Here is a 57,237-nt window from a genome sequence, read left to right on the forward strand (position 1 = left end):
CCAGCGGTGCCCACTCTTCCGGGCTCGGCAGGCCATCCGGCACACGCCATGGGATTCAACAGGCTCCGCACGACTCCCCGGCCCGCCGGTACGCCATTGGGCGCCCGATGCCAAGCCGGACAGTAACGACGAGAACGGCGTCCTCGGATTCAGCCGATCCCAGGCCGCGCGGAGTTCCTTGACATCAATATCGTCATTCGGAGGGTCTTTCGGGAGGGGCCCGGTGCCCGGAGCTGGCCGAGCCCCCGATTCGCGTAGGCCTGGCCGACCACCACCAGGCACATCACTCCATGATACTCGTGTCGGGGGAGGCCGTCCCGGTGGTGGCAGCCCTGAGAATCGGAGAAGCAGCCAGCGCCTTGGGCCCAGATCCATAGCCATGAGAACGGTTTCCATTCTCGTACTTACGTCTCTGCTGGTATGCCTTGCGAATGAAGCGGCGCTCCAGCGTCCCCGATGGCACCTTGCGTTGCCAGCGTCAGCCGGACCGAGCGCACGCTGCGCTCCCGCGTCCCCGGGGGCACCCGTCACCTGACCCAGACCGCGGTGCCGCTTCTCGAATCGAAAACGACGTGGCCTGTGCGCGGCAATCCAAGCGGTCAAAGCTCCTGGCGACGGAAGGCCCAGACGGCCGCAATCGCAAACGCCACGGTGGCGACGACGCCAGTGACAACCGGCCAGGTCGCGGCGTACGGCGCCGAGCGCACCACCGCGCCGACACCCCCAGGCAACCCGATGAAGCTGTAACGGGCAGCCGCCGGCCAGATCGCCAGAATCAGGGTTCCAAAGAAGAAGGCCAGCCCCGCACCAGCGGCCCCACCGCGCGACGGAAATACCACCGAGAAGAAGGTCATGGCGCTCACCAGGAGCGCCGCATGGACCAACCACAGGGCCACGGCCCCGAACAATGGCATCGCGGGAATCGGCGGAAAGAGCGCCCGCGTCACCACCAGCGTGATGAGGGCAGCCACCGCGGTCGAGACCACCAGGAGCCCGAGGTGCGACGCCAGTTTGGCCAGCACGAACGCAGCCCGCGACACCGGCTTGGTGAGCACCAGAATGGCTGTTCCACTCGAGCGCTCGGCCGAGACGGTGCCTGCCCCCGCGATCACGACTGCCAGGATCACCAGCTGCGAGAGATTCTTGAGGAACTGCCCATAGGCGTCGAGCGCGGTGGGATCCGGAATCTGAATCACCATCCCGGGCTCGCTGCCGGCCAGCGAGCCCAGAAGCGCGGGCGTCACCAGCGCAATGATCGGGCTGGTCACCGCGAAAAACACCAGCATCCCGGGAATCACCCAGATCCGCCAGGTCCGCACAATCTCCAGCCGCTCTTTCGCGAGGAACGCTCCGAACCCGCTCATGGCGCCCCCCGCCCCACCAGACTGACGAACACCTCTTCCAGACTCACCTCCACCGCTTCGAGCCGGTGGAGCCCGAGGCCGAGCGACGCCACCACCCGGGGAATCTCGCGCGCCGCCATGTCCCGATCGCGAACGGTGAGCCGCACCGTGGCACCCGCAACATCGGCCTCCGCCAACCAGGGCGCACCCTCCAACTGCCGAGCTAGCGCATCCGCATCGCGGTCGACCGTGACCGCGACCCGATCGACCCCGGCCCGTTGTTTGAGCTCGGTCACCGACGCGCTGGCAACGACCCGCCCGCGATCGAGAATCGCAACCGTATCGCAGACCCGCTCGACATCCGCGAGGATGTGCGTCGAGAAAAACACCGTGGTCCGGCCCCGGAGCGACGCGATCATCTCGAGCACCTCACGACGACCGATCGGGTCGAGGGCGCTGGTCGGCTCATCGAGAAAGAGCAGATCCGGCGCGTTGATGAGCGCCTGCGCCACGCCCAGCCGCTGCTTCATGCCTCGCGAGTAGCCACCGATCCTGGTGGTGACCGACGCCAGCCCCGCCATTTCCAGCAACGCCTCGACCCGCTCCGACAACTCCGCACCAGCGAGGCCGAACAACCGGCCGGCAAACCGCAGAAACTCGCGGCCGGTCATCCACTCATAGAAGCCAGGCACATCGGGCAGAAACCCGATCCGGCTCCGCACCCCGTCATCAATGGACCCGACGTCCCGACCCAGGACCCGCGCGCTGCCGTGGGTTGCCTGGGCCAACCCGGTCAGGATTCGAATGGTGGTGGTTTTGCCAGCCCCATTAGGGCCGAGAAAGCCGAAGACAGAGCCGGCCGGTACGTCGAGCGTGACGGCGTCGAGCGCCACCGTTTCGCGAAACCGCTTACCAAGGTCGCGGATCTCGACAGCCGCTGGGGTGGTCACCGGTCGGAGCCGCGACCATAGAGCCGTTCGAGCGCTCGAGCTCGAGCCGCGGCGCCGGCGTCGCCCGCGTCGTCCGGCATAGCCTCAACCCGCCGTCCCCGAACAAGGTAGGCGATCGCACCGATGAGACCGGCGAGCACGATGATCAGCGCCCAAAGCCACTTGCGACCGCCGAACCCCGCCGGGCGGCGCAACAGGTCCACCAGCGCAAAGATCTGGAGCGGGACCTGGACCAGCGCGAGCGCCAGCAGCGCCACGACGCCGGCAATCGGAATCCCACCCAACCGTTCAGCGATCGACTGAAGCACTCACCACCTCGCGCACTCGAGTTCGCGCAAAGATAGGCTCAAATCCGCCAGCGAGCGAACCACCGCGACACCGACCCACCCGAGGGTCAGGCACGACCGTACACCGGAACGATCGCGCCTGAGGTGAGCGCGTTCTCGGTCGACGCGAGCCAGAGAATCGCCTGAGCAAGTTCGGCCGGCTTGGGCCAGCGGTCGTGGTTCGCGGCCGGCATCGCAGCGCGGTTGGCGGGGGTATCGATGATCGACGGGGCCACGGCATTCACGAGAATCCCCTCCTGTCGCACCTCTTCGGCCAGAGCCCGGGTCAGCGCGGCAACCGCCCCCTTGGCCGCCGTGTACGCAGCCGAGCCGGCCATCGGTACCTCGGACACCCGAGCCCCGACATTGACGATCCGGCCGCCCCCTGACCGCCGCAGCGCCTTGATCGCCTCGCGACACGACAGGAAGGTCGTCACCAGGTTGATGCTCAGCTGACGATCGAGCACTTCGCGGGTCGTTTCCGCTATTGGTTTGGCCTCGTAGCCGCCGACCAGGTGAATCGAGGCCACGAGCGGAGGCAGGTCCGCAAAGAGCCGCTCGACGCTCGCTTCATCCGCAAGATCGACGGACCCGATCGGCACCACGCCGGCCCGACCCGCAAGGGTCGACGGCACCGCGCCGCGAACGGGTACATGGCAGGTCGCACCCGCGCTGACGAGCGCGTCGAGCACCGCCTCGCCCAGACCACCTGCGGCACCCGTGATGATCACATGCCCTTCGATCCGTGTCCCCATCATCGCCCCCTGCGGTCGTATACCTTGCCTTGAACCCGTAGTACTTTGGTGATCATGCGCACGCCAATCCTCTGCCTCACCCTGCTGGGCTGCCTCGCGCCCGCGCCAACCCGGGCTCAGCAAGCTCCCGATCGCGACGCCATCCTCGAGGCCGTTGACCGCTTCTTCAACGGCATGCGCGCCCGCGACAGCGCGATGATGGAGTCCGCCAACCACCCCGGCTCGACCATGGTCGCCGTGCGCTACACTGGCGATGCGGCCGTCGTGTCCGGGGGGCTTACCTCGTCCACCATCCGCCGGATCGCCGAGGGCCCCCTGCCAGGCCCGCGCGAGTGGCTGCTCGCCGCGGAGGTCTGGCAGGACGGCGACATCGCCTCGATATGGGCACCCTACGAGTTCCACACCGGCGAGCGGCTGTCGCACTGTGGCTACGACGCCTTCAATCTCGTTCGCGACGGCGGCCGCTGGCAGATTGCCGGGGCAATCTATACCGTGCGCCCTGACGGCTGCCCGACCATCCGCGCGACCGCGGCGAAACCGCTTCCGCTGCCCGAGCCCAGCCCGGATGAACGACGGGCGGTGATGGCCGTCGTCGATGGATTCACGGCTGCATTACGCACTCGCGACACGGCGGGCCTGGTCAGGCTCTTCTCGCCCCGCGCCCAATGGGTCACCGCCGGCTACAGCGACCAAGATGTTGCGATCCGACGCCGCCCGGCAACCACGGATGTTCAGATTCTGAACCGTGCCACCGAGGTGCTCGACGAGCAACTCCACGATGTCGTGGTCCGCGTCGATGGCAATATCGCCCTGGTCTGGGCGCCGTACCGGTTTCTGATCGGCGGACGACTGAGCCATTGCGGCTACGATGCCTTTCACCTGGTGCGCCATCAAGGCACTTGGTTCCTCGAAGGCGGGGTCTACACGACGCGCCCCAACGGGTGCCCGCGGTAGCCGAAATGCGCTCGGCGGGACAGATCCGCTGCGATCTGCCCCGCCGAGTTCACCTGCGGTCGCTGTCGACGCTAGAGCTTGGTTACCCGAAGCGCCGACACACTGAGTTCCAGGTTGTGGCTCACCCGGATGCCATATCCGCCGTCGAGTGACTTGAGCTTGTCGGCCGCGATTACCTCGCTGCGGTCGAACGTCTTGACCTCGGTACCGTTGATGACACACGACGCCTTGCCGTCCTTGACCCGCCACCCGATCTCGTTGGTGGCCTCGCCGTTGGCATCGGCCTTCTGCAGTGCGTCCGACGCCGCCCGATCGACCAGCGTGATGACGTTGGCGCCGTGGAACGTCTTGATGGAGTAGGTGCCATTTCCGTAGGCAATGCAATACATCAGCGTTTCCGCGTCCGATTCGAGATCGGCACCGCCGATGAAGATGCCGTACGAGTGCGGATGCGCAGCAGCCATCTTATGCTCTTTGAAGGTTGCTTTGACCTCGTAGTTGCCCCGGGCCACATCCGCATCACGCCAGAAGTTCCCCGCCGGACCGACCGACAGCCGCACACCGGCACCTTCCGCAACCAGGCGGGAGTCGGCCAGCGTTCTGCCCTGTGAGGCCGGCCGCCGATCGACTCGGCCTTTCCAGCCGCTGACCTTGATCCCGCCGTCCTTGACGCTCCGGTCGGCATCCTGAGCCGCGACCGAGGTCGCGGCCAGGGCCAACGTCATCACTACCACGGTCCACCGCATGGCTCGCTCCGCCGAAGGGGTATCCGGGTAAGATACCGGCGGACTACGCCTGCGTCACGAGACATGCCGCCGGATCGTAGTTCGGATTGTTTTGCTCCACTTGCGGCACCCGGAGCGTGGCCTGCGTGCCTCGGGTAAGTCCCTGCTTGTGGTACGCGCCAGTCGGATAGACGCTTTCGATAGCCCGCCCGTACTGCCGCACCAAGCGCCGCAAGTCGCCGAGGCGGTGGGCCGTCAGGTAGAACCAGAAAGCCCGCTCTCGAAAGTGGAGGTCGACTCGACCTGTCGCGGTGCCGGGGTCGGTCAACGGCGCGAGACCGGTGACCGTTGCCCGTACCAGATTGTGCTTGGCAAGCCAGGTCGTCGGGTCGCCTGCCTGCAGAGCGGCTTCCGCCTCGATCATCCGCGCCTCGATCCCGGTTACCATCGGCACCGGCGAGTTGATCGCTGGGTACTTGAGCGCGACGTACATGGGCGTGATACCGTCGTTTCTCGATGGGCCGGTCGACCGCACCGGCACCCGAGGGTCGGCTGCCGTCGCAAAGTTGAGCCCGTTGACGCCTTCGCGGTCCGAGACCGAGTAAATATCCGTATCGGTCGTGAGATGAACCTGATTTCCCTGCCGCGATGGCGGGCTCCCGTGCAGGAAGTCATAGCTGAAGTCCGTCGCCACGGCCGCAACGGCGGTTGCGGCGGCTGCGTACTGGCCGAGATTGAGCAGGGCGCGGCCGCGCAGTACCGCAGTCAGCTGCTGGATCCGGCTGTCGCCGCCGCTGTTGGCTCCGGCACTGGTGAGGTGCGCCAGGCTGCGATCGAACAGTTCCGTCGTACTGAGCGGAGAGCCCAGAACGACGCTCGGTTCGCGCTCCGAGATGGGAGTCCCCGAGCACCAGAGCTCACCAAGCAGGATGTAGCTCAACCCCGCCAGGGCGTACAGCTCACCGGTTCGCGCGTCTCCAGGAGGCAGCTTGGACGCAGCGATTTCGAGCGCGGCACGAGCGCGCTGGATTCCGAGGAACGGGCCGCCCGCAGGGGTGGCAACGGTGTTCCCGGCCGCGAGCACGGCGTTGGTCGCCACCACATTGCGGAGGTCCCATTCGCGCACCGCCGGTGGAGTACTTGCGTGCATCAGCTCATCGGTAAACAAGCCGGCGTAGATGACCACCCCGTTGACGCCGGTCGATGCCGCGACGAGGTCGGAGATTGCACCGGCGTGAACGGCGGCAAGGCCCTCGGGGGTTGCCAGCTGTTCCGGTGTAATGACGTCCGGCGTGTCGGGCGTCAGGATGTCGCTCTTGGAGCAGCCTGCGAGGCCCGCAAGCAGCAGGACACCCATCGTGTGCCGCACACTGGGCAGATTCAGGTACAGGAAAGATCGTTGCATGAGTACCGGCCTCATCAGAAGGTCAGGTTGACGCGCAGCATGCCGACGACCGGCTGACGCTGGGCCGAGAAGTTGTAGTTCGCCGCATCGGCAGAGCCAGTCACGTTTTCGGGATCCCAGCTCGTGAACCCAAAGGTCTTGAGCCAGAGATTTCGACCGGTCAGCGTCAGATTCGCCGTCTTGGCGCCCAAGGAACGCGCCAGCGTGTTGGAGAGGGTGTAGGTGATCGACGCCTCCCGCAGCCGGACATGCTCTGCGTTCTGCGCGTACGCACCAAAGGCCATCGGACCGGCAATGGCAGCCGCCTGTTCTTCCAGCGACGCAGTCGGGTCGTGCAAGGCCCGGCAGTTGACCTGGAACGCGCACATGAACATGTCGTTGACGTTGTGGGTGACGTAGCCGCCCCGATAGTCGACCTGCGCACCGACCCTGACGCGGTTGTTGAAGAGCGCAAGGCTGGTGTTGGCCGCCAGGTTCCGGGTCGGCACCGTTGAGCCGTGGAAAACGGCCTCCGAGGTCACTTCGACTTCGTCAGGACTGATGGCGCCGTCACCGTTGGCGTCCGCAAACCCGACCAGGCCGGGCCACCAGAGCCCGAACATCGGATAGTCGGGAATGTTCTGGAATCCGAAACCCGCGATTGGAGGCACGCCATCGGCCAGACGCACCAACCGGTTCCGGTTGCCTGCTGCTTCGAGCTGAAGGTCCCAGGCCAGGTCGCGCCCGTCGATCAGCCGGGTATTGACCGAGATCTCGATGCCCCGATTGCTGACGACACCCACATTCTCGAGTCGGGTGGCCACACCGCCAAGGGAGTACGGCTGCTGGCGGAGGACGAGTGCATCGGACGTTCGCTTGTCGTAGAACGTGACTTCGAGACCAAGGCGGCTGCCCAGCAGAGCGAGATCGAAACCGGCTTCGATTTCCCGCGACCGCTCCGGTTTTAGATTGGGATCGCCGAGACCGCCCAGGGTAACGGCCGGCACGGATGCCTGGCCAAAGATCGTCGCCGTTACCGGACTCTGATACGTCAGCGCATCGAGCGGCCGCGGCGACTGCCCGGTGGCGCCGAAGGCACCCCGGAAACGCAGGCTGTTGATCGGACCATCGGCCCCGTCGATCGCGACGATCGAGGCAGAGACCTTGGGATAGTACGCAGAACGCGCGGCCGATCCGAAGGCGCTGTTGTCGTCGACCCGTAACGCACCGGTGAGATAGAGCCGATTGTCGAAACTCAGCTGCTGCTCGACGTAGGTCCCCAGCGTGATCACGTCCGTCGTAGCCTCGGTCAGGGTCTGCTGTGCGCCTGCCGAAAGCGAGATCACGCCGGGCGGCAGAATGTCGGCCTGCGCAAGAACCGCAAACAGCTTGTCCCGGTTGAACTGAGCACCGACGGCCGTCTTGGAGCCAATCCGCGACGTCAGTTGCGTCTGGGCCGTGGCATTCAGATCGACGGTGTACTTGGTGTCGATGTAGCGGTTGAACATCCGCTTGCCCTGGTTCTCCGTGGTGCAGGTCAGGCACCCCTGTCCACGAAGGATGTTTTGCTCATCGACATAGTTCAGGTAGTCGATGCCGAACGTTCCGCGCGTCGAAAGCCACGAGAACGGCCGCCAGTTGACGGTTGCGGCGTTGATGAAATGGTCGTTCTTGCGCCAGCTGACTTCTCCGATCGAGTGTGCCGGCCGGGAGAAGCCATAGCCCCCCGTGATCGCGACGATGTTTGGATTCGCAGACCCGAAGATCGGGGACGAAATCAGCGAAGAGAAGTTGTCGCCCGTCTGCGGCAAACGAATGTTGTTGATGACGTATCCCGTCGACAGCGAAACGTCCAGGTTGCTGCGCGGCGCGGCGTTCAGGTTGACGCGAAAGTTGTACTTATTGAAATGGTTCGGACGGACCTGTTCGCGCGGAAGCTCGGCGCGGCTGGCGAGACCGCGAAGGGTCGCGGCGTAGTCTCCTTCCGCATCGCCCAGCTTGAGCACGCCCGTCTCAGATTCCCCTTCAGCCGAGACGAAGTACCGGATCAGATCCGAGCCGCCCGAGAGACTTGCGCCGACCTGCTGCCGGAACCCGGTCGCAAACGGCGTCGTCCGTGGATCGTTGAGCAGGTCGAGTTCGTACCGGTTGGCAATGGTGCAAGTACCTGCCGCCGCCATATAGGTCAGGCAGTCGCTGTTTGGGTTCTCGGCTGACGCGTTGAAGTACACCTTGGGATAGGTGTAGCCATCCTTCAGCATCCCACCTTCCAGCCAGGCGTTCCACTGCGAGCCGCCGGCCCGTCCGCGTTTCGTGGTGACACGAATGACACCGTTCGCCGCCTGGGTACCGTACAGCGTCGCTGCTGACGGACCCTTGACGATTTCTATACTCTCGATCTCCTCGGGATTCAGATTGTTGAGTTTCGAAACGCTTGCGCCGCCGACGAAGGCGCCGGCAGGTGCGTCGGATGCTACCCGGACTCCGTCGATATAGAGCAAAGGGTCGTTGGAAAGCGACACCGAGCTCAAACCCCGCACGCGAATCCGTGCTCCGGTGCCGCTCGTCCCGGCGCTCTGAAGCACGCTGACTCCGGCCACGCGGCCGCTCAAGACCTGCGCCATGTTGGTGGTCGGGGCGGTCTCGACCAGCTGTCCGGCCTGAATTTTCGACACCGAGTTACCGAGCTCTCGCGATTGCTGATCACCCGTGGCCGTAGTCACGATCTCTTCAAGTTGAAAAGGCACCGATCGCAAGGCCCAGTCGATTGTTTCCGCGCCAGGCCCGGCCGTCACGCTCCGCGTCTCCGACGCGTAGCCCAGCATGAACGTCCGCAACGTGTGGGCTCCGGCGGTCAGACCTCGAAGCGTGTACTGGCCCTGCTGATTCGTGATCGCAAACACCTGCTGAGTAGTAGCCTGAATTCTGGCCCCGGGAATCGGCCGGCCGGTCGCTTGATCGGTGACCGTGCCGGATATCGTCCCGGCTTGAGCCAGCAATGGACCAGCCAGCGCGGCGCTCGCAGCCACTGCAAGCGTCCACGCAGAGAGGCGGGCCCGTGAAATGACAGGAACACGCATGTCGTCCTCGACAGTCGAAGGATACGGTGAAACTGAATACCGACGTTCGTTCGTATTGCTTCTTATCGGGACGTCGATTGAGTCGACAAGGTTTCATTGGGCTACCAACCAAGCGATTGGTAGCGCCTAACGCCCGAGCACTCGCTACGACTCGCCCTGACGCGCCGCGGAGGCTTGAGTCGATCTGACGGGCGGCGCCACACCACGATCGTTCAGCGCAGGACGGCAATGCAAACGAACCGGGTACGTGAAAAGGTGGACTTGCTCGCGTTGGCGGAAGCAGTCGGCAACGTCACGCTGGCATGTCGGATGGCGGGATTCAGTCGCGATTCGTTCTATCGATTCAAAGCACTCTACGCAGCAGGCGGAGAGTCAGCTCTACAGAATCAGAGTCGACGCAAGCCCCTGCTCAAGAACCGTGTGGCCCCGGAAATCGAGGCCGCCGTGGTCGAGCTGTCCCTCGCCTTTCCCGCTCATGGGCAGGCCAGAATTGCTTCGGTCCTGACCGCCCGCGGGATGCGCCTTTCACCTGCCGGGGTTCGCTGCGTCTGGCGCCGTCACGACCTGACGACCATGGCCTCACGACTGGCCGCCGTCGAGGCGCGGCTTGCCCTGAACGGCGCCGGCTACACCGATGCGCAGCGTGCGGCATTCGCGAAACGGGAGCGCGCGCGCGTCGCGGCAGCGCGGCGCCAGGAAACGACGAGGGCGTCCGCCACGATCGTGACGGACGCCCTCGAGTACGCTGAATCGGTGGGCGCTACTGGCCCAGCAGTTCCCGCTTGAGGCGGGTGAGCTTCCGACGCACCGAGCCGTCGTAGACCCGGTCACCGACCTTGACGACGGCTCCGCCCAGAACCTCGGGATCGAGGCCGACGCTGACCACGACCGACTTGCCCAGCACTTTGCCGAGCGTCTCGGTAATGGACTGAACCAGCGCTGCATCCGGAGTCCGCGCCATCGTGACCGAGGCGCGCACCCGGTTGAACTGCTGATCCACCAGCTCGCCATACTGCCTGGCGATCCCAGCCAGCTCGGCCTGACGGCCGCGCGTCACGACGGCTTGGAGATATCGGACGAACTCCACCGGCGCCCCCGCGGCAGCAATCGCCCGGCCAACCAGGTCGCGCTTGAGCGACTTGGCCACCCGCGGGCTCACCAGCACCGTCTGCAACTCGGGCGCCGACGCAAACGCCCGTGCCACGGCGTCGATCAGCGCCCCATACCGTTCGAGCTGGCCGCTTCGGCTGGCCAGTTCGAACAACGCCTCGGCGTAGTTCTGGGCGACGATCGAGCCGGCCATCAGTGCGCCTGCTCCACCTTCGCCAGATAGTCGAGCACAATCTTCCGATCGGACTCGGCGTCGAGACGCTGCCCGACGACTTTGGCCGCGGCGCTGAGCGCCAGTTCGACGGCCTCACGGCGCAGATCCGCCAGGGCTCGATCACGCTCGACGGCAATTTCCCGTCGCGCCCGCTCGAGCATCGCCTCCTGCTCCTCCTTGGCCTTCTCGAACCCCTGCGCCCGCTCCTTCTCGGCCGCCGAACGCGCTTCGGCAAGCAGGGTCTGGGCTGCGTTCCGAGCGTCCGCCGAGGCCTTCTGCTGCTCAGCAAGCAGCGCCTTGGCTTCCGCGTTGAGACGCTCGGCTTCGGACAGCTGCGCCGCAATCGTCTTTTCCCGCTCTTCGGCCCGGCTGACGATCGTCACCCAGAACGTCTTCCGGAAAAAGTAGAGGAAGATCAGAAAGATCACCCAGGTCCAAAGAATCAGACCGGGGTTGACCGCAAACGGTCCGCCGCTGCCGCCGTCGGCGGCCAGCATGGCGAGCATCCCGAGGGTCATTGCACTCACCGACTAGAGCAGCTTGAACAGGAGGGCGAAGACCAGCGCGATGATCGTGGCACCCTCCAGAAGGATCGCGATGATGAACGGACCGCTGGCGATCTCCTTGGCCGCTTCCGGCTGGCGGGCAATGCCGTCAGCAATGGCGCCACCGATCTTGCCCAGGCCGAGTCCGGCGCCCAGGATGGCGAGACCGATGCCGATACCGGCGCCGAGCAGGCCGAGGTTGTTCTTCGCGGCCTCGGGAGAGAGGGCGACATCCTGCAGCAGAGCGAGCATGTTCAACATGTTCATTTTCCTGTTCGATTCGTGGGAGTCTCACATTGTTGTTCGCGCCTGCCAGCCGATGGATCCGCGCTCCCGTGCGTTCCATCCTCTGGCGCTCGCCGATGCCCCACCGGGGCAGCGAGCCTCGCCGGCCAGACGGCCGGCTACCACCGGGAACCGCATCAGCGCCGAGCGGCTCCCGGGTCCTGCACCATCGTCAGTGCGCGTGCTGCATCAAGCCAATGAAGGTCGACGCCAGCAGCGCAAACACATAGGCCTGCAGCATGGCCACCAGCAACTCCAGCAGATAGATCAGCGCCACGACAACCGCGGTGGGCAAACCGATCAGCCAACTGCCGAAGAACAGCACAATCCCGATCAGCGACAGCACCACAAAGTGTCCGGCGGTCATGTTGCCGAAGAGACGGACCGCCATCGCGAACGGCTTGACGAACTTGGAAAGAATCTCGATCGGCGCCATTGCGATCGTCAGAACCGCGCCGCCCACCCCACTGACTCCCTCGAAATGCGGGAAGATGGTGCCCAGGTACCCTTTCGGGCCAAGCTTGATGAAGCCGCCGACCTCGATCACGACGAAAACCATCAGCGCCAGCGCCGCCGTCACCGCCAGGTTGCCGGTCGCCGTGGCGCCCCACGGCACCAGGCCAAGCACGTTCATGAAGAGTACGAAGAAGAACAGGGCGACGATGAACGGAGCATACTTATAGCCCGACTCCTTGCCGATGGCGGCCACCGCAATGTCGTCGCGAACCCAGAGCACGATCTGCTCGACGAAGCCCGGGAAACCCGTCGGTGCCTTGCGATCGGCTCGCTGCGCGATCAGCCCGCGCTTGGTAACCCACATCACCAGCAGCACCAGCACGGCGGCCAGGATCATAAAGACCACGTGCTTGGTCGGGGTCAGGTTGATAGCGAAGCCGCCGAGATGCAGGTCCGGCCACTTCTCCCACGAAATCGTGCCGAGCGGCTCGAAGTCGAGATAGTAGGAGTCGGACGTGTGGTGGAGCACGATCTCGCCGATATTGATCGGGCCGCCTTGCGTGTCACTCATCGAAACCGCCGGATCTCCAGAAACAGAAGCGGTACCAAGACCGCGATGAATCCCAATGCCGCCGGTAACGGCGGAAACACTGCCCTGTCATACAACACCGCAACCGGAATCGCGATCACGCCCAGCAACCGCACCCCGGCCCCAACCGCCCAGCGCATCAGCAAGCCATGGTAGTCACCGGTACCCAGCTTGGGTGCCGCAATGGCCGTGGCCACCGTCTGAAGCACCGCCGCGATCCCGCCGAACACGCCACCGGCCACCATGCCCTGTGGCCCGAAGCCGTAGCGAAACCCCACGGCAACCAGCAACGCCAACAGGATGCCTACGGCCGCTGTTTGTCGGACCACGACTTGAGCTTGGTCTGGTGATCGGGATCCCGCTTGAACTCCCGATACACACTCAGCATACCGAGCACCGCGCCGATCAAGGCACCCGCAATCGTGAAGAGCGGAGTCGTGCGCAGCCAGCGATCGAGCGCCAGACCACCGAACAGGAACATCACCACCGCACCAGCAAACCGGAGAGCCGCCGCGAGGTATTGCGTCCCATCACCGAATGCTCGGGTGCGATTCGGGTCTGGCATAAGGCCTCAAAGATACCGGCTTGTGAAAAATTTCGCAAGCAAACCGACTCGCATGGTAAGCCATTCAAAATCAATGCCTTACGCATAGGATTGGCCCGACTATCATCGCCGAATCAGGCCCGTTTCGCGGCAACGACGGCGCTGAGACCGAAGGCGAGAAGCCGCCTCCGCCGGCCCAAAGCACGCCGGACGCCGAGAATGGACCTGCGTTGCGACAATTCGGTACTATGGGAACGCCTCGGGTTGACTACTGTCAGCGCAAGGCCCTTTCGGCCCCGAACCCCTTGCCCGCCGCAGCGGCGCAACGTTTCCTTACCGGGACCCGTAGGATGAGGGATACATTCCCACTCTGATTGGCGCATTCATGACCGTTTCCGAACAACGCAGCGCGGCCGACGACGTAGAACAACTCCGCCGCCTGGCCCAAGCCATGGTTTCCCTTCGGGAGCAGGTCGCTCAACGCATCGTCGGTCAGCATGAAGTCGTCGATGGCATCGTGACCGCCATCCTGGGCGGCGGCCACGCCCTCCTGGTCGGTGTCCCGGGACTCGCCAAGACGTTGATGGTGCAGACCGTCGCCGAGGCCCTCGAACTCTCGTTCAATCGGGTCCAGTTCACGCCTGACCTGATGCCGGGCGACATCACCGGTACGGAAATCATCGAAGAAGACCCCGCCACCGGACGTCGGGCGTTTCGCTTCGTTCCCGGCCCGATCTTCGCCCACGTGGTACTCGCCGACGAGATCAACCGGACCCCGCCCAAGACGCAAGCTGCGCTGCTGCAGGCCATGCAGGAGCATCAGGTCACGGCTGCCGGCAAGACCTATGGGCTCCCGGACCCGTTTTTTGTCCTTGCAACCCAGAATCCGATCGAGCAGGAAGGCACCTATCCGCTGCCCGAAGCCCAGCTCGACCGGTTCATGCTGGAGCTGCGCGTCGGCTACCCGACCCGGGCCGAGGAGGAAGCGGTCGTCGAACAGACGACCGGCGGCCGCAAAGCGGTCGTGAAGCCGGTCCTCGATGCGGCCGAGTTGCACGCCATGCAGGACCTCGTCCGCCGGATCCCGGTGTCGAAGGGTCTGATCTCGGCCGCGGTAGCCCTGGCGCGAATGACCAGGCCCAAAGACGCCGAGGCCCCTGGATTCGTGCGCGAATTCGTCGAGTGGGGCGCCGGTCCGCGCGCCTCGCAATACTTGGTGCTCGGCGCGAAGGCACGCGCCGCGATGGAGGGGCGCCCGATGGCCGACCTCGACGACGTCAAGGCCGTCGCACCTTATGTCTTGCGGCATCGCGTAGTCACCAACTTTGCTGCCGAAGCCGCCGAGCGATCGAGCGACGACCTGATCCGCGAGTTGCTCGCCACACCCGCGTGGCACACCTCGCGCGGCTGACCTCCCTCGAGGACGCCCTCGGCCGACTCGGCCACACCTCTTTCCGTCCCGGGCAGCGCGAGGCGATCGAGCTCATACTCGATCGCCGTCGGCTGCTGCTGATCGCACCAACCGGTGGGGGCAAGAGTCTGACCTATCAGGTCCCGGCCCTGCTCCTCAACGGCACCACGCTGGTCGTCTCCCCGCTCGTGTCCCTGATGCAAGACCAGGTTGCCGGGCTCATGGAGCGCGGCGTGGCAGCCACCTTCCTCGCGGCGACACTGCCGGTCGACGAGATGCGCACCCGAATGCGCAGCATCGCGCGCGGCGAACAGACGGTTGTCTACCTGGCCCCCGAGCGGCTCGCCTTTCCAGGCTTCCGCAGTCTGCTCCGTGATCTCGACTGCCCGCTCATTGCGGTCGACGAAGCACACTGCATTTCTGAGTGGGGCCATGATTTCCGGCCAGACTACTTGCAGCTGGGCGACCTGGTCGCCGAGCGAGGCGATGCCAGAATCCTCGCCTGCACCGCCACGGCCACGCCGGTCGTCCGCGACGAGATTCTGGCCCGACTCGGGCTGGACGACGACACACCGCAGCTGATTCGCGGCTTTGCGCGGCCCAACCTGGCGCTCCGGGTGCTCGAGGTCCGCTCTGCCAACGACGCGCAACACGCCGTCGACGCCGTGTTGCAGGAATCGATCGGATCCCCCGGCGCCGGACGAGGCACCGCGATTGTCTATGCCCCGACTCGCCGCAGAACGGAGGGGGAGCGGGACAGACTGCAGAGCAAGGGATGGTCGGTTGCTGCGTACCATGCGGGGCTCGACGGGCCATCACGTTCGGGCGCTCAAGCCGCGTTTCGGGATGGCGCCCTCGATGTCGTCGTCGCAACCAACGCCTTCGGAATGGGCATCGACCGCCACGACGTGCGCGCCGTGATCCACCTTGCCCCGCCCGGAAGCATCGAGGCCTACTACCAGGAAGTGGGACGGGCCGGTCGTGACGGTGCCGATGCCGTCGGCGCCCTCTGCATCAGCCCGGCCGACCTGCCGCTGCGCCGCCGGCTGCTCGAGATGCCCACCGACGGGGTCGCGCCCGATCCGGCACGAGTGCAACACCGCTGGTCGCTGTTCCTGGAGTTGATGCGCTGGGCCGATGGCGGGAGCTGTCGGCACGATGCCATCCTGCGCTACTTCGGCGACGAAGCCGAGACGCTCTCCGGCTGCGGCCGCTGCGATACGTGCGCGGCGCTCGATCAGCCCGCCGTGATCGATCCTGTCGAGACCGCGACCATCGTGCGCAAAGCCCTGTCGGCTGCCGCGCGATGCCACAACCGATTCGGGCTGCAAGCGGCGGTCAAGCTGCTGGGCGGGCAGAGCGATCCGCGGCTCCAACGCTCCGGCCTGGCCGAGACGAAGACGATGGGTGCGCTGGCCGGCCGAAGTGAGGCATGGATCCTCTCCCTGCTGCGCCGCTGCGCCTCGGCCGGCTGGATCGACTTCACGACCGGAGAGCGCCCCTTGATCCTGCTGACCCGGAGTGGCAAGACGGTCCTGTTTGGGGAGGGCCCGGTCCGGCTGCTGCTGCCGTCCGAGGCACGACAACCGCGGGCACAGCGCACCGAGCGCGGGCGACGGAGTGTCCCGACCGACCAGGAGCTCGACGGCAACGACGCCGAACTGTTCGAGGCATTGCGCGCCTGGCGCAGGGACGAGGCGCGCCAGGCCGCGGTCCCGCCCTATGTCGTCGCCAGCGACCGGACCCTGCGGGACATCGCGGTGGAACGCCCGGTATCGCGAGCGGCGCTGGAAGGGATCTATGGCATCGGGCCGTCCAAGGCGGCCAGGTTCGGTACCGCCATCGTCGAGATCGTTCGGCGATCGGCGACCTGACCGCGCGGACACTCTTCTCGGGGGAGAACCCTTCCGCCCGCCCGCACCACCCGGTAAACTCAGCCCTGATGGCCGGCCCTCCGCGGAACGCACCTGCGCGCTTTCCGATGACGCGACGCTCGATTCTCGTGCGACTCCGCGACGGGAACGACGCCGATCGTTCCGAAGCCTTCCGGGTGCTGACCGCCGGATACTGGCAGCCCATCTCCACCTACATTCGCCTCGCCCATCGACGGGATCCCGATGCCGCCGACGACCTGACCCAGAGCTTTTTCGGGGCGGCCTGGATCAAGTCCTTCTTCTCGAGTTACGACCCCGAGCGAGCCCGGTTTCGCACCTTTCTCCGACTCTGTGTCGATCGCTTCGTGTTGCGCCAGGCCGCGGCCGAGCGCACTCTGAAACGGGGCGGCGAAACTATCCTCACCTCGCTCGAGGCGGGCAACGAGCATCCCGATCCGGCCGACCCGATCGATCAGGACGTACGGTTTCACCAGGAGTTCGTGCGCAACCTGTTCACCCGGTCGGTCGACCGCTTGCAGCGGGAACTCGAGGGCCGCGGCAAGCACGTCACCTTCGCCCTCTTCGATCGCTACGATCTCGACTCGGCGGCCGATGCCAGCTACGCATCACTCGCGGCGGAGTTCGGGTTGTCGGAATCGACGGTTACCAACCAGCTCCATGCCGCGCGACGCCGCTTTCGCGAGATCGTACTCGATGACCTGCGGGAACTGGCCGTCACCGAGGAGGAGTTCCGGGTCGACGCAGCGCAGATCCTCGGAATCGAGGCGCCATGAACCCGCTGTCGGACGCCGCGGTTGCGCGCCTCGGTGCGGTGCTTGCCGGGCAGGATGGGGTCGGACGCTACACGCTGCATGAGGTGCTGGGCCAGGGCGGTATGGGCGTGGTCTACCGCGGCACGGACCAACTGCTCGAACGGGAGGTCGCCATCAAGGTTGCCCGAGGCCCGACCGGACCGGGCAGCGCGGCATTGATCGAGCGGCTGCGTACCGAGGGGCGGGTACTCGCGCGTCTCGAGCACCCGGGAATCGTCCCGATTCATGATGCCGGCGTGCTTCCGGATGGTCGGCCGTTCTACGTGATGAAGCGGGTCGAGGGCGTGACCCTCGATCGCGCCGGCACCGAGGCGATGGAACTCGACCGCAAGCTTGGCATTCTCGAACGGGTGGCTCAGGCGGTCGGCTTTGCGCACCAGCGAGGTATCGTGCATCGCGACCTCAAGCCCGAGAACATCATGGTCGGGAGCTTTGGGGAGGTGCTGGTGCTCGATTGGGGCGTGGCCAGGCTGCTCGCCACGACCGATCCTGCCCCCGACGCCGAGCGAGCCACGGACCCGAGTACCGTGCTCGGCACCCCGGGGTTCATGGCGCCGGAGCAGGCCGCCGGGAGCGCGGCGACCGCGGATCGAACCGCCGATGTCTACGCGCTGGGTCGCCTGCTCGTGTACCTGATGGCAGACCATCCCGACGACCGCGACGCATCCGAATCCCGCGGGCGATCGGGGTGGCCCCGGCGACTGGCCGCCATCGCCCGACGCTGCCTGGCCTCCGACCCGCTCGACCGGTACCCGGACGCTGGCGCCGTGTCGGACGAGATCGCACGTTTCAGGGCAGGCGGAGCCGTAGCCGCGTACCGGGAAGGCCTCCTGGACCGGGTGGGGCGCTGGGTGGTTCGCTACCGAACCCCGATTCTACTCGTCCTGGCGTACCTCCTGATGCGGATCCTGATCGCCCTCTGGCCCCGCTAAAGGATTCACCGGGAAACCGTAATAGAACAGCAGAGGTCCCTACTCTTTCACGGAGCGGTCGCGATGAAGAAGCCGGTGGTGGGCTTGCTGTTGGGCGGAATCCTGGGCGTGTTCGATGGGCTGTCTGCACTGGTCTCGGCACCCGAGACCGCACCCGACATCGTTGGGATCGTGATCGGGTCGACCTTCAAGGGCTTACTCGCCGGCGTCCTGATCGGCTGGTTTGCCAAGAAGGTCGATTCTCTACCGGCAGGGATCCTTTTCGGATTGACGATCGGGGCCGCGCTGGCCTGGCTGGTCGCCTACCTCGGCGGTGGTCTCTACTACCTCGAGATCATCCTGCCGGGCAGCATTCTTGGCATCATCGTCGGTTACGCGACCCAGAAGTACGGACATCGGACCGAGGCGGCCTGACCATGCGCCGAACCCGTTGTCGAGGTGCCCTGCTCACCTGGAGCTTCCTGCTCGGCGTCGCCGGCCCGGCAGCGATCGATGCGCAGGAACCTTCACTGCCCCCTGGCTGGCGGGCGATAACCGACTCACCCGGCCGGTTCGTACCTCCGGGAGTCGAGCCGAACCTCGGGGAGGCCTGGAACTTCACGCGGATGCCGCCAGGCTGGCACATCACCAGCGGCCCCGGAATGATTCTGTTCGATCCGGCAATCGCGGCCACCGGTCGCTTTCAGATCGAAACGGACCTGTTCCTGTTTCCGGACCCCTCCGATCAGCCCGTCGGTCTCTTCATTGCCGGCAACGACCTCGATGATCCTGCTCGCGCGGCTTGGCTGGCCCTGGTCGTCAAACGAGATGGAACGGCTGGCGTGATCCAGCGGCTCGGTCCGAAGGAAGAGCTGCTGGTTCCCTATCGCCGGATCGACAGCCTGGCGCCTCACCCGGGCAAGGACTCACAGCGGATCCTGCTGACGGTCGACGCCGAGGGGGACAGTCTTCGATTTTCCGTCAACCGGGCACGGGTGGGCGCGGTGGGTCGATCGCAGCTTTCGCCCGAGGGACAATTCGGGTTCAGAATCGGTCGCGGCCTCAACCTGCATGTGATTCGCCTCGACCACACTCGCCGCATCGCGCCCGCCCGGGTTCGTTAGGCGTTGAGTTCAAATCACCCCTGACGGGCCCGATCTCGAATCTCGGCCACGGCAAGGCCAGCGAGCGTCGATATCAGGACTACGCCAGCCAGCTTGGCGCCGCGAGACCAGCGTGATCCGAGCGCGAGTCGTTGGACGTTGCGGTTCAGATCCACGACGATCGCGACACCGGCCGCCGCGAGGCCAGCCTTGGCGCCGGCAATCAGGGCAGAGGCGGCGAGACCACCAGCGTCGTCCCGGACACGCCGAGCGGTTTGCTTGATCGAACGAGAGAGTTTGGCCATCGAGTCCTCGATCCGTTGCGTGCAGCTGCTACTCGAGAGACGCTCGCCAGGCCTGGCTGGTGCACCTGCCAGGTCAGCCCCTCTTCGAGGACGAGCGTCCGGTGCGCGCTCGACCTGGCACCGTGCGGCGCCGGCACCTGGCATCCCGGAGGCCGCTGCGGCACTTTCCAGCGTCAGCCCGACACCACCTCCCAACGGTCCGGTCCCCATGAAGCGACGTCACTTCATTCGATCCGCTTCGGCACTGGCAGCCGCGCCCCTCCTCCGGTTCCGGCCCAGGCAGGAGCCACGGCACGTCAACGGCGCCCGGCTCAACGGCTGGCTCGAGCGATTCGACAGCGTCGGCCGGACTGCCGGCGGCATCAATCGCGTTGCCTACTCCGAAGCGGATCTCGCTGGCCGCCAGTTTGCCCTGAGTCTGCTTCGCGAGGCAGAGCTTGCGCCTCGCATCGACGCCGCCGGAAACATCCTGGCCCGGGTCCCTGGCGCCGATCCGTCGCTGCCCCCCATCGTGATCGGCTCGCACATCGATTCGGTCACCGACGGCGGCAACTTCGATGGTCCGGTCGGCTCGTTTGCCGGTATCGAGATCGCCCGCTCGCTGCGGGAACAGGCCATCCGGCTCCGGCACCCGCTCGAGGTCGCGATCTGGGCCAACGAGGAGGGCGGCGTGATCGGCAGTAAGCTGGCCATTGGCGATCGGGCGAATGTCGACCTCGACAGCGTGGCGCGCTCCGGCCGAAGCATTCGTGAGGGCATCGGTCTGATCGGCGGCAACCTGGCGCGGCTCGACGACGAGGTCCGCCCCAAAGGCAGCGCCCGCTGCTACCTGGAACTGCACATCGAACAGGGCGGTCTGCTCGAGCAGGCAGGGCTGTCGATCGGCGTCGTTCAGGGCATCGTCGGCTTGCGATGGTTCGAGGTGACGATCGAGGGATTTGCCAACCACGCGGGCACCACCCCGATGGATCGGCGCCAGGATGCCATGCTGGCCGCGGCTCAGTTCACGGTGGCGGTCAACCAGGCTGTGCGCAGCGAGCCAGGGCGTCAGGTCGCGACCGTCGGCCGCCTGGTGCCGAACCCGAACATGACGAACGTGGTTCCCGGCCGGGTCACCCTGACCGTCGATCTGCGCGATCTCGACCCCGACAAGCTGACTCGATTCACCCGGACCTTCGAACGCCTGGGCCGAGAGATCGGGCAGGCGACCGGGACCACGTTTTCGTTCCAGGAGACCGTCAACAGCAATCCCGCCCTCGCCGACCCTGATGTGATGAACACGATCGAGGCCAGCGCCGCGCGACTGGGCCTGAGCCGTCAGCGGATGCCGAGCGGTGCCGGGCACGATGCGCAGGAACTGGCCCGCATCGCTCCGATGGGAATGATTTTCGTGCCGAGCGTGGGCGGGATCAGCCATTCGCCCCGGGAGTTCACCCGCGCGGAGGATGTGACGCGCGGGGCCAACGTCCTGTTCAACGCGGTGCTGGCGCTGGACCGCTGACCGGCACCGCTTCCATCAGCATCGTCATGGCGCGACCCAGAGCCTGGCTTCCCTCGCGGGCTCCTTTGTACTTACCCAGGCGCACGATCACCAGATCGTGCGAAGGCACGATGTAGGCGTACTGCCCTCCCGCGCCCTGCATCGAATAGGCGTCTCTGGGCAGCGGCTGCGCACCGTCGCCGTTGACCCAAAAGAAACCGCCGCCGTACACCGGTCGGCCATCGGCCTCCCAGGCCGGGGCAACAGTGCGCACGTGCGCAGCGTAGCCCTCGGGAAGAATCCGCTCGCCGTTCCAGACGCCATCCTGGAGATACAAGTTCGCCAGCCGGGCCCAGTCGCGCGCTGCGACGAGCTCGTAGCCCTGCGTCAGGAAGTTCCCCTTCGGGTCGGTTTCCATCACGGCGTTGCGAATACCGATCTTGTCGAAGAGCTGTCGCTGCGGAAAGGCGTGATAGTTCTCGCCGCGCCCCTCGACCGCCAGACGGACCAGATAGCCAGCCAGCGCGGGATCCGTATTGCGGTACCGTCCGACCGTGTTCGGCTTCCACTGCTGCGGTCGGCTCGAAGCCCAGGCAAAGGCGTCAGGTCCGGTATAGAGATAGAGATGGTCGGGGTACCCGAGCGACGGATCGTACCCGGGATCCTGCGGCGCACGAAGGCGGATGCCACTCGACATCCGCATGATGTCGACGATCCGAATTTCCTTGCGCGCATCACCCTCACCCTGCCACTCCGGAATCGGGGCGGGCTGATCGAGTCGATACACGCCCTGCTGAATCAGCACCGCAATCAGGCTGCCGGTCAGGCTCTTGCCCATCGACCAGCTCTCGAGCGGCGTCGTCGGGCCAATCCCGGCCGCGTAACGCTCGGCAATGATGCGGCCCTTGTGCGTCACCAGAAACGCCAGGGTCATGGCATCGGGGGGGCCGAACCCCGCCTCGAGCGCGGCTGCTACCTTGGCAGAATCGAGCTCGGCCGGCCAGGGGGCGGAGACGATGCGATCACCCATCGGCCACGGCGTCGTGGCTGCATCGGGCAGGTTAGGCCGCACCACCGATGGCGTGAACTCGATCGAGTCCGCACCAAGCGAATGGGTGATACAGCCCTGACTCCCGTATCGCTTGGCCACCCGGGTCACGCCGGAGGCCAGCCGGAGCCGCACCGTCTGGCTGGCGCGATCGACCACCGTATCGACAACGTGAACCCGCTCGGCCTTGGGGCCCGTGAAGTAGCCGACCGTTTCAGCGGCGTCGGCCGGATCCAAGCCCGTGATGAACACGGCCGAGCAAAGCGTCTTGGCAAAGCCGGAGGTGTGATGCACCAGCGGATCGCCCGGAGGCGCCTCCCAGGTACCGGGCAACGCCAACGAGTCGCCGCGGGCAATGACTCGGGCCAGCGGATCCGCCGTGAGCTGGTCCGGGGCAGGCTTGGCGGAGGAACAGCCGAGAACCGCAACCGAAAACAGTACCGCTGCGCAACGACGTCGCATGCGCCATTCCTCAGTGTGACGTGACGGAGAGTGTGCCCGGAGAATATCCCAACGGACTCGACCGCGCCACATCACCGTGAATTCTCGTCACGACCCGGCGGATACCGTCCTGTGACCGTCCCGTCAATCGGCCGTCGCGCGTCAAGGCAAGCTTCCTCCCGCATCCGACCTGGGTCGTTGCCCGCGGCGGAAGCCCATCGAACTCTCACCAACCGGAGCTTGCCTGTGAACGCTCACCACCGTGTTCGCTTCGCGCGTCACGCCGTCCTGGCCCTGGCGACCATCAGCGTCGCCGCCTGCCAGGACCTGATCCCAACCGATCCGCCACCGCCGCCCCCGTCCCTCGCGACCATCGGCGTCACGCTGCCCGTGTCCTCCCTCGCCCTCGGCGAGACGGCCAGCGCCAGCGCAAGCGGCGTCGACCAGAAAGGGAATCCCTATCCGCTCGACGGCGTGACCTGGTCCTCGTCGGCGCCCACAATCGCCAGCGTGAGTGCGACCGGCATGGTGACGGGTGTAGCGCCCGGTACGGCCAACATCGTGGCAAGCTCAGCCGGCAAATCGGGCCAGCGAACCGTTACGGTCTCGACACCCCCGGCCATCGTGATCAACGAAGTCGAATCGAACGGCGGCACTCCGGGCGACTGGATCGAACTCTTCAACCCGACCGGCGCCGCGATCGACCTCTCGGGCTGGATCGTTCGCGACAACGACGATACCCGCCGAGCCGTGATTCCCGCCAACACGATCGTTGCAGCCGGCGGATACTACATCGTCGAAGAGGCACTGCTCGGCTTCGGTCTGGGGGCCTCCGATGCGGTCCGACTGTACAACCCATTCGAGGTACTGATCACGTCCTATGTGTGGACCGCACATGCGGCCACCACCTACGGCCGCTGCCCCAACGGCACCGGCGAGTTCACCACCACGACGAGTTCCACCAAGGGCGCAGCCAACGACTGCAGCATCGCCGTGCGTATCAACGAGATCGAATCCAGCGGCGGCACTCCGGGCGACTGGGTCGAGCTGATCAACGCAGGTCCAAGGGTTGCAGACCTGTCGGGCTACATCGTCCGCGACAACGACGACAGCCACACCTACACGATCCCGGCGGGAACCACCCTTGCGCCAGGCGCGTTTCTCATAATCGAGGAAGCCGCCCTCAACTACGGCCTGGGCGGTGCCGACGCGGTGCGCCTCTTCTCACCAAGCGGAGCACTGGTCGATTCGTACAGCTGGACCACCCACGCGCCGGTCACCTACGGTCGCTGCCCGGACGGCACCGGCGCATTCGCGGCAACCACCGCGTCGACGAAAGGCTCAGCCAACGTCTGCGGCGCCAGCTCCGGCCCAACCGCCAATCCGTGGCCCGGATCAAACACCGTGACGGTCGCTGACAGCCCCAACACGTTCAACGGAAATCTGAGCGGGCTGGTCTACGAGTCGACCACCAGCGGTCCCGTTCTCTGGGCGGCACGCAATGGTCCGGGCGCCATCTTCCGGCTGGTCTGGAACGGCACGATCTGGAGGCCCGACTCCACCAACGGCTGGGGTGCAGGCAAAGCAGTCCGCTACCCCGACGGCACCGGCGATCCCGACGCCGAGGGCATCACCATCGGCGCAGCCGGCTCGGCAGACGGGCTCTACATTGCAACCGAGCGGAACAACCAGACCAGTTCGGTGAGCCGGAACACGATCCTCCGTTTCGATGCCCAACAGGCCGGCGCCACCCTGACAGCTACGCACGCCTGGGACCTGACTGCCGATCTGCCGGCTGTGGGACCCAATCTGGGGCTCGAAGCCATTACCTGGGTTCCGGACTCGTTCCTGGTCAACCGCGGTTTCTTCGACGAAGCCGCCGGCCGCACTTACAACCCGGCCGACTACCCCAATCACGGCACCGGACTCTTCTTTGTCGGGATCGAGGCCAACGGCGGGATCTACGCCTACGCGCTCGATCACGCCACCGGCGGGTTTACCCGCGTCGCGACCATCGTCAGCGGCTTCGTCGGGGTGATGGACCTGAGCTTCGACCGCGAACTGGGCTACCTCTGGGCCGTCTGCGACGACGGCTGCCAGGGTCGCACCGCGACACTCGAGATCGACGGCCAGGCGGGATCGGCCTCGCTCGGTCGCTTCGTGGTGACGCACCGCTTCGAGCGGCCGAGCACCATGCCGAACCTGAACAACGAAGGGTTCGGCATCGCGGCGCAGGCCGCCTGCGTGGCCGGGCAGAAGCCGGTCTTCTGGGCCGACGACTCGGAGACCGGCGGCCATGCGATTCGTGCGGCATCCCTGCCGTGCGCCCGCTTCCCCTGACCACTTGAGTCACCTGCCGGGCGACCGATGATCATCGGTCGCTCGGTAGCCGTTTCTGCCCGCACCGTGTCGCGACTGTCTGCTGGTCCTGGCGGTCGGTGACTCACCGGGCCCGGATCACGCCCCGGGCAACCCCGCTAGATTTCGACCGATGTCGAACGAAATTCGCGTCAGCCAGCGCGGCGCGCTTCGCTGGGCCCGCCAGCATCCCTGGATCTTTGCCAGCGATGTGATCCGGGAAGAAGGCCCTCCCGGCATCGTCGTCGTCTCCGATCAGCGCGGCAAGCGGCTCGGCATTGCGCTCTACTCTCCCCGATCGGAGATTCGCCTGCGCCTGCTCGACCGCCGCGCCGATGCGACGATCGACGCTGACTGGTGGACCGCCCGCATCCGCGATGCGCACCAGCGGCGAAGCGGTATCGATGCTACGGCTTACCGCGTCGTCCACGGCGAGGGTGACGGCCTCCCGTCCTTGATCATCGACCGCTACGACCGTTGGATCGCCGCCCAGCTGCTGAGCGCCGGCCTCGAAACCTGCCGCGCGGACATCCTGACCGCGATCGACCGAGTCCTCAACCCAGCTGGCATTCTGCTCCGTAACGACGCCCCCGTCCGGCGACACGAGGGACTGGCCGAAGAGATCGAGGTTGCCGCGGGCGAGGTGCCCGAAGAGGTTGAGGTCCGCGAAGGGCCGATTGGTTACCTGGTCCCGCTTCGAACCGGTCAGAAAACCGGGGCATTCCTCGATCAGCGGAGCAATCGGATGCGGGCCGCGGCCGCGATGCCCGATGGCGGCACCGGCCTCGATTGCTTCAGCTATCACGGATCCTTCGCGCTGCACCTTGCCCGCCGAGCGAGCCGGGTGGTTGCCCTCGACGTGAGTGGCGAAGCGCTGGCGCGGGGGCGACGCAACGCTGAGTTGAACGGCTTTGGCAATCTCGAGTGGCGCGAAGCGGATGTCTTCGACGCGCTGCGTGAAATGGACCGAGCCCGAGAGCGCTTCGACGTTGTCGTGGTCGACCCCCCCGCCTTCGCCAAATCGAAGGCGTCGATTCCCAAGGCCCTGCGCGGCTACAAAGACATCAACCTGCATGCGATGCGGCTGGTCCGACCGGGGGGCACGCTGATATCCGCATCCTGCTCCTTTCATGTCCGCTGGCCGGACTTCCTGACCATGGTCGGTGACGCGGCGGCCGACAGCGGGCGCCGGGTTACCATGCTGGACCACCTGCCCCAGCCGGTCGATCACCCCGAGATCGTCACTGTTCCCGAGACGGGGTATCTCAAGGGCGTGGTGCTGCGGATCGACTGAGCCCCCGCCGGCTTCGGACTCTGTTCGGGACCACCGAGACCCTCCGGCGAGGGAACAGCGCGCTACCCAAGCTCCCCTCTCGCATGCGTTGGCGCCGCGTTGCTATATTGCGAGGCCGGACTCCTCACTACCGTGCTGACTGCTACGCAACTTGAAGCCCAGACGCAGTCCCCTCCGAAGCGGATCCGTTCTCTGCCGTCTTTGGAGCAGCAGTATCGCGCCTATCTCATGCAACGGATCGAGGATTACAAGGACTCGCTGACCCGCGAGGACCTGTTGCGTCTGGGCGATGTGGCCGCGCGGGAACTCCAGGGTGGCGCCGACGACCAGTTCGTGCTGACCGAGATGCTGATGCAGGAAACGGTCGACCAGCAGATCATCAAGCGGCTCAACCTCCCGACCTTCCGGAAGTGGCGCTCCAAGATTCTGCCGCTCCGAGAAGCCCAGCGGAGCCCGACTCGCTGGGGCATCCGCACCACCGATCCGGTCTCGCAGGTGCTGCCTCGCCTCGAACCGGGCGACCGGATCCTGGTTGTTGGCGGTGGCGCCGAGCACGCTGCCTACCTGCTGGCGGCTCACGACACCGAGATCAAGTGCCTCGTCGGCGACACCAGCGCCGCGGATCGCATCGAGGGGAAACTGGCCTCGGAATCCCTGAGCGGGCAGTGCTGCGTCTATGTCCTGAAGCTGGGCGGCGGCTGGCTCCCGGCCGATGTGACCGGCCCGTTCCACTTGGTCGTGATGGACGCGGCCGCCGTGGCGCCCTTGCCCCGAGAGCAGCAGCGCACGCTGATCCTGCAGGCGCAACAGCGGACGGCGCCCGATGGCCTGCACGCCCTGGTCAGTTCCGACGCCGACATCGCCCCGGAAGGGTATCTGAGCCACTACCCCGACTGGCAGCGCATCGTTCCCGCCGGCGATCCCGTGACCAAAACCTCCGGTCAGGGGCTCCGCGGCCTCCTGTTGAGCGGCCCCCCGGTACCCCCGGCAACCAGCCTGACCTCGATCCGCTGACCCCTGTTGTCGACCCGGTGTGTCACACCAGCGGTCGAACACGTCTCCTTGGTTAGAACGGCTCCGCGAGCCCAGCCAGGAGGCAGCTATGTTCACCTCGCAGTCCTACTCGATCCATCCGGTCGCCATCGCCTGGCATCCCTCGGCGTCGCGCACGGAAGGGCGGTTGGACGGTGCCTCCCGGGTCGACGTCATCATGCTTCGTCGTCGGGTCTACGATGAATCATGGCGATCGAGGCCAATCGGCCCCGACGGCGACGACGACTGAAGCTGAAGCTCCCTGCGGGGCGGACCGGAAAACCGGCTCCGCCCCGCGGCGCGTCTTACCCCGGTCTCGCATCGCGACTATCTTGACCGCGGTTTTCTCCTACGAGCTCCATGCGCGCCATCGTCAAAACAACTCGAGGGGTCGGTATGACCCTCGAAGACGTACCGATTCCCTCCTACGGCCCTTCCGACGTTCTCATCAAAGTCCACGCCGCCGGTGTCTGCGGCACCGACCTCCATATCTGGGAATGGGATCGCTGGGCCAGTAGCCGGATGCACCCGCCCGTCACCATCGGCCACGAGTTCGCGGGCGAGATTGCCGCTATCGGCGACGAGGCCGCCAAAGCCGGGATCTTCTCGGTAGGACAGCTCGTGACCGCCGAGGGTCATATCGTCTGCGGCGTTTGCCTCCAGTGCCGCACCGGTGCAGGCCATCTCTGCAAGGCAACCAAGATCATCGGGGTCGATCGGGATGGCGCCTTTGCAGACTACATCAGCATGCCGGCGAGCAACATCGTCCCCCTCGATGGCATCCCGGTCGAGACCGGCGCCAGCATGGATGCGGTCGGCAACGGCGTCCACACCGTCTTCGAGGGAGTCGAGGTGCCCGGAGCAACCGTGCTGGTCATTGGATGCGGACCAATCGGATGCTTTGCCGCGGGAGTGGCCCGCGCCGCCGGCGCGTCGCTCGTGATCGCGAGCGACTTCAATGACGTCCGGCTCGACCTGGCCAAGCGAATGGGCGCCCACCTGACGCTCAATCCCGGCCGCGACGATGTCGATGCCAGAATCCTCGAAGCAACCGGCGGCATCGGCGTCGATCTCGTCTGCGAGATGAGCGGCCACCCGGCCGGTCATGCCCAAGCCTTCCGCTCGGCCCGCCTCGGCGGCCGGGTCAACATCCTTGGCACGCCAAGCAAGAGCACCGAAGTCGACTTTGCGCACGAGATCATCTTCCGGGGGCTGACGGTCTACGGTGTGACGGGTCGCAAGATGTACGGTACCTGGAATACCATGGCGCGCCTGATCCGCAGCGGCCAGTTCGACCCGCGACCCGTGATTACCCATCGCTTCCCGCTCGAACAGATTGCCGACGCCATTGCCGTCATCAAAGAGGGTCAGGCCGGCAAAGTGATCTTGGAGATTGCCTCATGACCAACCTGCTGGATCAACGACTCGGTGCCCAGCTCGAGCAGTTCCGCCGAGACGGCATCTACAAGCGGCTCAACTACCTGGACAGCCCTCAGGCCGCCCGGGTCGTCATGGAAGGCCGAGGCGAGGTCATCATTCTCTCGTCGAACAACTATCTCGGACTCTGCAACGAGCCCGCAGTGGTTGAAGCAGGCAAGGCCGCGTTCGACAAGTTCGGCGCCGGCTCCGCCTCGGTCCGTTTCATTTGCGGCACGCTGACCATCCACCGCGAGCTCGAGACTGCGCTCGCTCGCCTGGTAGGCACGCCGTCGTCGCTCTCGTTCATGAGCTGCTGGAACGCGAACGAGGCCTTTCCCGGCACCTTGCTGACCGAAGACGACCTGGTCCTGAGCGACCAGCTCAACCATGCGTCGATCATCGACGGGCTCCGGCTCGCCAAAGCGATCACCAAGTGCCAGACCGGGGTGTACAATCACAACGACATGGCCGACCTCGATGCCAAGCTATCGGCAGCCAAGGATCGCAAGGTCAAGATGGTGGTGACCGACGGTGTCTTCTCGATGGAAGGCAGCATCGTCAACCTCCCGGACCTGCTCACCGTCTGCCGCAAGCACGGCGCGATCGTAGTGATGGACGACAGTCACTCGACCGGCGTTCTGGGCAAAACCGGTCGCGGTACCGCCGAGCATTTCGGCCTGGTCGGTGAGGTCGACATCATCACTACCACGCTGGGCAAGGCGCTCTCGGGCGGTGCGGGCGGATTCGTGGCCGGGTCTCATGAGGTGACCGACTACCTGATCCAGCGGGCCCGACCGCAGCTCTTCACCAACGCGTTGCCGGCCCCGGTTGCGGCGGCCGGCCTCGCTGCGATCGAGCACCTCGAGGCCCACCCAGAGCTGGCCACCCGCCTGCAGGACAACTCCCGCTACTTCCGGAGCGCGCTCCAGGACCTTGGCTTCGAGCCGCTCGACGGCGAGACCCCGATCATCCCCGTCATCATCGGAGAGACAGCGGCCGCGATCCGGATGAGCGAGTTGCTCCTCGATGAGGGCGTCTTCGTAACCGGGTTCGGCTACCCGGTGGTCCCCCAGGGAACGGCCCGGGTCCGCTGCCAGATTTCGGCCGCCCATACCCAGGAGGACCTGGACGAGGCTCTCAGGGCCTTTTCCAAGGTCGGCAAGCGGCTCAACCTGATCTGAGCCACCCATGGCGGAACGCGAGAGGCCCTCTCGCGTTCCCCACGAACCCTCGAAAAAGCCGGTCCGTCCGCAGAATCCCGGTGCAGCCTCCCGGAAGCCCACCAAAAGCACTACACTCCTGCACAACCAGAAACAAACGCTGTATCTCCTTTAAAAACAATATCATACGACACAGAAACCTCCAGCGTCAACTGTTCAAGAATTGACACCTCGCCGCTAAGGAGTGCAGTGAATGGCCTGAGCACGGCCTTTGCCACAGACTCCCGATGTCTCATACCCTATCGCAAAGAGGCAGGGAGGCCGTTGATGCGTCCTGTTCAAGTCCTTGGTGCGGCCTTCGCGGGCCTGCTCGTCCTGTCGGCGCCGGCTTCGGCACAGCGCGACGACTCATTCAGGTGGTATATCGGTGGCCAGGGCGGGGTGCTCGGCTTCGAAACCCCGATCCAGACCCGCTCGTGGTCGCCCTCCGTGGGCGGGCACCTGCTGATCGTGGCCAAGCGGTCCGGGCTGATCCTTTCAGTCGACGAAGCGCTCGGCGAGTCGGAGACATCCGGCTTTGGCCAGGCGGTGGCCAACAACGGGGTCCGCGAGGTGTCCTTTGACCGGATCCGGAAATACTCGGCGGTCCTGACGGCCTTCCCGGTGCAGGGCAACACCCAGCCGTATGTCGGTCTCGGCTTTGGCCTGGTTCAGGTCGTCGACCCGCAGCCACTGGGCTTCTTCACGTCGCCGCAGCATGCCGCCGTAACCAAGGCCGACGCGGACGAACGATCGACCAGCGGCTTCCTCGCCGCGGTGCTCGGCGTCCAGACCCAGTTGGATCGGCTGGTCATCTTCGGCCAGTATCAGCTCCACAGCGCGCCGGCCGCGGGCAAGTTGCTCCGCGGCTCTGGCCACTCGGTCACCGGTGGGATCCGGATTTCGCTTGGTAATGCGAAAGAGGGCATCAAGGGCGGCGGTTACTGAGCCTGCGACTGAAGGGTATCGAACGGGGCGGCCTCCATGGCCGCCCCGTTTGCGTTAGGCACCCCGCCCCGCCACGAACCGAAGGGGCCAGTCCGCGGCGCGGGTAATCCCGATTCGGGGCGTCACCTGCACCTCCGTCACCAGCGTGCGGGCCGGGTAGATCCGGGCACCAGACGTACGCATCAACTGGCCATCGAGCGTGCGATCGATGCCGAGCGCCTGACAGAGCTTGCCGGGGCCGTTGCTCAGCTGCCTTGCAGCAACCGCGCCCCGGCGTCGTGAGGCGCCCTCGAGCCCCTCGACGATTCGCACCGAGCGCAGCAGCACCGCCGCTCCGCTCGCCGGCGCTCCCGTCACCAGGTTGGCGCACCAATGAATTCCGTAGCTCCGATAGACGTACCAATGGCCGGGAGGTGAGTAGATCCCTTCGTTCCCGGCGTGGCGGCGTCCGCGGTATGCGTGTGAGGCGGGATCGTCCAGGCCGAGGTAGGCCTCGGTCTCGGTAATGACGGCGCGAACGACGTGGCGGTCAACTTCCGTCACGAGTTCGGCGCCCAGGAGCTCGCGAGCCACCAGGGCGGCATCTCGAATGAAGAAGCTGTCGGGGAGCGGGATGCTCAACCTTGGCGCGACCTGACGGCGGTGGGCGAACGCGTCGAGACCGGGAAGCCCCCGGCCTCGACGATAAAACGATGGCTGTCAGCCGGGCTTCTTGGCCGTTCGTCCGCGGCTGCGACGAGGCCGAGACTTCGCTGCCGGCTTGGCATCAGGAGCTGCCTGGTCCGCAGGTGTTGGCGCCGGGCTGGCCGCCTTCGCCGCGACGTCCGCCTTGGCCGTACCTGCCGACTTCGATGGATTGGCTGATTTGGCAGACTTGGCTGCTTTGGCCGTGCGACCGCGGCCACCACGCTTGGCAGGCGCCTTCTTTGTTCCCGCCGCTACTGCCGGCTCCGCAGCTGGCTCAGCGGGCGTGTCAACCAGGGGGGCGGCAGCCGGGGTCGCCGATGCCGCGTCGGCTTCGCTCTCCACCGCACCGATCAGCGAAATCGCAGGCGGACGGACCGGCATGCGTGAGCCGCGGCGGAACCGAACCATCGATGTTCGCACGCCGGCCCCGTCCTCGCTCGCGGACGGATCGGCGGCCGGCCGCTCCCCGGTCGGCTTCTGTCCGGCCGACTCGGCTGCAGGCGGTGCTGCAGGAACAGTGGCAGATGCCGGAGACGTGGCCGAGCCAAGCCGGGCACGACCTGAGCGCGTCAGGGAAACCTCGAAGGCGTCGTCGCCCGAGCGCTTCACCTCAGCGAACTCCGCGTCATTGGCCTGGCGCAGGAAGCGGATGAATCGCTCCTGCTCCAACAGCGGGTCCTCGCGCCCGTGGAGCGCTGCCATCCGGGCGCGCACCAGGTCGTGCTGGGCCGGCGTCGGCAACTCACCGAGCGCCTTGGTGAGCAGGTGGAACGCTGCACCGAGGGACAACTGGCCGTCGGGCGGGCCAACCGGTGCATCGGGAGCCGCCGAAGGCTTCCGCCCGTTAGCCTGCTGGGCCGTCGGCTGCGGCTCGCTTCGTCTACCTCGCTCCTTATCCTTCTCCTTGTCCTTGTCCTGGCCTTGGTCGCGTCGATCGCGGTCCCGACCGCGTCCCCGGCCGCGGCCGCGGCGCTCACCTTCTCGCTCGGCCGCTGGCTCCGCAACCGGAGCGGCGGCGCGCCCCTCGCCCAGACCGACCTCATACTGGCCGTTCTCCAGCTTGTTCACCGTAATCAGGCCACGCGTGGCCGCTTCGGTGACGAACTTGCTGAACCGGCTGAAGCCGGCGTTCCGCTCGTCGAAGTTGGGATCGAGCTGCTGCATCACCTGCTTGAGCCGATCGGAGCGGAGCACGTCGTCCTGGCGGACCATCTGCGCCACCGCTTCGCGCACCAGTTCCCACGGGTCGCGCTGCACGTTTGGCGCGTCGACCTCTCGATGCAGACCGGCGAGCTCGCTGTACGAGTAGTACTCGTCGCAGTTCTGGATCAGCAGGTCGCTGGCCGACTCGCGGATGCCGATCCCGATCACATACTTGCCGTACTCCTTGAGCTTGAGCACCAGCGACGAGAAATCGCTGTCGCCCGAGAGTACGATGAAGGTGCCGATCTCGGGGCGTGTGAACACGAGCTCGATCGCGTCGATCGCCAACCGGATATCGGTGGCGTTCTTTTTCGTCGCGCCGACGGCGGTGGCCCAGATCATGTCGATCGACCGCTCCGTGAGCGGCATGACGTACTGGGAGTAGCGGCGCCAATCGGCGTAGGCGCGCTGGACGGTAACCTTGCCTCGGATGATCTCGCTGTTGAGGAGGGTCTTCAGCTCCTTGGTCAGGTCGGAGCGGATCCCCATGGTCACGTTGTCGAAGTCGATCAGGAGGGCGGCGTGGGGTGCCGTGTACGGCGTACCCTGCGGGGTCGGCGGCGCCAGGCGGCGCGACCGGTTGTGTGGGACTGTCACTCTTTTTTGAGCTCCGAGCCCTTCCCCTCGTAGGATCCCGCCGCTCCCCGCACCAGTCTTGGTGGTCGCGGGGACTCGGCCAGGAGCCTCGTCAGGCAGGGCTTCTGGCTTGGGTTCTCGCAGCGCCATTTGCGCTGCATGTTGTGAATTTTAGATGAGTTAGGCCACGGGCGGTAGGCCATTGCGGCGGCGGGCCTCGACCCGAAGGATTTGCAGAGGCTGAAGACAAGACCAGGCAATTGCCTCAACGGAGGCCAAACCCCAGCGCCAACTCCCCCACACCCTGACCCCTCGCCACCAAGGTAAGACGAATCCCCACAACAGCTTAGCCATTCAGTCCGACCAGATCACAGGATTACAAACGCTCAACTCTCAACCATCTGCGATTGATTCTGCTATTGAACTCCACTTGATCGGGCGATAGCATCATCGGCAACCCTTCAAGCCAGGGCAGATGCGCCCAACCTCGTATTACCTCAAATGCCTTGGCATTCCGGAGCTGAGGGCGCCGGACGGCAAGGCCGTGCGCATCCGGGTCAAGAAGCACCTGGCCCTCCTCGTCTATCTTGCCGTCGAGCGCAACCGGCCTCACTCGCGCGATCGTCTCGTCGATGTCTTCTGGCCGCATGCGCCGCGGGACCGCGGCCGGCATTCCTGCGCAACCGCCGTTTCCTTGCTGCGCAGCATTCTCGGCAAGGATTCGCTGATCCATACCCGTGCCGGGCTCAGGTTCGTGCCGACGGGCCTCACGTTCGACCTCGACTACCTGGAGTCAGGCCAAATCATCGGTGCCGACGGTGAGCCGTTGCTCGATGTCGACGGCTTTCTCCGCGGCTTCGACATCGACGATGCGCCGGAGTTCATGTTCTGGAAAGAACGAGAGCATGTCCGAAGAATGCCGGCTGTGCACGCCGGGCTGCTCGCCCTGATCGATCACGGCCGCAGGCGGAGTTCGCACGACGAGATCATGATGTGGGCCGAGCGGATCCTGTCGCTCGACCATCTGGCGGAAGAAGGGATCCGGGCTCAGATGGAGGCGTTTGCGCTGGTGGGCGACCGCGTCTCGGCGCTGCGGATCTTCGACGAGTGGAAGGACCGGCTGCTCGACGAGCTTGGTGCGCAACCGTCCCGGATGGTCGACGGCATGGCAGCTCAGCTTCGCAAGCGGGGCTGGCAGCCGAGCCGAGCAAAGCCTACGCCCGCCGTCCCGGCCGAACAGTGGCGCCGCACCTCGTTCGTAGGGCGTCGCCATGAGTACCAGCACCTCTATGAGGTCTGGGAGGGGGTCCATCACTATCAGGCCAAGCACTTGCTGATCACCGGCGACAGCGGCGTGGGTAAGACGACCCTGGCTCAACGCCTCGTGACGGCCGCTGGGCTCGAGGGGGCGTCTGTATCCCGGGTGCAGTGCTACCACGTCGAGCAGCGAATCCCGTATGCTGCGGTGAGCAGCATCGTTCTGGGGCTCCTCGATCGACCGGGTGTGTCGTCAGCTGCGCCATCCGCTCTGGCCGAACTGGCCCGGATCATTCCGCAGGTGCGGGAGCTCTTTGCGCGGCTGCCGGAGCCGCAGAGCGTCGAAGGCGAGTCGGTTCGGCTGCTCTTTGCCGAGGCCGTCGTCGACCTCCTTCGAGCCTTGCTGTCCGAACGACCGGTCCTGCTCGTCGTCGACGACTGGATTTATGCGGACGAGGTCAGCCGCGCCGTGTTGCACCTGATCACGCGGCGGATCGACGACCGACGCTTCATGCTCGTGGCCACATTGCGAGCCGATGTCGGGACCGAGTATCAGGCCGCCGAGGCCGACCTGTCGAGCCTGGTCGGAGCGCGGATTGCACTGGACCCGATGCCACGCGAGGATTGCCTCGACCTCCTGGACGCAATCCTTCCGCCCGATCACCCGGCGCCCAGTTCGACCGAGAAGCGGGCGCTGGTTGCGGCATCACGCGGCTATCCGATGGCGCTCGAGCTGTTCGCGCATGACTGGGTCATCAGCGGCCCCGGATGCATGGGCCTGGCGCTCCGGGCTTTCACGACGGCCTATCAGTCCTCCAAGTCCGGCGGGGCCGATCCGTTCCGCGAACTGGTGGCCCGCCTGATGAACGACCTGACGCCAAGCATGCGCCAGTGCCTCTTCCTGGCTGCTGTGCTTGGCCCGAACCTGGGCGATCTGGCGGTCTATTCGAGTCTTGACCTGACCTTGAGTCAGACGATGGAAAGCCTCGCCGCGTTGACGGATCGACGGATCCTACGTGATGTCGGCAGCGGCACGGAGTTCATGAACGAACTGGTGCGGGCCCACGTGTACGGAGCCATCCCTGCCCCGCTACGAGTCCAGCTTCACAGCCTGATCGCCGACCACCTGATTGCCAGCACGGGCAACGGACGCCGAGACCAGCATCTCGAGATTGCGTGGCATCTGATCCGATCGCGTCGCGGGCAGGAGGCCGTAGAGTACTTGATTGGTGGCGCTGAGGACGCACTGCTCCGAGGTGCTCCGGACGATGTCATCCTTGCACTCGAGAGTTTCCCGCGAGACGTGCTGAGCAATAGCGACGGCTCTCGTGACCGCATCCCCGAGCTTCTCGTTGAAGCTCTCTACGAAACCTCCCGCTGGGAGGATGGTCTTCGCATCGCTGTCGACCACAGCCAAACACCCGCCGCATCGGTATTCCGTGTGTTCGCAATCGAGGCGAACTGGCACTTAGGTCGGCTCTCCGAGGCCGAACAACGCCAGCACATCGACGAGTTGCTACAGATCGGATGCACTGAACCAGCCAGCGCGGGACGCGCAATAGCGCTGGGCGCGTTTATGGCTGGCGGCCTTCGAGATGAGACCCTTGTACAGTACGTCGAGTCGCGTCTGAGGAACATCCCTGACCCGCCGTCTCCAAGCGACTGTGCCCGAGTCCTGATGGCGAGAGCCAACCTTGCTTTCTACCGACGAAAGCTTGATGAGGGCGAGCATGCAGCCACTCAAGCGCGTCAGATTCTTGACGAGATTGGAGCGGTAAATACCGTTGCGGTACGCCTCGAGATAGGCCTGAGCGTCTTCCGGATCGCTAGGGGTGACTACCACACTGCGTACGATCACCTGGTCGAGGCGATTCGCCTTGGACGACGAATCGACAACCATAACCTAACCTCTCTCGCATCCGGAAACGCGGCACTGGCATGCCTACGACTGGGCCGCTTCGATGAGGCCATCCGCCATGCGGGAGACGCAGGCAGCCGCGCAGATGCGCCGACCCAAGAGATGTCCGCCTACAGCGCTTCTTTCTCGCTCGCAACTCTGGGACGGCACGAAGAGGCACTAAAGCACCTGAGCATCTCAAGCGAACGGATCTGCAAATTCGACCAAGGCTGGATCCACCAGATATGGATGCTTCATCAAGCAGACGTACTGTGGCTTTGCGGGCACAAACGAAAAGCATCGGCGTTGGCGCGCAAGGCCACCATCGAACAGCATGGCATCCCGTTGACCCGAGGCCTGACTGGAATCTTCTTACGATGGGCAACGATTGTTGCGTCCTCAGACGAGGAACGTTTGGAACTCACTCGGATCGCAACCTCTGCCTGGCACCAGCGAGAGCAGTTGGACGCACTCGATCGCTACGAGCTAACACAGGCCCTGCGACGAACACCCGAAACGTTTCGACCGGTCCCAATCGATGTTCTGGATCGAGAAGCGCGTGCCCTCGAACGTCAGATTCCCTCGCCAACTCAAGAAGCAGTTCGCCAGATTGGACTAGAAGTAGCGCGTTTGCGTACGCACTGACCTGCAGGTATCAGTTTGGGGTCGCGCTAGCTCGGAGAGCCTCAAGAAAGCTAGACTGCGATCGCAGCGCCGGGCGTGGTGATTTCGCAGGGACATGCCTTGGGACTGTGTGTTCGGCAAGGAACTCCTTGTCCGAGACCAGCCGCCGAACTGTGACAGAATTGATAGCGCCATCCACAACCATCGGGTCGAACTGACTTCCGCGATATTTCTGAAGTTCCGCAATGACCTTTTCGAACGAAAGTGCATTTCGGTAGGGGCGGTCCGTCGTCATAGCATCGATCGTATCCGAGATCATGATAACGCGTGCACCAAGCGGAATTTCCTCCCCCGACTTGCCATCCGGATATCCCTTGCCGTCCCATCGTTCATGGTGCGACCGAACGCAGTTCTGGACGTTCCCCTGAAATCGCGAGAACAAACCGACCAACTCTGCACTCTTTGCCGCATGCGTCTTCATTATTTCCCACTCCTCCTGGGTCAACCGACCTTCCTTTTGGATGAGCGGGGCAAACTCCTCGTGAATCTTCCCTACGTCATGGAGAAGCGCTGCGGTCTCAACCTCAACAAGATCATCCCCCGTAATGCCGAGGTCCTGGGCTATCGCCTTCGACAAGGCCGCAACCCGACGCGAATGACCTGACGTGTATGGATCCCTAGCTTCGATCGACTTAACCATCATTTCAAGCTGCTCACGCAACGCCAATTCGAGCCGTTCGTGAGCCTGCTCCAGCTCGTCGTAGAGACCTTTTACCGCATTGAGCTTGGCATAGACGTGCTTCGCAACGATCAGCGGAATAATGAATAGCAGGAATCCGACACGAGACAGAACGGATGGGCCGTCAAACTTCAGATACAACCAGGCGACAAACAGTGCAATTGCGCTGGCGCCAACGTCATAACCGAACACCCACAAATGACTAGTTGCCCATACCTCACCGAAGGATTTCCCGCTCGACAGCGCAACCGCAGCTGCAACCAGGACAGAATTGGCGATGAAGTAGACCGTCGCGGCGGCCAGGAATGCAAGGACTGTTAACACCACCTCACCTGTCTCGACCCCTACCCCAGGCAGCAGCATGGGAGGAGGGACGACCCCCCCTAAGGCATCAAAGACTGACATCGCTGCTAGTACCGCAATCGAACGCTGCGCAATGTTGAAGCTTGCCTTGATCGGTTCACGTTTGAGCAGGACCTGACTCAATAACGTCGAAGCGCCAGCGGTCAAAGCACCCCAAAACGGGCCAAAGAGCAGACCTGCAGCAAGGTGGACAACGAAGGAGAGGGATCCGTCGGCCCCGCCACCCCGACTGATTGTAGCACTGACTTGAAGGAGAAACGCGACCAGCAATAACACGCTTATGCCCCACACGCCCGGGAACGCCCCGGCTGTGGGCCATGCGAGACCGAGTCCGATCATCGCTACTGCGACGGTCGCCGCGACGAAAACGTGCACCTTGGTCAAACGCATCATGATTACGGGTAGAGGGGCCGCGATCAACTACCTCCAGTCGACGCCTTCAGCGAAGAGCAGCGAGACTAAGAAGTCCACTGCACCGCCAGCTACGGCCGCGAGCCAGCTGATCATGAGCGTTATCACCTCCCCTCCGGGTCAATCACAGTCCCTCGGGACGGCAGGCCTCGCTATAGCCCACCTAACGCTCCGCTCAGTTGTCCGCTCGGCTCCGCTCACACTTCCTCGAAGACCGGGCCCCCCTCCCTACATTCCTTTCACTCGCATGGAGTCAACCACCCACTCACCTGCATCTGCAGGTCGAGTCCTACACCTCGATCAGGCCGGACGCCGCGCGTCCACCCAACGATTGGTCGCGTCCAGAACCGCAAACACGGCGGCCCGCTCCGGGCTCTGCCGGATCTCGGCGGTGCCAGTGAGCAGCACGCCATCCCGGCCTCCCATGCCCTGCAACGCCACGAACACCACACTCCGATCGGCCGCCTCGACGACCTGAACATTCTCGACCATCAGGCTGTGCTTTTCGAGCAACCGCTGCAGCACCGACACGGTCGCCCGCGCCGCGCCTTCGACCCGGCCGCGAGGCGTGTCCGTCGTCTCTTCGTCAGCGGCCTCCTGCCGACCGGCAATCGACAGCGACACCTGCACCACGACCCGCAGCGGACGGTCGCTGCCACGCACGACGAGGTCCTCGAAGAGCACCCCGCGCTGCATCGCACGCTCCCGCACCGAGGCCCGCTCGATGGTTTCCATCGGACGCACTTCGGCGGTCTGCGCAATGCTGATCTTGCGATGATCGACCTTGAGACCGAGCTGCGCCAGCAGGGCCGACTCGATGTTGCGTACCAACTGTTTCGGCTGCAACCCGGACTGCGCCAGCACGTGGATCTCGCTGACCTCGCCCAACGGGGTGGTCACCACCCGCGCCGAGAGGACACCCTCGAGGGTGGTGAGCAGGTTCTCCGCCCGCCGCACGCCCCACGGGTCCGGCATGCTCTCGACCGGCTTGGCCGAGCCGATGTCCTGGCGCAGTGGATTGGGTCCCGTCACTCTGTCCGTCCTTCGGTTGTCACCGTTAAACCACCGTGTTGCGTCCCGCCGCCTTGGCGCGGTACAGCGCCCGATCTGCGTTGACCAGCAGATCGCCGCCGCTGGGCCGATCCGGATCGTACTCCGCGATGCCGATGCTCACGGTCACCGGGAACCCCATCCGCTGCCCCACCGTTTCCACGCCGCGCCGAAGCGCTTCCGCCACCCGCTCCGCACCGACCAGGTCGGTCCGAGTCAGAATGACGACGAACTCGTCGCCCCCGTACCGCGCTGCCAGGTCCGAGGCGCGGACCGCGGCCCGAATCTCGAGCGCCACTTCCTTCAAGACCTCGTTGCCCGCTTCATGCCCAAACTGGTCGTTGACCTGCTTGAGCCGGTCAAGGTCAAGAAACAGCACCGTAAAGCGATCGCCGCTGCGCTTGCTGCGCTCGACTTCGTGCGTCAGCCGATCCCGGAGAACCCGGAACGTCGCCAACCCGGTCAGCAGATCCGTCGCCGCCGCCCGATGCGCCTCTTCGGCCTGTCGCTCCTGGTACGGCCCGCACTGCTTGAGTGAGGCCCGCCCCAGCGCCGCAGCCTCCGCAAACGCGCGGCAGGTGTCGTAGCCGCAGGCCCGACAGTCCCAGGGCCGCCCGTTCGGTCCGAGCCCGATGGCCTCCAGGACCTGCTCGACCTGCTCAGGCTCGGCACCCGCGTTGGTCCGCGGACGGATGTCGAAGACCGCCCCGACACTGGCCACGACCCCCGCCTCGACCACCGGCACCCGACTCCGCGGCGGCTCGGTGTTCTGGACCACGGCCCGCCGCCAGTACAACTGGTCGCGCGGTCCCGACAGCGGGTGGTCGAGCGCTCCCTCATACGAGAGCACATCGACAAAACCAAGATCGATCCGATCGACCGTGACGGCCCGCGAGATGGCCTTGAGCGCCGACAACCCGCGCACCTTCTGAAACCGCCGGCTCGAGTGCTTGGCATCCTCGAGCATAGTAACCGGCAACCCGCCCGCGACGCTCAGATAACGACGCCGTTCCTGCGGCACTCGGGTAAAGACCGTCGGCTGAGCCTGCACATGGACCCCGCGGGCCCGGAAGAGCTCGTCCAACTCCGCGAAGGTGATCGCCGCATCGACATCCGAGACCCCCGCCATCGGCGTCAGACCGGCATAGACGATCTTGATCTCCTCCGGCTGCATCGAACGCAGGTAGCGAGCCTCGGCGACGACCGGCGACACCACCGGCGCGAGGTACGGCACCAGCTCGGGGAACTCCGACCGCACCGTGGCCACGACCACCGGGTCGGTCGACCGGATCAGTGTACCCCAGGTCTCACTCTGCCAGAGCCGGAGATACTCCATCGCCACCAGCTCGTCACCGATCACGCCGCGCGACACGAGCCGGAACCCCGCCGCATAGCAGGCGTTGACGACCTGCTCCGGCACCGCCGGGTAAAAGTGCGCGGCGCACTCGGTGTCGAGGATCAGCGCGCCCGTTCCCTCCGCAGCTATCGCGACGGCGTGCCCCAGCTCACCGGTGACATCGACCGCGCCATGAGGACACTCCGGGACACACAGCCCGCAGTGCACGCAGGCCTCGTCAATGACGCGTACCCACGAGCCGTCCGGTGCGACCGCAATCGCGTTGCTCGGACACACCCGGACGCACGCCAGACAGCCGACGCAGGCCTCGTCATCGATGACGAAATGCACGCTACGCCCTGAATAGCTCTGGGGGTGACGCAAGAACGATCAACATTGATCGGATCAAAGTCAAGTTCCAGTGCCTTATTTTTTTACACCTGGCCCGTCAGTCGAGTCCGTACTCCTTGATCTTACGGTAGAGCGTTCGCTCACCAATGCCAAGCTTTGCAGCCGCCTGGCGACGGTTTCCGTGAGACTCTCGGAGTGCGGCGCCTATTGTCGCCTTTTCAACTTCAGCCATAGTCATGCCAGAGCGATAGAGCACATCGGGGGGTGCAACGTCTGGCACGATCTCGTGCAAAGGCGAGAGGGACGACTCTGGAATTTCGATCACTTGGACCTTCGCAGGACGGTCATCGAGGCGGCGACGGAGCTCTTCGACCTGTAAACGAAGGTCCATCAGCCCGCGCAAGATGAACTCGAGCTCCTGGCTCGACGGCTGCCGGCCGCCCGAATTGACGACCATGGGCAGCAAGGTGTGGGTTCCCTCCAACACTTCCGGAGGGATGTCCGACGCCCGGATCTCGGTTCCGGGCGCCAAAACGACCATCGATTCGACCAGATTCCGGAGTTGTCGGACGTTCCCGGGCCACGGCGCCCGGATCAGCAGGGCCATGGCCTCCGCGGTAATACCCCGGAAGGGCCGGTCGTGCTGCTTGGAGAACTCCCGAATGAAGCGGCGCACCAGGATCGAGATGTCTTCCCGCCGATCCCGCAGCGGCGCCAGGTCGATGTTGAGGACGCTGAGCCGGTAGTACAGGTCTTCCCGGAACTCGCCCCTGGCCACCGATTCCCGAAGTGCCCGGTTGGTTGCCGCCACCACCCGCACATCCACTTTGATCGGCTGAGTGCCGCCGACTCGAAAGAAGGATCGGGTCTCGAGCACCCGGAGCAGCTTAACCTGCACGGCTTGCGGCACTTCGCCAATCTCGTCCAGAAAGATGGTGCCGCCGTCAGCCAGCTCGAATCGGCCCAGCCGACGCTCCGCCGCCCCGGTAAATGCACCCTTCTCGTGACCAAACAGTTCCGACTCGAGCAACGTTTCCGGGAGCGCCGCGCAGTTGACCGGGATGAACGGCTTGCCGCGCCGAGGCGAGAGGTCGTGCAGACCCTTGGCAACGAGCTCCTTGCCGGTGCCCGATTCGCCCTGGATCAGCACCGTCGTCGAGACGGGCGCCATCTGCTCGATCTTGACCAGGACCTCATGGATGGCACTGCTCTGCCCGATAATGCCGATGCGCTGCTGCAGTTTTCGGCGATCGACTAGCCGCCGCGCCATGGCAACCGCTTCGACGATCGGCACCGGCTTGGGAGCGACCTGCGTCGCGCCGAGGCGCTCGATGCGCTCGCCCCGCTCCGAATCGGTCGGCTCGAGCAGCGCGAGGGTGTAGATCTCGAGGTCGCGAGCGTAGGTGATCAGCTCGAGCGCGGGCCCCTCATGAACCGCCCCCGTGAGGATAACCAGCTCGGGCTGCTCACGCCGGACTGCCGCCCGACCGTCGTCGACCGCCGAGACGAGCGAGGTGGTGAACCCCGCCTGCTCCAACGCAGCGTTCAACGGAACGGCGGTTTCGAGGTCCGCCAGCGTGAGAACGATGTCAGCCATGCCCGGTCCGCACTCCCTGCAGCAAGTCCACGACGTGTTCGACCAGCGGCGCCAGCACCGCGAGACCATCCCGAACCCCGCCGGTACTACCCGGCAGGTTGACGATCAGGCTCCGCGCCCGGCTGCCGGACAGGCCTCGAGAGAGCACCGCCCGCGGGGTCTTCGGATATGCCGTCATCCGAATCGCCTCGGCAATCCCGGGCGCGTCCTTCTCGAGCACGGCGCGCGTGGCCTCGGGCGTGACGTCACGCGCCGTCAAGCCGGTACCGCCTGTGGTGAGGATGAGGTCGGCCATGGCCTGATCGGCCCATTGCACCAGCACGGGAACGATCTCGGCAACCTCGTCCGCAACCAGCGCCCGGGCCTCGACGGGGTAGCCGCGCTCGGCCGCCCACGCGGCAATCGCATCGCCCGAGGTATCGGCGCGCTCGCCGCGCACACCGGCATCGGAAACGGTGAGAATGGCCACCCGGACCGCGCGCACGCCGCTCATCTCACGCCTTGCGCACCGATCCCTTGTCCCAGAAGGGGCGCTTGACCACCTCGGCCGGGATCCGTTCACCCCGGCACTCGACCTCGAACTGCGTCCCAACCTTACTCTGCGCCGCCGGAAGGAAGGTGGTTCCGATCGGCACACCGAGTGACGGGCTCTGAGTGCCGCTGCGCACCTGGTCGACCTGGCGGCCATCGATCCAGACCGGATAGCCCGGGCGAGGCACGCCGCGACCCAGCAGTTTGAAGCCCACCATCCGGCGGGTCACGCCACGCTCCTTCTGCGACCGGAGCGCCTCGGCGCCGACGAACGGCGCGCCCTTGTCGAGCTTGACGATCCAGCCCAAGCCGGCCTCGAGTGGCGTGATGGTATCGTCGATTTCCTGCCCATAGAGCGCGTACCCCATCTCGAGCCGCAGCGAGTCGCGCGCACCAAGGCCAATCGGCTTGGCGCCGACCTTGACCACCGCCTCCCAGAGCGCCACGGTGTCGCGCCAGCGGCAGTAGATCTCGAAGCCGTCCTCACCCGTATAGCCGGTCCGGGAAATGAAGCAGTCGACCCCGCCGATCCGCCCGGTCGTGTGGTGATAGTAGCCAATGGCATCGAGCGCCACGCTCGCAATCGGCTGGAGCAGTTCGTGGGCCTGCGGGCCCTGCACAGCAAGCAGGCCGATGTCGTCAGAGATATCGCGGAGCCGGATGTTGGCGCCGCCCTTGAGGTCGACGATGTGCTCCCAGGCTTTGGCACGGTTGGCCGCGTTGACGACCAGCATCAGCTTGTCATCGAAACGGTACACGGTGCAGTCGTCGACAAAGGTGCCTTCTTTGGTGAGCAGCGCCGAGTACTGGACCTGGCCGGTAGCCAGCGCCGAAACGTCGTTGCAGGTGACCCGGTTGACGAACGCATTGCGATCGGGCCCGGTGACCTCGAACTCACCCATATGAGATACGTCGAAGACACCACAGGCCGTCCGCACCGCCTGGTGCTCGGCCATGATGCCCGAGGTGTACTGAACCGGCATCTCCCACCCAGCGAACGGAACCATCTTGCCGCCGGAAGTGCGGTGGATCTCGGCCAACGGGGTCTGGAGAAGGGACGTCGAATCGCTCATGGTGCTGAACCTGACCGAAGATGAAGGGCAAGTAACGCCAAAATGGCAGCTTGGAAAGCTAGTCGGGTGGTCGGATCGGATGTAGTGGATGGGATCGGCTAGGTGCAGGGTCCATTGACCCAGCATCGGTCGGCAGGACGGCGGGCATAGAACCAGGCACAACAGGCTCGGTCTGCCACGGGCCCACCGTCCGGATGCCGCCGAGCCGGCTAGGCCCGGTTGAGCTGGAACAGCCGAACCCGCTCAACCCCCATCGAATCAGTCTGAACGCCCAGGAGGTAATCCCGACCGATGTCGAAGGCACGGAACCGGGGCGGCATCTGGAACGGGCCAAGCCATTCGCCGGTTGGCGCAAACACCTGCCAAGGACGGGGCCCCTCGGGATCCGAGAAGGGTCGGTGAGGCTCCGCCCACACCGCACCGGTCGGATCGCCGATGAGCGACCGATACGCCGGCCGCATCGTGAGCGCAGGCATGGCATCGACGCGCGCCACTACCTGGGGCGTTGGGTTGGCGCCAAGGAGAAACTGCCGCTCGGCAGCTCGCTCCGCAGGTGGAATCGAGAGGTTGAAACCGGGAACCCTTGAAAGCTGCGCAATGCGACCCGCCCCGTCAAACCACATGATCTCGAGCCGCTCGGCCGTCCCAACGACAATCGCACTCCCTGCGACCGCAAGAGCGGCGTCCTTGCCGTACAGGATTCCACCGCTGCCTCCACCGCCGAGAAGCATCGTCTCCTCGCCTGGCACGATCGCGATGGTATCAGGGTCCAAGCGCGCCAGCGGCGTCGTCACAATTGCTGCGGGAATCCGGGTGTGTCCTGACCCGGAGAGCGCAGTCATCATTATTGCCTTGGCAACCAGAATGGAATCATCAACGATCTGGAGGCCATGAACGCCCGGACCGCCGGCGAGCACGGTCGTGATGCGTCCGAGCTTGCCATCGGGTGAGACCACGGTGATCCGTCCGACCATGAAATCGAAGACCGCCAGGGAGTCGCCGGGCCACCTGAGCAAGGTGAGAACCTGCCGAAACTCACCGGGGCCGCCCCCCCGTCGCCCGAAGGTCCAACGATGCCGCCCGGCACTATCGAAGAGGCGCAATTCCTGAGTAGCCCCATCCATTACGGCAACATCGCCATTCGGCTGGCGAACCGTCGCGACAAGCCGGTGGAACAGTTCGGCAGGCTCCCCGTCGTCTCGGCCCAGCGACAGACGAGGAGACGTGTCGAGCTGCCAGGACGGGCCGACGCCCCATGCCGGAGCATGCGATTCGACGATCGCGACCCCCAAACTGTCCCGGCGTTCTACCGTCTCCACTGCCGGACCGCAAGCCGCGACAACGTGGAATGCCATCACAGCCGTACTCACACGCCAGACGCGACCCCGGCCGACTGCTTTCCTCATTCAGGCTCCGACTCTGGACAACGGGGGAGGGTCCGCAGTGACTGCCTGGCGAATCCTCGAAAGGGCTGCTTTGGTTCAAGCTGGCTGCGGTGGCTCCGGCGAAGTATGCTTCCCGAGGCCCACCCCTACAACCCTGACAGAGGTTTTTCCATGAGACGCCTGGTACCGGTCGCGTTCCTGTTGGCTGCCTGCTCGCCCTCACCGCCGGCCGAATCTCCCGAGCAGAAGGTACAGCGCGAAGCGGCCGAAACCGCCGAGGTGAAGCGAGTCATCGACTCGCTCAACCTCGAGTTCAACGGGGCCTTCAGTTCCGGGATGGGCGACGTGGTTGCTGCGCAGTACGCGCCCGATGGCGAGCTGATCATCAGCGGCCAGCCGCCCTTCAAGGGGCGTGAAGCGATTGCCGGCGTGGTCGGCGAGATGGCCAAGGTCAACGCCGCGATCACGACGCGAGCCCGTTCCGTCACCCGACACGGCCCGCTTGCCGTCGAGCTCGGCGACTACTCACTGTCGATTACCCCACCGGGCGCGCGCTCGTCTGTCACGGAGTCCGGCAGCTACATGATCCATTGGCATCTGGTCGACGGACAGTGGCTCCGGATTGCCGATGTGGCGGCCACGACGCCGGCCCCACCCCAGTAAAGCACGCCGCGGCCCCCGATGATCGTTCGGGCGACCGGACCGATCATCGGGGCTTCCGCTCCGCTCCACTCTGTGCGCCGCATCCTCACCAGCTGACACACTCCCGACGCTACCAGACGGCGATCAACCGATCCTCAACTCGCGATTTCCCCCAAAGCAACTCCATCGGATGCAGCTCCCGACCAGGGCCAGGCACGGTCCGGTTGATGGTCGGTTGATGTGGCGCCGCGAGGTTCTCGGAGTCGGCCTCCGCTCAAGGGATGCCCAGCTGGCCCCGATAACCAAAGGAGGGACCGGCCGGGCGCGGCGGGCCTGGACACAATACTCCCGCCCACGGAGAGGCCGAGATGCTGCCTATCGTAGTCATCGCCAGCTGGTTCCTGAGCAATGCCAACCCCACAGCGTTGCCCCCAACCCCGTCGTCAATCGACACCGTGCGCATCGACCGTTCGACCCTGGCCCGAGCCCTTACCAACCCGACCGCCTGCCGGGCGCCGGCCGGACCCTCGGCCTGGCCCGAGGGTATCGTGGCTGAAGAGACGGCGGTAGCCGGGCAGTACCTCCTGATGCAAGACGGTCGTTTCGCCTTCCTCGACCGCACCGCCAAGACGATCCGGGTCATTGCGCCCACCGGGCAGGAGGTGGCCCGCCTCGGTCAGTTGGGCGAGGGGCCGGGAGAATACGGCCTCGCGGCGTATCTGTTCCGCTGGGCTGGCGATACCATTGCCGTACGCGACGTCAATGCGGCGCGCATCTCGCTGTTCACCAACAACGGGTTCGTTCGGGCCATCGGCCACGGCGCGGTACCCTCGCTCGGCGTGGCCGGCCTGATGGGACGCCTCGGCGACGGCACGCTCGTCTTCGGCGCCAACCATCACCTGACTGAGGGAATCCCCGACAAGGGGCATCATCGGCCCAGCATCGATCTGGTGGCCTGGCGCCCCGGCGCAGGGAGCACCGAAGGCATTCGGGCCAAGTTCCCGGGTCCAGAGATCAGGATCATCACCCGCAACAAGGAACGCGGAGCGCTCCGGGTGAACTTTCCCAGGCGAACACTGTTCGGGACAACCGAGCAGCATATCCTGGTTCATGATGATGCCAAGCCCGAGGTCCAGATGCTGTCGGCCGCCGGTCGCACCGTCCGTGTCTTCGTCTTCGACATCAAAGACCCGCCTGTCAGCCAGGAAGACCGTGACTCGGTTGACGCACGACATCGGTTCCTCCAGCAGCGCGGATGGAGCTCACCGGAAGCAATGGAGATGTTGAAACACTATCCGGCCACTCGTCCCGGCATCGCCTGGCACGGGCCGGATGCGGGCAACGGATTCTGGCTCGGCTTTCACCCCCCCGTTGCCTCAGGCAGCAAGGTCTATATCCGACTCAACGAAGCTGGCGTGCCAACCGGCTGCTTCCGCCCCGCGAGTCGGGAGGAGTACGGGGTGGCATTTGCCGCGGATCGGATCGTGACCAGGCGCCAGGAGCCTGAAGGTGACATTCTGACGGTCGGACGAGTGGCCAGCTACCCGACACGGTAGCCCCAGCGCAGCTAGCGAAAGATTGCGAGCAGCAGATCGTAGAGCGCGTGGGTCCAGGCCGCGATCCCAAAGCCTCGAGTCAGGTACAGGCCGCTGAAGATGCCGCCGGCCACGGCCCGAAACGTGAACGAGTCGAGCTGGAACGGGTCGCCGTACGGGCCGACGTAGTGGAAGGCGGAGAAGATGAGCGCGCCGAGCACGATGGCCGTCACGGCGCCAGCTCGGGGCGACCAGCCAAGGCCACGCGTGGCCAGCCAGGCCAGTCCGGATACGAGCAGCACCCGAAACACCAGTTCCTCATACAGCCCGGCGCCAAGCGAGATCATGACCTGGGTCGGAAAGTTGAACTGGTCGAACGCCCCAGCCGCGAGCACGATGCTGAGCCGGCCCATCAGGAGCGAAGTGAGGGTGCCGGCTACGACGCCCAGCAATGCCGCGTAGACGAGCGACTCTCCCAGCATCCCCGCGAACAGCCGCGGCTCGATCGGCCCGCGCCGCCGATCGCGAACCACCAGGACCGCCCCAACGCTGAGCAGGAGGACCGCGAAGACCGTCAGGCCGTGTCGCCCGCCCAACGCCAGGAACGCGCTCTTGAGCAGCACGTCGGCGCCGTTACGCACCCCGGCAATGGCATCCCCACTCAGCAGGTAGGCCAGTGCCTCATACAGGAGCAGCAACGGCAAGGCAAAGAGCAAGCTGTGCCGAGGGGCCCGTGTCTTCGACCAGTAAGAGGCTGCCGGCATAGTCAAGGCTCTACGCTTCCTGCTCGCGTCAGGATTCAGACCGGCCCGGAGCGGGACTCCGGGCGCGGCGGCGGCAGCACCTCATTGAAAGTACCCCGGCGAAGCGCCTCCTCGAGGCGATCTTCGATGGTGCCATCCCACAGCAACACACCCCCGACGTAGGCCGCGCGCCCCAGCAAGTGTGCAGCGATTGGCGTGGTCATGAGCAGAAACACGATGGCGACCACCGCCTTACCCCACGTAGCTAGCTCCGGATGCAGCGTAGCCACCCCCAGCAGAATAAAGCCAGACCCCGCGGCGCCCGCCTTGGTCGCGGCATGCATGCGGGTAAAGAAGTCGGGCAGCCGGAGCACTCCGATTCCGGCAATCAGCACGATGGCGCCGCCAATCAGCAGCAGGCCGCCGGCAATCCACTCCCTCATACGTCCTCCTCCTCATCCTGCAGCGTCCCACGCTCCATGAAGGCGCCGAACGCGACCGTGCCCAGGAACCCGACCAGCGCGATACCGAGTGCAATATCGATGAAGGCAACCGAGCCCGACGCGATGACCGCAACCGCAGCCGCGCTGACACCGAGCGAACCCAGCATGTCGAGGCCTACGATACGATCAGCCGCGCTCGGTCCACGCACGACTCTGATCACCACGAGCACGCAGGCGGTCACCAGCATGGTGGCCGACGCCACGATGGCGAACTGAAGAAATCCAGCTCCCGTCATCCCAGAACCTCCAGGACTCGACGTTCGAAGCCCTGCTTGATCCCCGCGACCGTATTCGGTGTCACGTTGAGGACGTGCGCATAGAGCACGCTCCGGTCGTCGGAGACGTGCAACGTAGTCGTCCCCGGTGTCAGCGTGATCATGTTGGCAAGCAGCGTAATGCCGCCGTCGGTTTTGACATCGAGCGGAATCGCGACGATCGCTGACTGCGTCACGCGCTGCGGGAAAAGCACCGTTATCGCCACGTCCCAAACCGACCGGACCCACTCACGCCCGAACAGCAGCAGGAGCCACACCCAGCCGATCGCTCGACGTATCATGGTCTACCGTCCGATCTCGCTGGCGCTCTCGACCGCAACGGCGGTTTCCGGGAGCACAGCACTGATGTAGGCTTCGGGCGCGAGCAACTGCGCCGCGGCCCGAGTCGAGAACTCAACGAAAGGTTCGGCGGCAAAGCCAATCGTCAGCGTGATAGCCGCCAGCGCGGCAATCGGCATCAGCATGGTCCGCCGCACCACCGGATACCGGCGCCAGCGATCCGCCGCGATCCGCGACAGTTCGGATTGCGGCTTCCAGAACGCTTCGTTCCAGATCTTGAGCATCGAATAGAGCGTCAGCACGCCGACGGCCAGGCCGGTCACCGCGAGCACGAGGTGCCCCGCCTCGAAGCCCGCCTTGATGACGACCAGCTTGCTCCAGAACCCCGACAGCGGCGGGAGCCCGGCCAGCGAGAAGGCCGGGACGACGAAGAGCGCGGCAACCAGCGGCGCGCTCCGCACCAACCCACCGATCTGCTTCAGATCGAACGAGCCAGCCGCCCGATTGATGACCCCGGCCAACAGGAACAGATTGGCCTTGACGACGATGTGATGGATCACATACAAAATCGAACCGGCCACAGCCAGCGGTGTGGCTATGGCGAGGCCGAACAGCATGTAGCCGATCTGGCTGATGATATGGAACGACAGAATCCGACGGACATCGTAGTGCGCGGCTGCGCCGAGCACACCGGTCACCATGGTGAAGATGGCAATGGCGCCGATGATCGAACTGATCAGCGCCGTTCCTGGAAAGACCAGGGTCACGACGCGAATCATCGCATAGACCCCGACCTTGGTGAGCATCGCAGCAAAGATGGCGACCACCGGCGCAGCTGCCGTATGGTACGCGGCCGGCAGCCAGAAGAAGAGCGGAAAGACCGCAGCCTTGGCGCCGAACGCGAGGACCAGCAGCACGGCGATGGCCGTGACCAGGCCCCGATTCTCCAGCGTGGGAACGATCCCGGCGAGTTGTGCCAGATTGAGCGTACCCGTGGCTCCGTAGAGAAATGCAACGCCCAGCAGGAAGAGCGTGGTTGCGACCAGATTGAGCGCCACGTACTTGACGGCGCCATCCAGCTGTTCCCGCGACCCGCCGATGACGAGCAGGCCGAACGACGAGATCAGCATGATCTCGAACCAGACATACATGTTGAAGATGTCACCGGTGAGAAACGCGCCGACCACGCCGAGCAGCAAGCCCTGGTAGAGTGGGTGGTATAGCGCGCGCTCTCGGCGCCGAGCGCGGTCCACCAGGCCATAAACCCCAACGGCCACCGCCATGATACCCGTAATGACCACCATGGCCGCGGAGAACAGGTCGGCAACGAACGTGATACCGAACGGCGCTCGCCATCCGCCGAACTGAGTGGCCAGGACGGTACCATCGAAGACGGCAGCCAGGAGAGCCAGTGAGGCAACCAAGAGCCCGACGCTGGAGGTCAGGCTGACGATCCGCTGCGCCCGCCGATGACGCGCCAGCACGGTGCAGAGTGCAAGGCTGACCATCGGGATGGCAGCCGGCAGGGTCAGCAACCAATGATCCGTCATGTAACCTCCGGATCGGCCGCGGGCACCGAGGCCGACGAACGACCCTCGGCCTCTCGCATGGCATCGCTGTCAACGGTGCCAAGCTTACGGTAGGCCCCGTGGAGCAGCACCGCGGTAAAAGCAGCGAGTGCAAAGGAAATTACGATGGCGGTCAGAATCAGCGCCTGCGGCAGCGGGTTCGCGCTCACGGCAATCGTCGTTTCGCCCTCGGGCACCAACGGCGGGACCCGCGACCCGAAGCGGCCTGCAATGAACAGCGAGAGATTGACGCCGTTCGTCAGCACCAGAAACCCGAGCAGCATCCGAAGAACGTTCCGCGAGAGCAGCATGTACACGGCTACCGCGACCAGCACACCAACCGCGAGAACGAAGGGCAGCTCCACCGCTCAGTCCTCCAAGTACAGTGAGAGGAAGAGCAGCACTGACCCGACCACGACGAGATAGACGCCCGCATCAAATATCAGTGTCGTTCCGATCGCGAACCCTCCGGGGGCGGCCCACTGATGCGCCAGGAATTGCTCGCCGACCAGCAAGCCAGGCAGACCGCCACTGACAGCAAGGAGGAGCCCCAGAGCCGCCAGCGTTGCCGGCCGCATCAGAAGGACCCGGTAGAGTGCTTCACGACCGCGCGGCAAGGCGTAGATCGCGAGCCCGGCAGCGGCGATCAACCCGCCGATGAATCCGCCGCCGGGCTCATTGTGCCCACGCAGCAGGATGTAGAGCGAGAACAGGCCCGAGACCGGCAGCAGCAGCCGCCCCCCGGTGCGCAGAATGACCGAACTCTTCATCGTTCCCCCTGACCGGGCCGGCGGACGCTCTTGACGACCGCGGCGGCGGCGATGGCCGCGAGGCTCAACACCATGATTTCACCCAGGGTGTCGATCCCGCGAAAGTCGACGATGATCACGTTGACCAGATTGCGCCCGTGTGCTTCAGGCTGGCTGGCCTGACGAAAGAAGTCCGAGACCTGAGGATCAAAGGCACCTGAGACGACAGCCAGCAGAACGACCGTCACAACGGCCCCAAACCCCGCAGCGAGCGCTGCATCGTTGCGCCGCTCTGCCGGGGTTCGGAACTCAGGTTCACGGAAGGGAAGGAATCGGACGATGGCCAGCAGAATCACCACCGCGAGAGCCTCGACCAGAAACTGGGTGAAGGCAAGGTCGGGGGCCCCCTGAAACAGGTAGATCACCGCGACGACAAAGCCCACGACACCAGCGGCGACCAATCCGGCTACGAAGTTCGGCGCCATTCCCACCGCAAGGGCGGTAATGACGAGTAGAATCGGAAGCACGACCACCGGCCCCAGCCCCTCCGGCGGACCGCCCGGCCAGGCGACGCCTCCGCCCAGGAGCAGGGCTCCGCCGACCCCCACGGTAAAGACGGCGAGAGTTGCCCACAGGTAGCCGCGCAGACTACCGTGCTGCAGCCGGCTGGTCTGCCAGGCCGCGACGCGCTGCAAACCATGCAACGCACGATCGTAGCCCCCATCGAGACCGTGCCGGTCGATCCAATCCGCCGCAGCCAGCGCCCGCTGAATCCGCGGCCAGCCCCGATAGAGCCCGACACCGAGCGCCAGGGTCACGGCGCTGAGCAGCAGCATGACCGACAGCCCGTGCCAGAGCGCCAGCGAGTACGGCACCGGAGCGCCTGCCGCCGCCTCTGCCGCAGCCGCCACGACCGTATTCCCGGCCAGCTCGGGCAGGATGCCGAAGAGAACGCCAAGCAGCGCGAGCAACGCCGGTCCGCCCCACATCATGACAGACGGGTCGCGCGGCTCGCGTGGCGTCGGCCGAAGCGGGCCGAAGAAGCAGCGCAGGGCCACCGCCCCGGCCACCACCACCATCACCGCGTTCGTGAGGACGCCGATTCCAGCCAACACCCAGCCGAAGCGACCAAGCAAGGTTGCCTCATAGAGCACTTCCTTGGCCAGGAACCCGACAAAGGGCGGCAGCCCCGCCATCGACAACGCTCCCAGAACGGCAACCGCCGCCGTGATCGGCATCCGATGGCGGAGTCCGCCGAGTGCCGCGCTGTCCCGCGATCCGGCCCGATAGTCGATGATCCCGGTTACCAGGAAGAGGCAGGCCTTATAGAGCGCATGACCCACCAGAAAGAGGGCAAGCGCCACGGACGCCATCGGAGCCGGGTTGCCGATCAACACCACCAGCGTACCTAGCGACACCACGGTCGAATACGCCAGCAACCGCTTGAGATCCGTGTTGCGCAACGCATGCATCGACCCGACGAGCATGGTCAGGGTCCCGACGGTCACGAGCAGTCCGATCCAGAGAGTCGACTGCCCGAAGACCGGGTCGAATCGGGCCAGCAGGTAGACACCTAGCTTGACCATCGTGGCCGAATGGAGGTACGCAGACACCGGGGTCGGTGCCACCATGGCATTCGGCAGCCAGAAGTGAAAGGGGAACTGCGCCGACTTGGTAAACGCCCCGAGGGCCACGAGCCCGATCACGACGGGCGCCAGCGCATGCTCCGCGAGCACCGCGCGATTGGCAATCAGCTCCGAGATGCTGAATGTCCCGCCGATAGTGCCCAGGATCAGGCCGCCGGCCAGCAGCGCGAGGCCGCCGGCAACCGTAACGAGGAGCCCCTGCTGCGCCGATCGACGGGCATCGGCCGATTCGGGGTAGAAACCGATCAGAAAGAACGAGGTCAGGCTGGTCAGTTCCCAGAACACGATCAGCAGGATCAGATCGTCCGCCAGAACCGCACCAAGCATGGCGCCGGCAAACACGGTCAGCGTGATGAAGAACCGGACCGCTTTGTCGTTCTGCCGGAAATAGCGGGCAGCATACAGGAAGACGACGGCACCGATGCCCGTGATCAGCAGCGCAAAGAGCAGTGACAGGCCGTCAAGGCGGAACCGGGCCGCAATGCCAAGCGTCGGAATCCACGAGCGGACTTCGGTGAGTCCACCAGCAGCCACGATCGGGAGCTGCGCAAGGAACGCGGCAAACAGACCCGCCGGCAACAGTGCGACGGCGGCGGCCGCACGCGAGCGAGCAACCCAGCCGACCAGCGGGGCGAGCGCGAACGTTCCCAGTACGAGAGCAAGCAGCAGCACGAGCGGGAGAACCTCCGGCCTACAGTACGGTCGCGGATCCAGTCAGGCGGATCAGCAGAAGGTCGGGCCGCCGGCAACTCGGCCCTGGAAACGGAACCTCACCAACGCAATCGCGCCGCCCGCCACAAGGCGAGCGGCGCGATGTAAAGTCCTTCGAGCTCGAGACGACCACCGGGAACCGATTCAGGCTCCGAGGTCCTGCTCATGCTCTCGGAGCTACGCGATCTCCTGGCGACCGCTTGCCCAGCTCGAGCTCGAACGACGTTTTTCGCTAGACAATGGATCACCTCCTCAGTTTGCGGTGGAACAGAACAGCCACAGGGGCACTCCAAAAGTGGAAAGATCCGGGCGGAATGACAAGGGCCACCAAGGGACCGATCCCCGCCCGGAATCGGTTATGATTGACCGGTGCCCGCCACCAGCCTCGCCTACCGTGCGGCGGCCCGCGCCGCCGTAGCTCTCCTGCCCCTGATCCGCGGCGCAGCGCCCAAATTGCGGATTGGCGATCTGGCTCGGCGTGGCGCGGTGGCGCGGTGGGAGGCCTGGAGCCAGGCCGCGCGCGATCGGCGGCGTCCGCTGCTCTGGATCCACGCGCCCTCGGTAGGCGAGGGTTTACAGGCCGAGGCCGTACTCGCCCTGCTCCGCGAAGCACACCCCGACTGGCAGATCGTCTACTCGTTCTTCAGTCCCTCGGCGGAGGCCCTGGCCCGCCGCCAGCCGGTCGACTGTGCCGATTACCTGCCCTACGATACGCGAACCCAGGTTGACGCCATGCTGAGCGCGCTCGAGCCAACAGCACTGGTGTTCACCAAGCTCGACCTCTGGCCCGAACTGGCCACGCGAGCTCGTCGGCGCGGCACTCGGGTAGGCCTGGTTGCCGGCACCGTCAGTCCGGTCAGCGGCCGACGGCGTCCGGTTGCGCGGGCGCTGACTCGACCAGGGTACGCAGCCATCGATCGCGCCGGCGCCATTGCCCCCGATGATGCCCGCCGGCTCGTCGAGCTCGGCACGGATCCCACTCGCATTACCGTACTTGGCGACCCGCGAGTGGACAGTGCCTTCGCCAAAGTTGCCGCATTGCCCGACAGCTGGCCCCTGGCACATCTGACCGAGGGCGCCGCGACGCTGGTTGCCGGCTCGACCTGGGAGGGGGATGAACAGGTCGTGGTCGACGCCTGGCGCACCGTGCAGAGCAAGCATAGCAACGCCCGGCTGATTCTGGTGCCGCACGAGCCCGTTGCCACCCATCTCCGTGCCCTGACTGCGCGACTGGCTGCGTCGGGCCTGCGCGGCACCCGCCTGTCCGAGCTGCCGGACCGGGGCGTTGTTCCCCGATTGGTAATCGTCGACCGTGTCGGGATCCTGGCCGGACTCTACCGGGGCGCCGCGATGGCTTATGTGGGGGGAGGCTTCGGGCGGGCCGGGCTGCATTCGGTGCTTGAACCCGCTGTTTGCGCCATTCCGATCGTCGTCGGCCCCCGCTGGCAGACGAGTCGAGAGGCCGGGCTCCTGATTGACGCCCGGGCCGCCGTGGCGTTGGTGGCTGATCCGACGGAGGCAGCCAGTCAACTGGCGGCATGCTGGAGTGGTTGGCTCGCGGACCCCGTTGCGCGAGTGGCCGCCGGCAACGCGGCGCTCAGGGTCGCCGAGGGCGAACGAGGGGCCGCCCGCCGCAATGCGGACCTGGTTGCCACGCTAATGGCGGGGTCACCGCCTCGTTAGGCAATGTCCCGCAAGACGGCGGCTAGGTGGCGCTCCTCGTCGGAGGAAGCAGCCGGTTCAGGTTCGACCGGGGCAACCGGACCCTCGCGCCGACGACGACGAAGAATCAGCAGGGCGAGTGCCGCACCACCTGCCGCCACAGATACCCACGGCAACACCCACAGCACCAGATTGAACCCCGTTGCAGGCGGGGCGCCGAGAATCGTCTGGCCATAGGCATCGACCAGGGCGGCCTTGACCTCACTGATCGACGCGCCACCCTCCAGGTGCCCTCGGATGCTGCGCCGCAATGAATCGGCCGCTGGCGAGGGGCAGTTCTTGAGGGTCAGCCCGGGACAGAAGGGACTCAGCAGCTCGTCAAACAGTTTGTCGGCAACCGTGATGTCCTGTCCGAGAGCCACTTCGTACCTTGCGAGAGGAGCCGGAGGACCAGCGTCCTGTTGCGGTGGACTTCCCACCAGGCCTTGAGCAACGATCACGAGCAGCAGCGTACCTGACATGCTAACGTCCTCCTGTCGACGCGGCCCGACGCCGCGGTCGGATCCGAACCAGTCGTTTCAGTTCCCGAGCCCACGGCTCGACGCCGATCCCAGCCGGAATCAGAACCCTGACCGAGTCATCGGCTGAGATGCCCAGCACCCGTTCATAGTGGACCACGACGATGCGTCCGGCGGAATCCTGATAGCGCATCGGCGCGGCGACCAGCATCGCACGAGCAGCCTCCGCTAAGGCGTCCGCATCGCCCGACAAACCGACGAACGCGGAATCGAATCCGCGAAGCCAGCGCGCCAGGCGGTCAGGTGTATCGCGTTCGGGATCGGCCGTGATGAAGACGACACGAAGGCGCTGGCGATCAGCTTCCGGGAGCTGCCGCGCGGCCCCGGCAATCGACGCCAGGTGCGCTGGG

Annotated in this window: 54 protein-coding genes (1 of these 54 only partly in view); 20 read left to right on the forward strand and 34 right to left on the reverse strand. The window is 65.4% G+C overall.

Annotated features, from left to right (window positions below):
• Positions 1 to 599: 599 nt before the first annotated feature.
• The 4 genes from KF785_08990 to KF785_09005 form a co-directional block, all read right to left on the reverse strand.
• Positions 600 to 1,364, reverse strand: a complete 765-nt coding sequence (locus KF785_08990) for an ABC transporter permease (protein ID MBX3146897.1) — start codon at positions 1,362 to 1,364, stop codon at positions 600 to 602.
• Positions 1,361 to 2,293, reverse strand: coding sequence for an ABC transporter ATP-binding protein (locus KF785_08995; GenBank protein ID MBX3146898.1), 933 nt, complete (start codon positions 2,291 to 2,293; stop codon positions 1,361 to 1,363). Before KF785_08995 ends, KF785_08990 begins: the two co-directional genes overlap by 4 nt.
• Positions 2,290 to 2,601: a PLDc_N domain-containing protein gene (locus KF785_09000; GenBank protein ID MBX3146899.1), complete on the reverse strand. Its 312-nt coding sequence runs from the start codon at positions 2,599 to 2,601 to the stop codon at positions 2,290 to 2,292. Before KF785_09000 ends, KF785_08995 begins: the two co-directional genes overlap by 4 nt.
• Positions 2,602 to 2,687: 86 nt before the next feature.
• On the reverse strand, positions 2,688 to 3,377 hold the full coding sequence (locus KF785_09005; protein MBX3146900.1) for an SDR family NAD(P)-dependent oxidoreductase: 690 nt from the start codon (positions 3,375 to 3,377) through the stop codon (positions 2,688 to 2,690).
• Between the two features lie 51 nt (positions 3,378 to 3,428).
• On the opposite strand from KF785_09005, the gene KF785_09010 reads away from it, so the two are divergent.
• Complete coding sequence (locus KF785_09010) at positions 3,429 to 4,328, forward strand: hypothetical protein (GenBank protein MBX3146901.1); 900 nt, start codon at positions 3,429 to 3,431, stop codon at positions 4,326 to 4,328.
• Positions 4,329 to 4,399: 71 nt separating this feature from the next.
• On the opposite strand, the gene KF785_09015 is transcribed toward KF785_09010, so the two are convergent.
• The 3 genes from KF785_09015 to KF785_09025 are packed head-to-tail and all read right to left on the reverse strand — an operon-like array spanning position 4,400 to position 9,517.
• A complete protein-coding gene (locus tag KF785_09015) occupies positions 4,400 to 5,074 on the reverse strand; it encodes a hypothetical protein (GenBank protein ID MBX3146902.1) in 675 nt (224 codons plus the stop codon).
• Positions 5,075 to 5,117: 43 nt separating this feature from the next.
• Positions 5,118 to 6,458 (reverse strand): hypothetical protein, encoded by a 1,341-nt coding sequence (locus tag KF785_09020; protein ID MBX3146903.1) that lies wholly within the window; start codon positions 6,456 to 6,458, stop codon positions 5,118 to 5,120.
• A gap of 14 nt (positions 6,459 to 6,472) precedes the next feature.
• On the reverse strand, positions 6,473 to 9,517 hold the full coding sequence (locus tag KF785_09025; GenBank protein MBX3146904.1) for a SusC/RagA family TonB-linked outer membrane protein: 3,045 nt from the start codon (positions 9,515 to 9,517) through the stop codon (positions 6,473 to 6,475).
• A 228-nt stretch (positions 9,518 to 9,745) separates the two neighbouring features.
• Here KF785_09025 and KF785_09030 point away from each other — a divergent pair, with 228 nt between their 5' ends.
• The gene (locus KF785_09030) at positions 9,746 to 10,303 is read left to right on the forward strand and encodes a helix-turn-helix domain-containing protein (GenBank protein MBX3146905.1); all 558 of its coding nucleotides are present in this window, start codon (positions 9,746 to 9,748) and stop codon (positions 10,301 to 10,303) included.
• Here the strand turns inward: KF785_09030 and atpH are convergent.
• The 6 genes from atpH to KF785_09060 all read right to left on the reverse strand — a co-directional run bounded on the left by atpH (position 10,278) and on the right by KF785_09060 (position 13,281).
• Positions 10,278 to 10,820, reverse strand: coding sequence for an ATP synthase F1 subunit delta (atpH, locus tag KF785_09035; GenBank protein ID MBX3146906.1), 543 nt, complete (start codon positions 10,818 to 10,820; stop codon positions 10,278 to 10,280). The two genes, KF785_09030 and atpH, sit on opposite strands and share 26 nt — an antisense overlap.
• Entirely contained in the window at positions 10,820 to 11,359 is a 540-nt protein-coding gene (gene atpF / locus KF785_09040) for a F0F1 ATP synthase subunit B (GenBank protein ID MBX3146907.1), read from the reverse strand. The genes atpH and atpF overlap by 1 nt, the downstream gene beginning before the upstream one ends.
• 12 nt (positions 11,360 to 11,371) lie before the next feature.
• Positions 11,372 to 11,647: a hypothetical protein gene (locus KF785_09045; GenBank protein MBX3146908.1), complete on the reverse strand. Its 276-nt coding sequence runs from the start codon at positions 11,645 to 11,647 to the stop codon at positions 11,372 to 11,374.
• Positions 11,648 to 11,843: 196 nt separating this feature from the next.
• On the reverse strand, positions 11,844 to 12,698 hold the full coding sequence (atpB, locus tag KF785_09050) for a F0F1 ATP synthase subunit A (GenBank protein MBX3146909.1): 855 nt from the start codon (positions 12,696 to 12,698) through the stop codon (positions 11,844 to 11,846).
• Positions 12,695 to 13,045: a hypothetical protein gene (locus KF785_09055; protein MBX3146910.1), complete on the reverse strand. Its 351-nt coding sequence runs from the start codon at positions 13,043 to 13,045 to the stop codon at positions 12,695 to 12,697. The genes atpB and KF785_09055 overlap by 4 nt, the downstream gene beginning before the upstream one ends.
• Positions 13,021 to 13,281 carry an AtpZ/AtpI family protein gene (locus KF785_09060; protein ID MBX3146911.1) on the reverse strand — a complete coding sequence of 87 codons (261 nt, stop codon included), beginning with the start codon at positions 13,279 to 13,281 and terminating at the stop codon, positions 13,021 to 13,023. The genes KF785_09055 and KF785_09060 overlap by 25 nt, the downstream gene beginning before the upstream one ends.
• A gap of 364 nt (positions 13,282 to 13,645) precedes the next feature.
• Between KF785_09060 and KF785_09065 the strand changes: the two genes are divergently transcribed.
• From KF785_09065 to KF785_09090, 6 genes are all read left to right on the forward strand, one after another.
• A complete protein-coding gene (locus KF785_09065; GenBank protein MBX3146912.1) occupies positions 13,646 to 14,671 on the forward strand; it encodes a MoxR family ATPase in 1,026 nt (341 codons plus the stop codon).
• Positions 14,650 to 16,545 carry a RecQ family ATP-dependent DNA helicase gene (locus KF785_09070; protein ID MBX3146913.1) on the forward strand — a complete coding sequence of 632 codons (1,896 nt, stop codon included), beginning with the start codon at positions 14,650 to 14,652 and terminating at the stop codon, positions 16,543 to 16,545. The genes KF785_09065 and KF785_09070 overlap by 22 nt, the downstream gene beginning before the upstream one ends.
• Positions 16,546 to 16,652: 107 nt before the next feature.
• Complete coding sequence (locus KF785_09075; GenBank protein MBX3146914.1) at positions 16,653 to 17,339, forward strand: sigma-70 family RNA polymerase sigma factor; 687 nt, start codon at positions 16,653 to 16,655, stop codon at positions 17,337 to 17,339.
• Positions 17,336 to 18,310 (forward strand): serine/threonine protein kinase, encoded by a 975-nt coding sequence (locus KF785_09080; protein ID MBX3146915.1) that lies wholly within the window; start codon positions 17,336 to 17,338, stop codon positions 18,308 to 18,310. Before KF785_09075 ends, KF785_09080 begins: the two co-directional genes overlap by 4 nt.
• Positions 18,311 to 18,373: 63 nt before the next feature.
• A complete protein-coding gene (locus KF785_09085) occupies positions 18,374 to 18,724 on the forward strand; it encodes a hypothetical protein (protein ID MBX3146916.1) in 351 nt (116 codons plus the stop codon).
• A gap of 2 nt (positions 18,725 to 18,726) precedes the next feature.
• Positions 18,727 to 19,413 (forward strand): hypothetical protein, encoded by a 687-nt coding sequence (locus KF785_09090; protein ID MBX3146917.1) that lies wholly within the window; start codon positions 18,727 to 18,729, stop codon positions 19,411 to 19,413.
• A gap of 14 nt (positions 19,414 to 19,427) precedes the next feature.
• Here KF785_09090 and KF785_09095 read toward each other — a convergent pair whose 3' ends face one another.
• Positions 19,428 to 19,697, reverse strand: coding sequence for a hypothetical protein (locus tag KF785_09095; GenBank protein MBX3146918.1), 270 nt, complete (start codon positions 19,695 to 19,697; stop codon positions 19,428 to 19,430).
• A gap of 208 nt (positions 19,698 to 19,905) precedes the next feature.
• On the opposite strand from KF785_09095, the gene KF785_09100 reads away from it, so the two are divergent.
• Complete coding sequence (locus tag KF785_09100) at positions 19,906 to 21,198, forward strand: Zn-dependent hydrolase (GenBank protein MBX3146919.1); 1,293 nt, start codon at positions 19,906 to 19,908, stop codon at positions 21,196 to 21,198.
• Here KF785_09100 and KF785_09105 read toward each other — a convergent pair.
• On the reverse strand, positions 21,170 to 22,687 hold the full coding sequence (locus KF785_09105) for a serine hydrolase (protein MBX3146920.1): 1,518 nt from the start codon (positions 22,685 to 22,687) through the stop codon (positions 21,170 to 21,172). The genes KF785_09100 and KF785_09105 overlap by 29 nt on opposite strands.
• A 225-nt stretch (positions 22,688 to 22,912) precedes the next feature.
• Here KF785_09105 and KF785_09110 point away from each other — a divergent pair, with 225 nt between their 5' ends.
• The 7 genes from KF785_09110 (at position 22,913) to KF785_09140 (ending at position 30,916) form a co-directional block, all read left to right on the forward strand.
• Complete coding sequence (locus tag KF785_09110; GenBank protein ID MBX3146921.1) at positions 22,913 to 25,006, forward strand: lamin tail domain-containing protein; 2,094 nt, start codon at positions 22,913 to 22,915, stop codon at positions 25,004 to 25,006.
• Positions 25,007 to 25,157: 151 nt separating this feature from the next.
• Entirely contained in the window at positions 25,158 to 26,318 is a 1,161-nt protein-coding gene (locus tag KF785_09115; GenBank protein ID MBX3146922.1) for a class I SAM-dependent rRNA methyltransferase, read from the forward strand.
• A 228-nt stretch (positions 26,319 to 26,546) separates the two neighbouring features.
• Positions 26,547 to 27,332, forward strand: a complete 786-nt coding sequence (locus KF785_09120) for a hypothetical protein (GenBank protein MBX3146923.1) — start codon at positions 26,547 to 26,549, stop codon at positions 27,330 to 27,332.
• Between the two features lie 88 nt (positions 27,333 to 27,420).
• Entirely contained in the window at positions 27,421 to 27,600 is a 180-nt protein-coding gene (locus tag KF785_09125; protein MBX3146924.1) for a hypothetical protein, read from the forward strand.
• 110 nt (positions 27,601 to 27,710) lie between these two features.
• Positions 27,711 to 28,754: an L-threonine 3-dehydrogenase gene (gene tdh / locus KF785_09130; protein MBX3146925.1), complete on the forward strand. Its 1,044-nt coding sequence runs from the start codon at positions 27,711 to 27,713 to the stop codon at positions 28,752 to 28,754.
• Positions 28,751 to 29,950, forward strand: coding sequence for a glycine C-acetyltransferase (locus KF785_09135; GenBank protein MBX3146926.1), 1,200 nt, complete (start codon positions 28,751 to 28,753; stop codon positions 29,948 to 29,950). Before tdh ends, KF785_09135 begins: the two co-directional genes overlap by 4 nt.
• A gap of 306 nt (positions 29,951 to 30,256) precedes the next feature.
• Complete coding sequence (locus tag KF785_09140; GenBank protein MBX3146927.1) at positions 30,257 to 30,916, forward strand: hypothetical protein; 660 nt, start codon at positions 30,257 to 30,259, stop codon at positions 30,914 to 30,916.
• Positions 30,917 to 30,970: 54 nt separating this feature from the next.
• Here the strand turns inward: KF785_09140 and KF785_09145 are convergent, their stop codons facing one another.
• Both KF785_09145 and KF785_09150 read right to left on the reverse strand, forming a co-directional pair.
• Positions 30,971 to 31,537: a DNA-3-methyladenine glycosylase gene (locus KF785_09145; GenBank protein MBX3146928.1), complete on the reverse strand. Its 567-nt coding sequence runs from the start codon at positions 31,535 to 31,537 to the stop codon at positions 30,971 to 30,973.
• Between the two features lie 78 nt (positions 31,538 to 31,615).
• Entirely contained in the window at positions 31,616 to 33,403 is a 1,788-nt protein-coding gene (locus KF785_09150; GenBank protein MBX3146929.1) for an NYN domain-containing protein, read from the reverse strand.
• Positions 33,404 to 33,857: 454 nt separating this feature from the next.
• On the opposite strand from KF785_09150, the gene KF785_09155 reads away from it, so the two are divergent.
• Positions 33,858 to 37,181, forward strand: coding sequence for an AAA family ATPase (locus tag KF785_09155; GenBank protein MBX3146930.1), 3,324 nt, complete (start codon positions 33,858 to 33,860; stop codon positions 37,179 to 37,181).
• Between the two features lie 10 nt (positions 37,182 to 37,191).
• Here KF785_09155 and KF785_09160 read toward each other — a convergent pair whose 3' ends face one another.
• The 7 genes from KF785_09160 to KF785_09190 all read right to left on the reverse strand — a co-directional run bounded on the left by KF785_09160 (position 37,192) and on the right by KF785_09190 (position 46,017).
• Complete coding sequence (locus KF785_09160) at positions 37,192 to 38,655, reverse strand: HD-GYP domain-containing protein (protein MBX3146931.1); 1,464 nt, start codon at positions 38,653 to 38,655, stop codon at positions 37,192 to 37,194.
• A gap of 318 nt (positions 38,656 to 38,973) precedes the next feature.
• Positions 38,974 to 39,705: a hypothetical protein gene (locus KF785_09165; protein ID MBX3146932.1), complete on the reverse strand. Its 732-nt coding sequence runs from the start codon at positions 39,703 to 39,705 to the stop codon at positions 38,974 to 38,976.
• A gap of 25 nt (positions 39,706 to 39,730) precedes the next feature.
• Positions 39,731 to 41,410, reverse strand: a complete 1,680-nt coding sequence (locus tag KF785_09170; GenBank protein ID MBX3146933.1) for a diguanylate cyclase — start codon at positions 41,408 to 41,410, stop codon at positions 39,731 to 39,733.
• A 97-nt stretch (positions 41,411 to 41,507) separates the two neighbouring features.
• Positions 41,508 to 43,007, reverse strand: coding sequence for a sigma-54-dependent Fis family transcriptional regulator (locus KF785_09175; protein ID MBX3146934.1), 1,500 nt, complete (start codon positions 43,005 to 43,007; stop codon positions 41,508 to 41,510).
• Positions 43,000 to 43,500: a MogA/MoaB family molybdenum cofactor biosynthesis protein gene (locus KF785_09180; GenBank protein MBX3146935.1), complete on the reverse strand. Its 501-nt coding sequence runs from the start codon at positions 43,498 to 43,500 to the stop codon at positions 43,000 to 43,002. Before KF785_09180 ends, KF785_09175 begins: the two co-directional genes overlap by 8 nt.
• 1 nt (position 43,501) lies before the next feature.
• The gene (gene gcvT, locus KF785_09185; protein ID MBX3146936.1) at positions 43,502 to 44,611 is read right to left on the reverse strand and encodes a glycine cleavage system aminomethyltransferase GcvT; all 1,110 of its coding nucleotides are present in this window, start codon (positions 44,609 to 44,611) and stop codon (positions 43,502 to 43,504) included.
• 209 nt (positions 44,612 to 44,820) lie between these two features.
• A complete protein-coding gene (locus KF785_09190) occupies positions 44,821 to 46,017 on the reverse strand; it encodes a hypothetical protein (protein MBX3146937.1) in 1,197 nt (398 codons plus the stop codon).
• Positions 46,018 to 46,167: 150 nt separating this feature from the next.
• On the opposite strand from KF785_09190, the gene KF785_09195 reads away from it, so the two are divergent.
• Both KF785_09195 and KF785_09200 read left to right on the forward strand, forming a co-directional pair.
• A complete protein-coding gene (locus KF785_09195; protein ID MBX3146938.1) occupies positions 46,168 to 46,659 on the forward strand; it encodes a nuclear transport factor 2 family protein in 492 nt (163 codons plus the stop codon).
• Positions 46,660 to 47,006: 347 nt separating this feature from the next.
• Entirely contained in the window at positions 47,007 to 48,194 is a 1,188-nt protein-coding gene (locus KF785_09200; protein ID MBX3146939.1) for a hypothetical protein, read from the forward strand.
• 11 nt (positions 48,195 to 48,205) lie between these two features.
• Here the strand turns inward: KF785_09200 and KF785_09205 are convergent, their stop codons facing one another.
• The 8 genes from KF785_09205 to KF785_09240 are packed head-to-tail and all read right to left on the reverse strand — an operon-like array spanning position 48,206 to position 54,608.
• Positions 48,206 to 48,937, reverse strand: a complete 732-nt coding sequence (locus KF785_09205; protein MBX3146940.1) for a CPBP family intramembrane metalloprotease — start codon at positions 48,935 to 48,937, stop codon at positions 48,206 to 48,208.
• 35 nt (positions 48,938 to 48,972) lie between these two features.
• Entirely contained in the window at positions 48,973 to 49,359 is a 387-nt protein-coding gene (gene mnhG / locus KF785_09210; GenBank protein MBX3146941.1) for a monovalent cation/H(+) antiporter subunit G, read from the reverse strand.
• Positions 49,356 to 49,655 carry a hypothetical protein gene (locus KF785_09215; protein ID MBX3146942.1) on the reverse strand — a complete coding sequence of 100 codons (300 nt, stop codon included), beginning with the start codon at positions 49,653 to 49,655 and terminating at the stop codon, positions 49,356 to 49,358. Before KF785_09215 ends, mnhG begins: the two co-directional genes overlap by 4 nt.
• Entirely contained in the window at positions 49,652 to 49,975 is a 324-nt protein-coding gene (locus KF785_09220; protein MBX3146943.1) for a Na+/H+ antiporter subunit E, read from the reverse strand. Before KF785_09220 ends, KF785_09215 begins: the two co-directional genes overlap by 4 nt.
• Before the next feature lie 3 nt (positions 49,976 to 49,978).
• Positions 49,979 to 51,523 carry a Na+/H+ antiporter subunit D gene (locus tag KF785_09225; GenBank protein MBX3146944.1) on the reverse strand — a complete coding sequence of 515 codons (1,545 nt, stop codon included), beginning with the start codon at positions 51,521 to 51,523 and terminating at the stop codon, positions 49,979 to 49,981.
• Positions 51,520 to 51,906 carry an NADH-quinone oxidoreductase subunit K gene (locus tag KF785_09230; GenBank protein MBX3146945.1) on the reverse strand — a complete coding sequence of 129 codons (387 nt, stop codon included), beginning with the start codon at positions 51,904 to 51,906 and terminating at the stop codon, positions 51,520 to 51,522. The genes KF785_09225 and KF785_09230 overlap by 4 nt, the downstream gene beginning before the upstream one ends.
• Positions 51,907 to 51,909: 3 nt before the next feature.
• Positions 51,910 to 52,311 carry a hypothetical protein gene (locus KF785_09235; GenBank protein ID MBX3146946.1) on the reverse strand — a complete coding sequence of 134 codons (402 nt, stop codon included), beginning with the start codon at positions 52,309 to 52,311 and terminating at the stop codon, positions 51,910 to 51,912.
• Complete coding sequence (locus tag KF785_09240; GenBank protein ID MBX3146947.1) at positions 52,308 to 54,608, reverse strand: DUF4040 domain-containing protein; 2,301 nt, start codon at positions 54,606 to 54,608, stop codon at positions 52,308 to 52,310. The genes KF785_09235 and KF785_09240 overlap by 4 nt, the downstream gene beginning before the upstream one ends.
• Positions 54,609 to 55,016: 408 nt before the next feature.
• Here KF785_09240 and KF785_09245 point away from each other — a divergent pair, with 408 nt between their 5' ends.
• Positions 55,017 to 56,330, forward strand: coding sequence for a hypothetical protein (locus tag KF785_09245; protein MBX3146948.1), 1,314 nt, complete (start codon positions 55,017 to 55,019; stop codon positions 56,328 to 56,330).
• Here KF785_09245 and KF785_09250 read toward each other — a convergent pair.
• Both KF785_09250 and KF785_09255 read right to left on the reverse strand, forming a co-directional pair.
• On the reverse strand, positions 56,327 to 56,830 hold the full coding sequence (locus KF785_09250; protein MBX3146949.1) for a cytochrome c-type biogenesis protein CcmH: 504 nt from the start codon (positions 56,828 to 56,830) through the stop codon (positions 56,327 to 56,329). The two genes, KF785_09245 and KF785_09250, sit on opposite strands and share 4 nt — an antisense overlap.
• Position 56,831: 1 nt before the next feature.
• Positions 56,832 to 57,237, reverse strand: the 3' portion of a protein-coding gene (locus KF785_09255; GenBank protein MBX3146950.1) for an SCO family protein. 212 nt of this gene lie beyond the right edge of the window; 406 of the gene's 618 nt are visible here — the last part of the coding sequence; the start codon falls outside the window, past its right edge; the stop codon is at positions 56,832 to 56,834.

It is taken from the genome of Gemmatimonadales bacterium, from assembly GCA_019637315.1.
GTDB lineage: Bacteria > Gemmatimonadota > Gemmatimonadetes > Gemmatimonadales > GWC2-71-9 > SHZU01.

Excerpts from the sequence above, each read along its gene's own strand:
- KF785_08990 (MBX3146897.1), bottom strand. The coding sequence starts at position 1,364 with ATGAGCGGGTTCGGAGCGTTCCTCGCGAAAGAGCGGCTGGAGATTGTG.
- KF785_09005 (MBX3146900.1), bottom strand. The coding sequence starts at position 3,377 with ATGATGGGGACACGGATCGAAGGGCATGTGATCATCACGGGTGCCGCA.
- KF785_09010 (MBX3146901.1), top strand. The coding sequence starts at position 3,429 with ATGCGCACGCCAATCCTCTGCCTCACCCTGCTGGGCTGCCTCGCGCCC.
- KF785_09015 (MBX3146902.1), bottom strand. The coding sequence starts at position 5,074 with ATGCGGTGGACCGTGGTAGTGATGACGTTGGCCCTGGCCGCGACCTCG.
- KF785_09020 (MBX3146903.1), bottom strand. The coding sequence starts at position 6,458 with ATGCAACGATCTTTCCTGTACCTGAATCTGCCCAGTGTGCGGCACACG.
- KF785_09025 (MBX3146904.1), bottom strand. The coding sequence starts at position 9,517 with ATGCGTGTTCCTGTCATTTCACGGGCCCGCCTCTCTGCGTGGACGCTT.
- KF785_09030 (MBX3146905.1), top strand. The coding sequence starts at position 9,746 with ATGCAAACGAACCGGGTACGTGAAAAGGTGGACTTGCTCGCGTTGGCG.
- atpH (MBX3146906.1), bottom strand. The coding sequence starts at position 10,820 with ATGGCCGGCTCGATCGTCGCCCAGAACTACGCCGAGGCGTTGTTCGAA.
- atpF (MBX3146907.1), bottom strand. The coding sequence starts at position 11,359 with ATGACCCTCGGGATGCTCGCCATGCTGGCCGCCGACGGCGGCAGCGGC.
- KF785_09045 (MBX3146908.1), bottom strand. The coding sequence starts at position 11,647 with ATGTTGAACATGCTCGCTCTGCTGCAGGATGTCGCCCTCTCTCCCGAG.
- atpB (MBX3146909.1), bottom strand. The coding sequence starts at position 12,698 with ATGAGTGACACGCAAGGCGGCCCGATCAATATCGGCGAGATCGTGCTC.
- KF785_09060 (MBX3146911.1), bottom strand. The coding sequence starts at position 13,281 with ATGCCAGACCCGAATCGCACCCGAGCATTCGGTGATGGGACGCAATAC.
- KF785_09065 (MBX3146912.1), top strand. The coding sequence starts at position 13,646 with ATGACCGTTTCCGAACAACGCAGCGCGGCCGACGACGTAGAACAACTC.
- KF785_09075 (MBX3146914.1), top strand. The coding sequence starts at position 16,653 with ATGACGCGACGCTCGATTCTCGTGCGACTCCGCGACGGGAACGACGCC.
- KF785_09080 (MBX3146915.1), top strand. The coding sequence starts at position 17,336 with ATGAACCCGCTGTCGGACGCCGCGGTTGCGCGCCTCGGTGCGGTGCTT.
- KF785_09085 (MBX3146916.1), top strand. The coding sequence starts at position 18,374 with ATGAAGAAGCCGGTGGTGGGCTTGCTGTTGGGCGGAATCCTGGGCGTG.
- KF785_09090 (MBX3146917.1), top strand. The coding sequence starts at position 18,727 with ATGCGCCGAACCCGTTGTCGAGGTGCCCTGCTCACCTGGAGCTTCCTG.
- KF785_09095 (MBX3146918.1), bottom strand. The coding sequence starts at position 19,697 with ATGGCCAAACTCTCTCGTTCGATCAAGCAAACCGCTCGGCGTGTCCGG.
- KF785_09100 (MBX3146919.1), top strand. The coding sequence starts at position 19,906 with ATGAAGCGACGTCACTTCATTCGATCCGCTTCGGCACTGGCAGCCGCG.
- KF785_09105 (MBX3146920.1), bottom strand. The coding sequence starts at position 22,687 with ATGCGACGTCGTTGCGCAGCGGTACTGTTTTCGGTTGCGGTTCTCGGC.
- KF785_09115 (MBX3146922.1), top strand. The coding sequence starts at position 25,158 with ATGTCGAACGAAATTCGCGTCAGCCAGCGCGGCGCGCTTCGCTGGGCC.
- KF785_09120 (MBX3146923.1), top strand. The coding sequence starts at position 26,547 with ATGCAACGGATCGAGGATTACAAGGACTCGCTGACCCGCGAGGACCTG.
- KF785_09125 (MBX3146924.1), top strand. The coding sequence starts at position 27,421 with ATGTTCACCTCGCAGTCCTACTCGATCCATCCGGTCGCCATCGCCTGG.
- tdh (MBX3146925.1), top strand. The coding sequence starts at position 27,711 with ATGCGCGCCATCGTCAAAACAACTCGAGGGGTCGGTATGACCCTCGAA.
- KF785_09135 (MBX3146926.1), top strand. The coding sequence starts at position 28,751 with ATGACCAACCTGCTGGATCAACGACTCGGTGCCCAGCTCGAGCAGTTC.
- KF785_09140 (MBX3146927.1), top strand. The coding sequence starts at position 30,257 with ATGCGTCCTGTTCAAGTCCTTGGTGCGGCCTTCGCGGGCCTGCTCGTC.
- KF785_09155 (MBX3146930.1), top strand. The coding sequence starts at position 33,858 with ATGCGCCCAACCTCGTATTACCTCAAATGCCTTGGCATTCCGGAGCTG.
- KF785_09160 (MBX3146931.1), bottom strand. The coding sequence starts at position 38,655 with ATGATGCGTTTGACCAAGGTGCACGTTTTCGTCGCGGCGACCGTCGCA.
- KF785_09175 (MBX3146934.1), bottom strand. The coding sequence starts at position 43,007 with ATGGCTGACATCGTTCTCACGCTGGCGGACCTCGAAACCGCCGTTCCG.
- KF785_09180 (MBX3146935.1), bottom strand. The coding sequence starts at position 43,500 with ATGAGCGGCGTGCGCGCGGTCCGGGTGGCCATTCTCACCGTTTCCGAT.
- gcvT (MBX3146936.1), bottom strand. The coding sequence starts at position 44,611 with ATGAGCGATTCGACGTCCCTTCTCCAGACCCCGTTGGCCGAGATCCAC.
- KF785_09190 (MBX3146937.1), bottom strand. The coding sequence starts at position 46,017 with ATGAGGAAAGCAGTCGGCCGGGGTCGCGTCTGGCGTGTGAGTACGGCT.
- KF785_09195 (MBX3146938.1), top strand. The coding sequence starts at position 46,168 with ATGAGACGCCTGGTACCGGTCGCGTTCCTGTTGGCTGCCTGCTCGCCC.
- KF785_09200 (MBX3146939.1), top strand. The coding sequence starts at position 47,007 with ATGCTGCCTATCGTAGTCATCGCCAGCTGGTTCCTGAGCAATGCCAAC.
- KF785_09205 (MBX3146940.1), bottom strand. The coding sequence starts at position 48,937 with ATGCCGGCAGCCTCTTACTGGTCGAAGACACGGGCCCCTCGGCACAGC.
- mnhG (MBX3146941.1), bottom strand. The coding sequence starts at position 49,359 with ATGAGGGAGTGGATTGCCGGCGGCCTGCTGCTGATTGGCGGCGCCATC.
- KF785_09215 (MBX3146942.1), bottom strand. The coding sequence starts at position 49,655 with ATGACGGGAGCTGGATTTCTTCAGTTCGCCATCGTGGCGTCGGCCACC.
- KF785_09220 (MBX3146943.1), bottom strand. The coding sequence starts at position 49,975 with ATGATACGTCGAGCGATCGGCTGGGTGTGGCTCCTGCTGCTGTTCGGG.
- KF785_09225 (MBX3146944.1), bottom strand. The coding sequence starts at position 51,523 with ATGACGGATCATTGGTTGCTGACCCTGCCGGCTGCCATCCCGATGGTC.
- KF785_09235 (MBX3146946.1), bottom strand. The coding sequence starts at position 52,311 with ATGAAGAGTTCGGTCATTCTGCGCACCGGGGGGCGGCTGCTGCTGCCG.
- KF785_09250 (MBX3146949.1), bottom strand. The coding sequence starts at position 56,830 with ATGTCAGGTACGCTGCTGCTCGTGATCGTTGCTCAAGGCCTGGTGGGA.